57 protein-coding genes and 1 riboswitch (1 of these 58 running past the window's edge) are annotated in these 57,671 nt (G+C 53.9%); of the genes, 41 read left to right on the top strand and 16 right to left on the bottom strand.

Going from position 1 to position 57,671, the window contains the following annotated elements; all coding sequences use genetic code 11:
• Window positions 1-105: riboswitch (Lysine riboswitch) on the bottom strand (it extends 102 nt beyond the left edge of the window).
• 130 nt (window positions 106-235) lie between these two features.
• Window positions 236-1,372, bottom strand: coding sequence for a virulence factor (locus KI379_RS32210; protein ID WP_212986095.1), 1,137 nt, complete (start codon window positions 1,370-1,372; stop codon window positions 236-238).
• A gap of 439 nt (window positions 1,373-1,811) precedes the next feature.
• Here KI379_RS32210 and KI379_RS32205 point away from each other — a divergent pair, with 439 nt between their 5' ends.
• Together KI379_RS32205 and KI379_RS32200 are read left to right on the top strand one after the other, a co-directional pair.
• Window positions 1,812-2,795 carry an MBL fold metallo-hydrolase gene (locus tag KI379_RS32205; RefSeq protein WP_212986094.1) on the top strand — a complete coding sequence of 328 codons (984 nt, stop codon included), beginning with the start codon at window positions 1,812-1,814 and terminating at the stop codon, window positions 2,793-2,795.
• Between the two features lie 391 nt (window positions 2,796-3,186).
• On the top strand, window positions 3,187-4,812 hold the full coding sequence (locus KI379_RS32200) for an ABC-F family ATP-binding cassette domain-containing protein (RefSeq protein WP_145029826.1): 1,626 nt from the start codon (window positions 3,187-3,189) through the stop codon (window positions 4,810-4,812).
• A gap of 84 nt (window positions 4,813-4,896) precedes the next feature.
• Here the strand turns inward: KI379_RS32200 and KI379_RS32195 are convergent, their stop codons facing one another.
• Complete coding sequence (locus KI379_RS32195) at window positions 4,897-5,082, bottom strand: hypothetical protein (protein WP_076176128.1); 186 nt, start codon at window positions 5,080-5,082, stop codon at window positions 4,897-4,899.
• 185 nt (window positions 5,083-5,267) lie between these two features.
• Between KI379_RS32195 and KI379_RS32190 the strand changes: the two genes are divergently transcribed.
• The 3 genes from KI379_RS32190 to KI379_RS32180 all read left to right on the top strand — a co-directional run bounded on the left by KI379_RS32190 (window position 5,268) and on the right by KI379_RS32180 (window position 9,411).
• Window positions 5,268-6,146, top strand: coding sequence for a cation diffusion facilitator family transporter (locus tag KI379_RS32190; protein WP_212986093.1), 879 nt, complete (start codon window positions 5,268-5,270; stop codon window positions 6,144-6,146).
• 292 nt (window positions 6,147-6,438) lie between these two features.
• Complete coding sequence (locus tag KI379_RS32185) at window positions 6,439-8,286, top strand: Ig-like domain-containing protein (RefSeq protein WP_212986092.1); 1,848 nt, start codon at window positions 6,439-6,441, stop codon at window positions 8,284-8,286.
• A 291-nt stretch (window positions 8,287-8,577) separates the two neighbouring features.
• Window positions 8,578-9,411 (top strand): C40 family peptidase, encoded by an 834-nt coding sequence (locus tag KI379_RS32180; RefSeq protein WP_076176121.1) that lies wholly within the window; start codon window positions 8,578-8,580, stop codon window positions 9,409-9,411.
• Window positions 9,412-9,587: 176 nt separating this feature from the next.
• Here the strand turns inward: KI379_RS32180 and KI379_RS32175 are convergent, their stop codons facing one another.
• Window positions 9,588-9,974, bottom strand: a complete 387-nt coding sequence (locus tag KI379_RS32175) for a hypothetical protein (protein WP_212986091.1) — start codon at window positions 9,972-9,974, stop codon at window positions 9,588-9,590.
• A 249-nt stretch (window positions 9,975-10,223) separates the two neighbouring features.
• On the opposite strand from KI379_RS32175, the gene KI379_RS32170 reads away from it, so the two are divergent.
• Window positions 10,224-10,796: a hypothetical protein gene (locus tag KI379_RS32170; protein WP_212986090.1), complete on the top strand. Its 573-nt coding sequence runs from the start codon at window positions 10,224-10,226 to the stop codon at window positions 10,794-10,796.
• Between the two features lie 136 nt (window positions 10,797-10,932).
• Here the strand turns inward: KI379_RS32170 and KI379_RS32165 are convergent, their stop codons facing one another.
• Window positions 10,933-11,097 (bottom strand): DUF1328 domain-containing protein, encoded by a 165-nt coding sequence (locus tag KI379_RS32165; RefSeq protein ID WP_076176112.1) that lies wholly within the window; start codon window positions 11,095-11,097, stop codon window positions 10,933-10,935.
• Window positions 11,098-11,342: 245 nt separating this feature from the next.
• Between KI379_RS32165 and KI379_RS32160 the strand changes: the two genes are divergently transcribed.
• From KI379_RS32160 to KI379_RS32110, 11 genes are all read left to right on the top strand, one after another.
• On the top strand, window positions 11,343-11,846 hold the full coding sequence (locus KI379_RS32160) for a DUF948 domain-containing protein (RefSeq protein ID WP_145029836.1): 504 nt from the start codon (window positions 11,343-11,345) through the stop codon (window positions 11,844-11,846).
• A 48-nt stretch (window positions 11,847-11,894) separates the two neighbouring features.
• Window positions 11,895-12,407 (top strand): hypothetical protein, encoded by a 513-nt coding sequence (locus KI379_RS32155; RefSeq protein ID WP_212986089.1) that lies wholly within the window; start codon window positions 11,895-11,897, stop codon window positions 12,405-12,407.
• Between the two features lie 92 nt (window positions 12,408-12,499).
• On the top strand, window positions 12,500-12,844 hold the full coding sequence (locus KI379_RS32150; protein ID WP_076176109.1) for a general stress protein: 345 nt from the start codon (window positions 12,500-12,502) through the stop codon (window positions 12,842-12,844).
• A gap of 215 nt (window positions 12,845-13,059) precedes the next feature.
• Window positions 13,060-14,229 carry a PP2C family protein-serine/threonine phosphatase gene (locus KI379_RS32145; RefSeq protein WP_212986088.1) on the top strand — a complete coding sequence of 390 codons (1,170 nt, stop codon included), beginning with the start codon at window positions 13,060-13,062 and terminating at the stop codon, window positions 14,227-14,229.
• A complete protein-coding gene (locus KI379_RS32140) occupies window positions 14,226-17,885 on the top strand; it encodes a response regulator (RefSeq protein ID WP_212986087.1) in 3,660 nt (1,219 codons plus the stop codon). The genes KI379_RS32145 and KI379_RS32140 overlap by 4 nt, the downstream gene beginning before the upstream one ends.
• A gap of 72 nt (window positions 17,886-17,957) precedes the next feature.
• Window positions 17,958-18,818, top strand: a complete 861-nt coding sequence (locus KI379_RS32135; RefSeq protein ID WP_076176101.1) for a CheR family methyltransferase — start codon at window positions 17,958-17,960, stop codon at window positions 18,816-18,818.
• Between the two features lie 17 nt (window positions 18,819-18,835).
• Complete coding sequence (locus KI379_RS32130; RefSeq protein ID WP_212986086.1) at window positions 18,836-20,512, top strand: response regulator; 1,677 nt, start codon at window positions 18,836-18,838, stop codon at window positions 20,510-20,512.
• A 112-nt stretch (window positions 20,513-20,624) separates the two neighbouring features.
• A complete protein-coding gene (locus KI379_RS32125) occupies window positions 20,625-20,963 on the top strand; it encodes an STAS domain-containing protein (protein WP_212986085.1) in 339 nt (112 codons plus the stop codon).
• Between the two features lie 18 nt (window positions 20,964-20,981).
• A complete protein-coding gene (gene rsbW / locus KI379_RS32120) occupies window positions 20,982-21,434 on the top strand; it encodes an anti-sigma B factor RsbW (RefSeq protein WP_076176092.1) in 453 nt (150 codons plus the stop codon).
• A complete protein-coding gene (locus tag KI379_RS32115; protein WP_076176089.1) occupies window positions 21,431-22,201 on the top strand; it encodes a sigma-70 family RNA polymerase sigma factor in 771 nt (256 codons plus the stop codon). Before rsbW ends, KI379_RS32115 begins: the two co-directional genes overlap by 4 nt.
• A gap of 132 nt (window positions 22,202-22,333) precedes the next feature.
• Window positions 22,334-23,302, top strand: a complete 969-nt coding sequence (locus KI379_RS32110) for a magnesium transporter CorA family protein (protein ID WP_212986084.1) — start codon at window positions 22,334-22,336, stop codon at window positions 23,300-23,302.
• A 134-nt stretch (window positions 23,303-23,436) separates the two neighbouring features.
• Here the strand turns inward: KI379_RS32110 and KI379_RS32105 are convergent, their stop codons facing one another.
• Complete coding sequence (locus tag KI379_RS32105; RefSeq protein ID WP_212986083.1) at window positions 23,437-23,790, bottom strand: DoxX family protein; 354 nt, start codon at window positions 23,788-23,790, stop codon at window positions 23,437-23,439.
• A gap of 149 nt (window positions 23,791-23,939) precedes the next feature.
• On the opposite strand from KI379_RS32105, the gene KI379_RS32100 reads away from it, so the two are divergent.
• Entirely contained in the window at window positions 23,940-24,281 is a 342-nt protein-coding gene (locus KI379_RS32100) for a winged helix-turn-helix transcriptional regulator (RefSeq protein WP_244879523.1), read from the top strand.
• Window positions 24,282-24,551: 270 nt separating this feature from the next.
• Here the strand turns inward: KI379_RS32100 and KI379_RS32095 are convergent, their stop codons facing one another.
• From KI379_RS32095 to KI379_RS32080, 4 genes are all read right to left on the bottom strand, one after another.
• Entirely contained in the window at window positions 24,552-25,547 is a 996-nt protein-coding gene (locus tag KI379_RS32095; RefSeq protein WP_212986081.1) for a LacI family DNA-binding transcriptional regulator, read from the bottom strand.
• 105 nt (window positions 25,548-25,652) lie between these two features.
• Window positions 25,653-27,269 (bottom strand): extracellular solute-binding protein, encoded by a 1,617-nt coding sequence (locus tag KI379_RS32090; RefSeq protein WP_089549855.1) that lies wholly within the window; start codon window positions 27,267-27,269, stop codon window positions 25,653-25,655.
• 47 nt (window positions 27,270-27,316) lie between these two features.
• A complete protein-coding gene (locus tag KI379_RS32085; RefSeq protein ID WP_089549856.1) occupies window positions 27,317-28,207 on the bottom strand; it encodes a carbohydrate ABC transporter permease in 891 nt (296 codons plus the stop codon).
• Window positions 28,208-28,219: 12 nt separating this feature from the next.
• Complete coding sequence (locus tag KI379_RS32080) at window positions 28,220-29,113, bottom strand: ABC transporter permease (RefSeq protein WP_089549857.1); 894 nt, start codon at window positions 29,111-29,113, stop codon at window positions 28,220-28,222.
• Between the two features lie 408 nt (window positions 29,114-29,521).
• Between KI379_RS32080 and KI379_RS32075 the strand changes: the two genes are divergently transcribed.
• Together KI379_RS32075 and KI379_RS32070 are read left to right on the top strand one after the other, a co-directional pair.
• Window positions 29,522-31,927, top strand: a complete 2,406-nt coding sequence (locus tag KI379_RS32075) for a DUF4091 domain-containing protein (RefSeq protein ID WP_212986080.1) — start codon at window positions 29,522-29,524, stop codon at window positions 31,925-31,927.
• Window positions 31,924-33,093 carry a Gfo/Idh/MocA family protein gene (locus tag KI379_RS32070; protein ID WP_244879522.1) on the top strand — a complete coding sequence of 390 codons (1,170 nt, stop codon included), beginning with the start codon at window positions 31,924-31,926 and terminating at the stop codon, window positions 33,091-33,093. The genes KI379_RS32075 and KI379_RS32070 overlap by 4 nt, the downstream gene beginning before the upstream one ends.
• Before the next feature lie 105 nt (window positions 33,094-33,198).
• Here the strand turns inward: KI379_RS32070 and KI379_RS32065 are convergent, their stop codons facing one another.
• From KI379_RS32065 to KI379_RS32055, 3 genes are all read right to left on the bottom strand, one after another.
• A complete protein-coding gene (locus KI379_RS32065) occupies window positions 33,199-33,525 on the bottom strand; it encodes a DUF5665 domain-containing protein (RefSeq protein ID WP_076176078.1) in 327 nt (108 codons plus the stop codon).
• 102 nt (window positions 33,526-33,627) lie between these two features.
• Window positions 33,628-34,068 (bottom strand): YtxH domain-containing protein, encoded by a 441-nt coding sequence (locus KI379_RS32060; protein ID WP_089549860.1) that lies wholly within the window; start codon window positions 34,066-34,068, stop codon window positions 33,628-33,630.
• A gap of 38 nt (window positions 34,069-34,106) precedes the next feature.
• Window positions 34,107-34,364, bottom strand: coding sequence for a GlsB/YeaQ/YmgE family stress response membrane protein (locus tag KI379_RS32055; RefSeq protein WP_076176073.1), 258 nt, complete (start codon window positions 34,362-34,364; stop codon window positions 34,107-34,109).
• Between the two features lie 335 nt (window positions 34,365-34,699).
• Between KI379_RS32055 and KI379_RS32050 the strand changes: the two genes are divergently transcribed.
• Both KI379_RS32050 and KI379_RS32045 read left to right on the top strand, forming a co-directional pair.
• Window positions 34,700-35,707: an asparaginase gene (locus KI379_RS32050; protein ID WP_212986079.1), complete on the top strand. Its 1,008-nt coding sequence runs from the start codon at window positions 34,700-34,702 to the stop codon at window positions 35,705-35,707.
• 208 nt (window positions 35,708-35,915) lie between these two features.
• Window positions 35,916-36,650 (top strand): pirin family protein, encoded by a 735-nt coding sequence (locus KI379_RS32045; RefSeq protein WP_076176068.1) that lies wholly within the window; start codon window positions 35,916-35,918, stop codon window positions 36,648-36,650.
• 98 nt (window positions 36,651-36,748) lie between these two features.
• On the opposite strand, the gene KI379_RS32040 is transcribed toward KI379_RS32045, so the two are convergent.
• Window positions 36,749-36,973 (bottom strand): DUF1128 domain-containing protein, encoded by a 225-nt coding sequence (locus KI379_RS32040; protein WP_076176065.1) that lies wholly within the window; start codon window positions 36,971-36,973, stop codon window positions 36,749-36,751.
• A gap of 173 nt (window positions 36,974-37,146) precedes the next feature.
• Between KI379_RS32040 and yyaC the strand changes: the two genes are divergently transcribed.
• The 5 genes from yyaC (at window position 37,147) to KI379_RS32015 (ending at window position 42,963) form a co-directional block, all read left to right on the top strand.
• The gene (gene yyaC / locus KI379_RS32035; RefSeq protein ID WP_212986078.1) at window positions 37,147-37,725 is read left to right on the top strand and encodes a spore protease YyaC; all 579 of its coding nucleotides are present in this window, start codon (window positions 37,147-37,149) and stop codon (window positions 37,723-37,725) included.
• 92 nt (window positions 37,726-37,817) lie between these two features.
• Complete coding sequence (locus tag KI379_RS32030) at window positions 37,818-38,612, top strand: alpha/beta fold hydrolase (RefSeq protein ID WP_212986077.1); 795 nt, start codon at window positions 37,818-37,820, stop codon at window positions 38,610-38,612.
• A 193-nt stretch (window positions 38,613-38,805) separates the two neighbouring features.
• The gene (locus KI379_RS32025; protein ID WP_212986076.1) at window positions 38,806-39,459 is read left to right on the top strand and encodes a DUF6483 family protein; all 654 of its coding nucleotides are present in this window, start codon (window positions 38,806-38,808) and stop codon (window positions 39,457-39,459) included.
• A 39-nt stretch (window positions 39,460-39,498) separates the two neighbouring features.
• Window positions 39,499-40,707, top strand: a complete 1,209-nt coding sequence (locus tag KI379_RS32020; RefSeq protein WP_089549862.1) for a class I SAM-dependent methyltransferase — start codon at window positions 39,499-39,501, stop codon at window positions 40,705-40,707.
• Between the two features lie 159 nt (window positions 40,708-40,866).
• Window positions 40,867-42,963, top strand: a complete 2,097-nt coding sequence (locus KI379_RS32015) for an O-antigen ligase family protein (RefSeq protein WP_212986075.1) — start codon at window positions 40,867-40,869, stop codon at window positions 42,961-42,963.
• Between the two features lie 184 nt (window positions 42,964-43,147).
• On the opposite strand, the gene KI379_RS32010 is transcribed toward KI379_RS32015, so the two are convergent.
• Window positions 43,148-43,459: a dehydrogenase gene (locus KI379_RS32010; RefSeq protein WP_212986074.1), complete on the bottom strand. Its 312-nt coding sequence runs from the start codon at window positions 43,457-43,459 to the stop codon at window positions 43,148-43,150.
• Between the two features lie 147 nt (window positions 43,460-43,606).
• Between KI379_RS32010 and KI379_RS32005 the strand changes: the two genes are divergently transcribed.
• The 13 genes from KI379_RS32005 (at window position 43,607) to KI379_RS31945 (ending at window position 55,625) form a co-directional block, all read left to right on the top strand.
• Window positions 43,607-44,221 carry a DedA family protein gene (locus KI379_RS32005; RefSeq protein ID WP_105445348.1) on the top strand — a complete coding sequence of 205 codons (615 nt, stop codon included), beginning with the start codon at window positions 43,607-43,609 and terminating at the stop codon, window positions 44,219-44,221.
• On the top strand, window positions 44,221-44,787 hold the full coding sequence (locus KI379_RS32000; protein WP_212986073.1) for a thioredoxin family protein: 567 nt from the start codon (window positions 44,221-44,223) through the stop codon (window positions 44,785-44,787). The genes KI379_RS32005 and KI379_RS32000 overlap by 1 nt, the downstream gene beginning before the upstream one ends.
• Window positions 44,788-44,796: 9 nt before the next feature.
• Window positions 44,797-45,423 carry an MBL fold metallo-hydrolase gene (locus tag KI379_RS31995; RefSeq protein ID WP_212986072.1) on the top strand — a complete coding sequence of 209 codons (627 nt, stop codon included), beginning with the start codon at window positions 44,797-44,799 and terminating at the stop codon, window positions 45,421-45,423.
• Between the two features lie 281 nt (window positions 45,424-45,704).
• Window positions 45,705-46,088, top strand: a complete 384-nt coding sequence (locus KI379_RS31990; RefSeq protein ID WP_076176040.1) for an ATPase — start codon at window positions 45,705-45,707, stop codon at window positions 46,086-46,088.
• 479 nt (window positions 46,089-46,567) lie between these two features.
• A complete protein-coding gene (gene gatC / locus KI379_RS31985) occupies window positions 46,568-46,855 on the top strand; it encodes an Asp-tRNA(Asn)/Glu-tRNA(Gln) amidotransferase subunit GatC (RefSeq protein WP_076176038.1) in 288 nt (95 codons plus the stop codon).
• 30 nt (window positions 46,856-46,885) lie between these two features.
• Complete coding sequence (gene gatA, locus KI379_RS31980; RefSeq protein WP_212986071.1) at window positions 46,886-48,343, top strand: Asp-tRNA(Asn)/Glu-tRNA(Gln) amidotransferase subunit GatA; 1,458 nt, start codon at window positions 46,886-46,888, stop codon at window positions 48,341-48,343.
• Between the two features lie 33 nt (window positions 48,344-48,376).
• Complete coding sequence (gene gatB, locus KI379_RS31975; protein WP_076176032.1) at window positions 48,377-49,816, top strand: Asp-tRNA(Asn)/Glu-tRNA(Gln) amidotransferase subunit GatB; 1,440 nt, start codon at window positions 48,377-48,379, stop codon at window positions 49,814-49,816.
• 96 nt (window positions 49,817-49,912) lie between these two features.
• Complete coding sequence (locus KI379_RS31970) at window positions 49,913-50,383, top strand: GNAT family N-acetyltransferase (protein WP_212986070.1); 471 nt, start codon at window positions 49,913-49,915, stop codon at window positions 50,381-50,383.
• Between the two features lie 30 nt (window positions 50,384-50,413).
• Window positions 50,414-51,127 (top strand): MgtC/SapB family protein, encoded by a 714-nt coding sequence (locus KI379_RS31965; RefSeq protein ID WP_076176028.1) that lies wholly within the window; start codon window positions 50,414-50,416, stop codon window positions 51,125-51,127.
• A gap of 148 nt (window positions 51,128-51,275) precedes the next feature.
• Window positions 51,276-51,911 carry a hypothetical protein gene (locus tag KI379_RS31960; protein WP_076176025.1) on the top strand — a complete coding sequence of 212 codons (636 nt, stop codon included), beginning with the start codon at window positions 51,276-51,278 and terminating at the stop codon, window positions 51,909-51,911.
• Between the two features lie 58 nt (window positions 51,912-51,969).
• Window positions 51,970-53,241 carry a DUF4097 family beta strand repeat-containing protein gene (locus KI379_RS31955; RefSeq protein WP_212986069.1) on the top strand — a complete coding sequence of 424 codons (1,272 nt, stop codon included), beginning with the start codon at window positions 51,970-51,972 and terminating at the stop codon, window positions 53,239-53,241.
• Between the two features lie 123 nt (window positions 53,242-53,364).
• The gene (gene perR / locus KI379_RS31950; protein WP_076176019.1) at window positions 53,365-53,790 is read left to right on the top strand and encodes a peroxide-responsive transcriptional repressor PerR; all 426 of its coding nucleotides are present in this window, start codon (window positions 53,365-53,367) and stop codon (window positions 53,788-53,790) included.
• A gap of 122 nt (window positions 53,791-53,912) precedes the next feature.
• Window positions 53,913-55,625, top strand: a complete 1,713-nt coding sequence (locus KI379_RS31945) for a glycosyl hydrolase family 18 protein (RefSeq protein WP_244879521.1) — start codon at window positions 53,913-53,915, stop codon at window positions 55,623-55,625.
• A gap of 84 nt (window positions 55,626-55,709) precedes the next feature.
• Here KI379_RS31945 and KI379_RS31940 read toward each other — a convergent pair whose 3' ends face one another.
• On the bottom strand, window positions 55,710-56,102 hold the full coding sequence (locus KI379_RS31940; RefSeq protein WP_076176014.1) for a DUF2614 family zinc ribbon-containing protein: 393 nt from the start codon (window positions 56,100-56,102) through the stop codon (window positions 55,710-55,712).
• Window positions 56,103-56,224: 122 nt separating this feature from the next.
• On the opposite strand from KI379_RS31940, the gene KI379_RS31935 reads away from it, so the two are divergent.
• Entirely contained in the window at window positions 56,225-57,103 is an 879-nt protein-coding gene (locus KI379_RS31935; RefSeq protein ID WP_089549871.1) for a nucleotidyltransferase-like protein, read from the top strand.
• Between the two features lie 353 nt (window positions 57,104-57,456).
• Here KI379_RS31935 and KI379_RS31930 read toward each other — a convergent pair.
• Window positions 57,457-57,671: hypothetical protein (locus KI379_RS31930; RefSeq protein WP_212986068.1), on the bottom strand; the 215-nt coding region annotated here is incomplete at its 5' end.

Genomic DNA, 57,671 nt, shown 5'->3' with positions numbered 1-57,671 from the left:
GAGCGGGTTCGCACACTTCGGCGGAAGGCGCCCTTCGCTGTCGTCACCGGCGGCTCTTACGCCTCGGAACAGCTACTCATCGCTTCCGCAACCTCTACCTCACCTTGGACGGATGAGGTTATCTTTTACATATTTCTTTGTATTGATGTATTGAACACGTAACATCGTAACGTATTACGCCGGGAAAAGGCAATGGTTAAAGCTGGAACTCCGGAAGAGCCGTTCCCTGCAGTCTTCAGGAGCGGCTCCGCTTGGCCATCTGCTGCCACACGGTGCCTGCGGCCTGCTCGCCGGATTCGATGCGTTCCAAGGCCATCCGTGCCTGCAGGCTCACTTCGAACTCGGGATCGTTTACCGCTTCCTCCAGGGCATCGCGCGCTTCTTCCGTCCCCACTTCGTACAGGAAGCGGGCGGCGCGCCAGCGGACGATCTTGCTGCTGTCCTTCAGCGTCGCCTGCATCGCCGGCGTGGCCGCCGGGTCGCCGATGTCAGACAGCGTGTCGCCCGCCGTCCGGCGGACGGTCGGCGAGCTGTCCTTCAGCGCCTCGTACAGCAGCTCCATCGCTTCCGGCGTGCGCAGATCGCCGAGGTAGACGACCGCCAGGCGGCGGGTCTGCATCTTCTCGTCATGCAGCGCCTGACGGATGATCGGCAGCCGCTCTTCGGTCGGCTGCATGCCGTCCAGGGCGGCATAGCGAACCTTCCAGTCGGCGCTCTGCATCGCCTCGGCGAGCTCGGCGTCGCTCAGCTCGCGCCGCTCCTCTTCAAACTCGCTCTCGCTGGCGCCATGGGCGATCGCCTGCTCAATGACCTGCTTCAGCCGATCTTCAGGAAACGCCGCTTCAAGCTCCTGCTCGACCTCACCGGCGATATCCTCCAGCTCCCCGTAGCGGACGCCGTAATCCTTCAGCTTGCGCTCCTTGATCATCGTCGCCGCAGTGACTTCCATTACGGCTTTCGTGAAGCGGTCGGACAGCGCCCGGCGAACCTCCTGAGTGCCCGATTTCACGCGGATCTGCATCGGGATGCCCCGGAAGAACTGCACGAACACTTCCGCCTCGCCGTAGTGGCTGCCCGCTTCTGCGTCTTCTTCCGTGAACTGGCTTGTCAGGCCCTCCTGGCCGAACCGCTCCTGCACTTCGCCAAGGATGGCGGACCAGTCCGCGCTGCCCAGGCGTTCCAAGGCGACAAAGTCAAGGGTATGGAACACGCTCTTGACCCCTTGGATATGCAGCATCTCCCGGATCCAAGCCGGGGCGGAGCGTTCATTGTCAAGCGTATATGTTTTGCGGATACCGGGCTCCAGACTCTCATCCAGGTGCAGCTTCATAGAGTTCGGACTCGGCGTTGGCTCGATAAATTTGATCTTCACAGATAAAGACCTCCTTCTTCTTCAATACCTTTTACTATTGAAAAAAATGATACAACTCATTCCTGTATAGATGAAACCACCATCTAAACTACAGTTTACCTCACTTTGCCCCCAAACATAAACCTTTTGCAGCGGATAGAAAACGGATGGAAAGACGACAATGACTAAGAGGTTACCAAGCTGCATAGAAGGAGCTGTACTGCCGCGTGATATTCACCATTTATTTCGCGCCGATGCTGATTGTCGTCGTGACGATGATGCTTTTGGCGCTGTACGTCATTCATTACTCCGACCTGCATGACGAATAATTCATAGACTTGGCGGCAAGCGAGCTTGGGATAGAGGGATGCATTGCGAGCGTCAGCGCTAGTGGTACACAGGGTTTCGGATCGGGTAAAATGGAATAAACAGCAATTACACCCGGGAAGGAGGGGGACTCTTGCCGAAGATCCGCTACAATAACATGGATAATGTCAGTACGGATAAAACGTTGAAGCAGTTCAGACAGTGGCGCCAGGAGCGGCGGCAGAAGAAAAAGGACTACAGCTTCCAAATCCCGAATATGCCGCCGGATCTGGAGTATCTGCACGGCAACCGGCAGGATACGTCGATTACCTGGATCGGCCACTCCACTTTTTTCATCCAGTATGAGGGCCTCAACATTATGACGGACCCGGTCTGGGCCAAAAGAATGGGCTTTGAGCGGCGCCTCGGCGCGCCCGGTCTCCTGATCGATGATGTGCCGCCGGTGGACATCATTCTCATATCGCACTCCCACTATGACCATATGCACATGGCTTCTATCCGGAAGCTGTACCGGGCGGGCACGACGCTGATCGTTCCGGTCGGCCTCCGCGCGAAGATGGTCCGCAAAGGCTTCCACAATTGCCGGGAGCTGAAATGGTGGGAGCATGTAGTCATCGGCCAGGTGAAGATCAGCTTCGTCCCGACGCAGCACTGGACGCGCCGCACGCCGTTTGACACCAACACATCGCACTGGGGCGGCTTTGTGATGGAGCCGCATGAGACAGGGGAAGCCGGTAACGCCGGAGCGGAAGACGGCACCAGGATGCTGCCGCCCAACGTCTATTTTGCGGGGGACAGCGGGTATTTTGCCGGCTTCAAAGAGATTGGCCGGCGCTTCAACCTGCATGTAGCGCTGATGCCGATCGGGGCGTATGAGCCCGAGTGGTTTATGACGTCGCAGCACGTCAATCCCGAAGAGGCGCTGCAGGCTTTTCTGGATGTGGGGGCCGATATGATGATCCCGATGCATTACGGCACGTTCCGCCTGGCCGACGATACGGCCCGGGAGGCGCTGGACCGGATGGAGGCGGAGAGGGTCCGACTCGGTCTGAGTGAGGAGCGGATTAAAGTGATGCATTACGGGGAGACGCTGACGATCCACCCGGAGCGGAGGTAGTTCCGGATACCGAACAGGAATCGGATACGTCGATAGATCCATACGAAACACCGGAAAGACCGCCGGGCGGCTTCTTTCCGGTGTTTTTGCATGGCCCCTTCCCTTACACCATGGTGCATTCGAGCGGTTTGGACAATGGCCCCCATCCTTCTATGTTGGGGTACTTTTGATTATCTCTTAGCGCGAGCGGGAATAGAAATAGATAAAAACGATTATATTGATAGAGATAGGCAATGATAGGACAAACGTCCGGGTAGGGGAAGGAATACCCGGGCTCGGCCGAATCCGCGGGCTATACTTTGTTCCTTCTATTATGAAATGGGCTTCGAACGCACGTTGATTTATGCTATAATGTGCTGAAGCCTACTAGCGAAAGGAATGGTAATACTTCATGATCAGTACAAGCGGCGTGACACTCCGTTACGGAAAACGCGCACTTTTTGAAGATGTAAATATAAAATTTACGCCAGGCAACTGCTACGGTTTGATCGGCGCCAACGGAGCCGGCAAATCGACGTTCCTCAAGATCCTCTCCGGCGAAATCGAGCCGAACCAGGGCGAGGTTCACATGACACCGGGCGAACGCCTTGCGGTGCTGAAGCAGAACCATTTTGAATACGACGAGTATCCGGTTTTGGAAACCGTCATCATGGGTCACAGCCGTCTGTATACCATTATGAAGGAAAAGGATGCGCTGTATGCGAAAGCGGACTTTTCCGAGGAAGACGGACTTCGTGCGGGTGAGCTTGAAGGCGAATTCGCCGAACTGAACGGATGGGACGCCGAGCCTGACGCGGCTGCACTCCTGATCGGCCTCGGCATTCCGCGCGAGCTGCATGACAAGAAGATGGTGGAGCTCTCCGGCAACGAGAAGGTCCGCGTCCTGCTGGCACAAGCCTTGTTCGGCCGTCCGAACAATCTGCTGCTCGACGAGCCTACCAACCACTTGGATCTCGAATCGATTCAGTGGCTCGAGAACTTCCTGATGGACTACGAAGGCACTGTCATCGTCGTATCCCACGACCGTCACTTCCTGAACAAGGTATGTACGCATATCGCGGATATCGACTTCGGCAAAATCCAGCTGTACGTGGGTAACTATGACTTCTGGTACGAATCCAGTAAATTGGCGCTGGAGCTCCAGCGCGAGTCCAACAAGAAGAAGGAAGAGAAGATCAAGGAGCTGCAGGCATTTATTCAGCGGTTCTCCGCGAATGCTTCCAAATCCAAGCAGGCGACTTCCCGGAAGAAGCAGCTGGATAAAATTACGCTGGACGATATCCGCCCTTCCAACCGGAAATATCCGTTCCTTCATTTCAAGCCGGAGCGTGAAGCAGGCAAGCAATTGCTGACGGTAGACCGTATCACGAAGACCGTTGAAGGCGAGAAGGTGCTGGATGAGCTGAGCTTCGTCGTAAACAAAGGCGACAAGATCGCTTTTGTCGGCCCGAACGGACTGCCGAAGTCGATGCTGTTCGAAGTGCTGATGGGCAAGGCGGAGCCGGACGCGGGCGAGTTCTCCTGGGGCGTTACGACGACACAGGCGTACTTCCCGAAAGACAACTCCGAATATTTTGACGGGGTGGACCTGAACCTGGTGGAATGGCTTCGCCAATTCTCCAAGGATCAGGACGAGACGTTCCTGCGCGGCTTCCTGGGCCGGATGCTGTTCTCTGGCGAAGAAGCGCTGAAGAAGGCGAGCGTTCTCTCCGGGGGAGAGAAGGTGCGCTGTATGCTGGCCAAGATGATGCTGAACGGCGCGAACGTGCTGCTCCTCGACGAGCCGACGAACCACTTGGACCTCGAGTCCATCACCGCGCTGAACAACGGGCTGATCGACTTCGACGGGACGATCCTGTTCACATCGCATGACCATCAGTTCATTCAGACGATCGCCAACCGGATCATCGAAATTACGCCGAACGGTATCATTGACAAAGTCATGACATACGACGAGTATCTGGAGAACGATGAAATCAAGGCGCTGCGCGAGCAGATGTATCCGCAGGAAGTTTAACACTTCAAGCCATGAAAAAAAGCTGCCATTCCCTTAAGCGGGGGTGGCAGCTTTTCTGTGTTGTCCGTAAAGCCTGTGGCTTGTTTAGGACCCGCCAGTGCGGCGGCGCTGATTGTTGGGTTTTTTCGTGTTTTGGCTCTTCATCGCGTGCGGGGCATTGCTTTGGAAGCCGCCGGGCTTGCCGCCCTTGTTCTGCTGCTTCTTCTGCTCCAGCTTCGCGCGGATGGCGTCGGCCAAATTGACCTTTTTGGCGTCCTGATTATCCGTCATGGGTAGGGTTCCTCCCTTTGGGGTTGTGTCCTTATTCTAGCTGTTTTTGCGGCTCCCCACAAGAGATGGGAGAGACAAAACCTCTTGAACATAAGCAACTATGTTTCTCTAGACCCACACGACTTTCGTTTGCTAGGATAAAAAAGTGCCTTTGGGCATGAAACGGTGAAAAGGGGCCAACGAACTTGGATCATATCTATGAAGATATCCGAAAAGGGGAACGCGGCGCCTGGATCAGCATTGCGGCGTATTTGATCCTCTCCGCGGGCAAGCTGGTCGGCGGTTACTTCTTTGCGTCCAGCGCCCTGCTTGCAGACGGGTTTAACAATCTGACCGATATCGTGGCGTCGGCCGCCGTGCTGATCGGCCTGCGGATATCGCAGAAACCGCCGGACTCAGACCACCCGTACGGTCATTTCCGTGCAGAGACGGTAGCATCGCTGATCGCTTCGTTTATTATGGGCATGGTCGGTATTCAGGTGCTGGTGGAGGCGGCCAAATCCCTGTTTATGGGCAAAGAAGCCTCGCCGGATTTATGGTCAGCCGGCGTGGCGGCTGTCTGCGCTGTATGCATGCTGTTCGTCTATTTATATAATAGAAAGTTGGCCAAGGAGATTAAGAGCCAGGCCTTGATGGCGGCCGCCAAAGACAATCTGTCCGATGCGCTGGTCAGTATCGGGGCGGCAGTCGGGATTGTCGGGGCACAGTTCGGCCTGCCATGGCTGGATGTGGTGGCGGCGTTTGCCGTAGGTCTGCTGATCTGCAAGACGGCCTGGGATATTTTTCGCGATTCCACCTACCGCTTGACCGACGGGTTCGATCAGGAGGAACTCCGCGATTTGCGGGGCACCATTGCCAAAACCCCCGGCGTTGAAGGCATCAACGATGTGAAGGCCAGGGTTCACGGCAACCATGTCCTGGTCGATGTCGTTATTGTGGTTGACCCCACCCTCAGCCTGATCGAAGGGCATGCCATCAGCGACAAGATAGAAGAGCGGATGAAGAGAATTCATAATATTATGAACGTCCACGTCCATGTGGAGCCTCGGGAGAAAAGCTTGTGAAGGCCAGTTCCTTTGAAAAGCTCCTGTGTTCTTGATCAGCTTCAGTGAACAGCCGCAGTGCATAAGCATTGTGGCTGTTTTTGCGTCCGCCCGCTGCCTTTCGGAGAAATGGTCTCAGCAATGGGTCTGACGAAGTGTGAAAATAAAAATTGGAAAACGGTTCCAACGTAGCAGGTAATTATGAGGTTTGTGGGATATCCAGTTGGAGAAATTCGATGAATAATGACATAGATGGAGGGATTTTACAAATTCCTGTCTCAAATCATGCTTACGATGGAAAGGAGTAAAGGCTGTGAACAGAACGTTTTGGCGATTGTGGACTGCTTGCACTGCCGGATTGCTGGTGATGGTTGGGATGTGGCCCGGATTCAGCCTTGCGGTTGCCGAGCCGACGCGGTCGGCGATTGAATGGTCCAAGGATTACGGAAGCCAGTCCGGCGGAGAGGGGGTCATCCCTACATCAGACGGTGGCTATCTAGCCCTGGGCGACATCTATGACTCGTATCGAAAGGCCTATGTGGTAAAGCTGGATGGAGAAGGGCAGGTGGAATGGGAGCAGAAGCTGGCTTATTATGACTGGGGGTCCAGTACGGCATACCGGGCCATTGAGACCAAGGACGGGGGGTATCTCATTGCAGGGAACACGGGTGAAGAGTTTGAGCCGATTCGGCAGCTGTTCCTGATCAGGCTGGATGCATCGGGGAATGTGGTGTGGCAGAAGGTCCTGGATGCACAAGGATATGATCAAAACCCGAAAGCCATCGTTGAGACGGAGGACGGCAGCTTTTTGATCGCCGGAAGCGGAATCGTCCACTGGGTTGCTTATGACAGAGCTTATATCGCCAAGATCGATCAAAACGGGAATACGCTGTGGTACAACCAGTATAGTTTTTCGGGGAGCGACTATTTAACCGATCTGATTCCCGCGAGCGACGGGGGTTACATCGCTGTCGGCCACGCAGGTATGGTGGAATATGAATCGAGAGAACATGATGCGATGCTGGTAATGAAGATCGATGATCAAGGCAAAGAGGTGTGGTCGAAGCAAACGGTCGAGCCGCGCAGCGGCTGGACAGCCTACTCGGTCATTCCGGCCGAGGACGGAGGCTATATGATCTTGAGCCGTAAATCCGTTAACGGCAACGGCGTGCCGGTACTTACCAAGACGGATCTGACCGGACAGGTGCAATGGGAAAAGACATACCCGGATGGTGCCAATTCGCAGAATTTCAATCGTCTGGTCCAGACGGAAGAGGGCTACGCGTTGCTGGGTGAACATGTTACATACTTGGACTGGAGTTCAGAGTGGAAGCATCAATACAGCGTGTTAAGCGTCGATCGGAGCGGAGGGCTGATCAGCAGGGAATTGTTCAAGGGGCCTCCGATCTACAGGGTCGGTACCGCATCGGGAACTCCGGACGGAGGTTATATTTTCCCGGGAACCGTTCAGCGGGGAGACAGCGCGAAATTTCAGCTGATGAAGCTCATGCCGCCGGCGGACCAGCCGCCTGTTGAGCGAACACTAACAGGCATCGCATTTTTGGAAAAGGAAAAGAAACTGAAAACAGGTTCAAGCGTCTCCACGGTGCTGCAAGCGGTATATGATGACGGAACCCGAAGCGATTTGTCCAACGCCGCAGTCTACGTTTCGGGGGACGCTGCGATTGCCGAAGTCGACGCATTAGGCCGAATCACGGGAAAGGAGCCGGGAGACACCTATGTGGAAGCATCTTACGAGGGTTATACAGCAAGATTGAACGTGACTGTACTGCCGGAAGATACGGGCGAGTATGATCCCCTGAACGGCTATCTCGAGCTGGATTCGTCCCAATACTCGCTTTCGGAAGGTTCGACGCTGGATATCAAGGTTTTTTTGTATGACTATTCGACACAGACGAGATCGGATATTACCAAGCAGGTTCAATTCAGCAGCAGTCATCCGGACGTTGCCGAAGTGGACGGGGAAGGAAATCTGATCGGTCATAAGCCGGGCTTGACCCAGATCTCTGCCCAATATAAGGGAGGCCGGACGATGGCCTCGGTCCAGGTCGTCCGCGCCGCTGCTCCAATCGGCACTGACCTTCCGGATCAAGGCGGGACGGATAACGGGGAGGATTTGGAGAATTCAGTAGAGGAATAATCGTGTAAAGTTTCGTCTGATGAAAACATGGATGAACAAGGCTGGCCTGAACAGGGCCGGCTTTGTTCTACCATTTGGCCGCTGCAGAGATTTCCTTAATGTTCCCTGATTTCCAGGGACCAGGCGTATTTAAGACCATAGACCTGTTTATTACCAACATTTGGAGTGTTTATTTGTGTAAAAAGGGCCATGCGGTTTCTCGATCCTCCTGCCTATAATGAGAGCAAGCGCTAAGCGGACCGGCGTTCCCCGGTTTCTACAAGCGACTCAGACATCTCAAGGAGGAATGAAATGATTAACATCAAGAAAAGCTTACTCGGATGCCTGCTATTATCCGCTGCCATTTCTGCTGCCGTCATCATCCCGACCGGACATGAGGCTCAAGCGGCGTCGGCATCCAGCCAGGTTCAGGCACAGGGCCAGGTCGGCGTTATCCAGGCCTCGGTGAATCTTCGGGACAAGCCTTCCCTGTCCAGCAACGTGCTCGGTTATGTGAAAAAAGGAGAGACCGTGCAGATTTTGGAGAAAAGCACGGCTTATTATTATAAAGTGAAAACTTCGTCGGGCAAGGTTGGCTACGTCAGCACCCGCGAAAAATACATAGCCGTTAAGGGCACTGGTTCGGCATCCCAGCCAAGTACCGGATCCTCTGAAGCGGCACCACCCGTCTCCGCGGAAAATACGAATGCCATGATCGAAAAGGTGATCCAGACCGGCATGAAGTATTTGGGAACCCCTTACGAGTTCGGTTCCAACCGGAATACGACGACCACGTTCGACTGTTCGGATTTTACCCGCCAAATCTTCAAAGAGGCTGCAGGCGTTGTGCTTCCGGCAGATTCCAGACAGCAGGGCTCCTGGGTGAAGGAAAACAGCGGAGCTGTGTACAGCACGGACCAGCTGAAGCGGGGAGATCTCGTGTTCTTTATGAGTTACCGCGGATCCAGCGCTTCCGCCTATCAAGGCGTTGATAAGTCCAGCCAGCGGATTACCCATGTGGCGGTGTATCTTGGCGACGGCAAGCTGCTGCATACCTACTCCAATCAAGCCGGCGGCGTTACGGTATCGGATTTCAGCAACTCTTGGAAGCTGAGATTTCTGTATGGAGGCAGCGTTCTGAAATAAATTCCGCGTAAATGCAAAGGACCGGAGAATTCTCCGGTCCTTTGTTGTCCCCCGCAAAGGCTTCGCTGAGCGGGAGGTTTGATGATATTCTATGTAGAAGGAACTAAATGACGCCGACACCCGTTAGTAAAACTCCTTAGTTCTTTCTAGTACTGGCATATTGCTTTTAGGATGTCTTATTTTACGAGAACCCAGGCCGTTCCGAGCCACGTGTAAACTTCCACCCACTCGCCGAGGAGCGATCCAACGCGGTTGCCCGTGGTGTCAACGACTTGCGGAGCAAGGACGCTTGCGACTTTACCGCCGGGCTCAAAGTAGAACGGTGTATTTACCGTCAGGATGAGAGGCACCGTAGGATTCGTTACTTCTTCTCCTGCAGAGATGATCGGCTCAGGCACCAGCTTGGTAGGTTCGGCAACGGTCTCCGACGAGCCTGTGGCCGAAGTCGTGGTGGACGGAGTGCTGTTCGTTGTAGACGTTGTGGATGCGCTGTCCGCGAACGCTGCGGTTCCCATGGAAGCCATTAATCCGAGTGCTGCTGCAATAGTGATGATTTTTTTCATAGACTGTGTTCCTCCTTGGAATAGTATGCTTCTACACTATCCAAATAACCCTCTTAAAGACAAATGAACCAAGTTATCTAGTATCGTAGAAAAAAAGATTGTTTTAGTTTACCATAAATATGGTAGAAGCGTCAGGGTGGATGGTACCAAATATCCCGGCTGCCTGTTTTTGAAGTAGGCCAAAAATGAAACTTTAGAAATGCGCCGAATGGTGGAGTGAACTTGCTTTTCGGCAGAAAGGAGGCGGACATGCGCCTAGGGAAGTTTTTGTTTCGGTTCATCATAACGATCATCATCTTGGTCATTATTGCCGCAGGCGTGCTGATCTGGTACATCGCTCCGGACCGCAAGCTGAATTTGAATTATACGGATCTGAATATCCAGGATAAAGCGATGCAGATGCTGAAGACGAAGAAACCGGAAATTACGCTGAACAACGAAGAGTTGAACGAGCTGGCCAAGAAAGAGCTCATCAAGCACATGGGTGATATGCCCCCGCAGGTTACCGTTACCGGAGCCGAGTTCCAGTTCCATGGGCAGGAGGTTACGGCGGATATTAACGGCAAGTGGGAGTTTATTCCTTTTGGTGCCGAGCTGACCTTCACGATGGATGCCGACGGCAGCGTCATTGTGCTGAAGCATGAATCTACGAGGATCAAGTCGATCCGCGTCCCGGCGGAGACCTGGGGGCTAGGCACCCTTTCCGTGCCGCTCAAGGAGCACTTGCCGGACATCCTTAGAGTGGACGATGTTCAGTTCTTGGATGACGGCGTTAAGCTGACGTTCAAGCTGAACTGGCTGGATCTGCCGTCGCTCTTTTAATGAAACAAAAGACTGCGGGCATTAAAAAAACCAAGCGCCTTCTATCCGAAGGACCGCTTGGTTTTTTTGCTCATTCTAACCTTTTTCTTATCTCTTTTGGCTTGTTCGTCTTCTCGTATCAGCTGCCCTTATACCGTTAAGGCGTTCGGCTGCGGCCGGTAAACAGGGAGATGATAAAGAGAACCAGGAAAATGAAGAACAGCACCTTGGCAATCGTAGCCGCCGCAGATACGATTCCGAAGAATCCGAAGATTCCGGCGACGATCGCAATAATTAAGAAGATAATCGACCATTTCAACATCTTGCTCACCTTTCTTTCCTGTAGAGTTTGGGCGATAAATGACTGGACATACGCCGATAAACCAGCGGGTCCCGTTCACCCTCGTAGTCATACTTAACCGGGCCCAAGGGGAATGAAACAAGCCCTGACTTTGGTAAAAAACGGCGCTGTTTCGTCATTTGGGCGATAGGGTAACTAACGCTTAAGCGAGCCTTACAGGAAGCATGGAAGGCATCTTGAAGAGACAAGAAAGAGAGGTTATGCACATGATTATGTCGCTCAGTGTCGCGTTAATCGCGGTCGCTTTTGCGGTCCTGGTCGTTTATCTCATTAAAACGCTGCTGGCCGCGAAAAGTTCGCTCGAGAAGACGACGCAAACTCTGCAGGAGGTTCAGCAGACGATCGACGAACTCAGCTATGAGATCAAGCAAATCGTCCGGCACGCCAACGATATTACGGCGGATGTCGAGCATAAGATGAAACAGATTGATCCGGTCATGAATTCGGTGAAAAATTTGGGTGAAGTGCTCAGCGAGTTAACCCTGGCTGCGAAACAGGCTTCCACCACCTTGATTCACAAGTTCAAGCAGCCTAAGCACCAGGTAGAGTCCCGTCCGCGGCACATGCTTGCCTCCGCGTCGACGCCGGAAGAGCGCACGATTGAGTCTTATTCGGCTGTATATGAAACGGGAGCAAAGGCCAAGCCTGCGGCTAACGTGGTGAAGTGGATCGATACCGCCGCGACGGTCTGGCAGAGACTGCGCCGGTAGGACCTATGGCTCAGGCTGGATCCATTGACAACAGAAAGGATGAGAATCATGTTGAAAATGATTACGCTGCTGCTTGGAATACTGTCACCCTTGTCCTTCGTGTCCGCTGCCCAGCCTGACCCGGGCCATACGGCGAATGCCCAGGCTGTCCGGCAGACCGTCCAGCAAACCCCTGATCGCTTTACCGTGTTTGATACGATGAACGGGGTTTCCCTGAACGATACCAAGCAGGAGGTCCTCGCCCACAAGGGCAAGCCGCTGAAAGTGACGCCCGATCCGTTCACCGGCTGCTCGGCTTCCGTCTACCAGGACGCGGCCGTCGTGCTCTGCGACGGCATCGTGGACTACGTTCATGTGGGAGCGGCTGCAGGGAAGATGCAAATCAACGGTTCCTGGATCCCTTTGAGCAAATACCGGGTTGCTGATGCTTTAGGGCAGCCGCAGTTCCGTGCGGAGGATGGCGACGTCTACCTTCGCGGACACCATGCCGTCAAGGTTTACACGGATCCGGAAACGGGAAGGCTCGCGGGAGTCGACTTTTTTGACCAAGCGAGTGAATAACCTGCCGTTTCCTGGAATCGGCGTTTCAACTACACCCGCATAGGTTAATTAGAACATGTACGGGATCAACAAAGAATAGGAGAGTGAGAACGATGAATTCATCAACCAATACCAAATCATTTGCGAAAGTTGTGGAAAACGGCGTCCAAGCGGTGGAAGAAGTCAATCAGCTGCGCAGCGCGGGTTATGTGTACGATGATATTTTCGTACTGGCCCATGACGGCGACCGGACCGATCGGATTGCGGACACGGCAGGGGCAAGTGAGGTTGGCATTAAAGAAGAAGGCATGTTTGATGCTCTTGCTAATCTGTTCCGTTCACGCGGAGACGAGCTCCGGGCCAAAATCACGTCGCTGGGCTTCACAGAGGCTGAGGCTCAATTTTATGAAAAGGAACTGGATCTGGGCAAGGTGCTGGTAGTTGCCAAAAAGGCATGAGACCGGTATTTCCCGCATACAGATGCATGTCAAAAACATAGATAAGGAATGGGATAACGCTTCCCATTCCTTATCTATGTTTTTGGAACAAGTGGGATATCATACCCCAAGTTCCAACGACTGATAGACCTTAGATGCTGAAATATTCACACGGTATGGTATATAGTATATAAATAGAGATTTCAACAATTTCATAGGATCGTAAGGAGAGGGTTATGAGAATATTAATTGTTGATGACAATCCGACTAACGTCATAATCATCCGGGAGATTTTAAAGAAAGAAAACTACCGGGATATCGATAAAGCCTCATCGGCAAGAGAAATGTTTGAAATCTTGGGGGCTGACGGCTATGCCAAAGAGGGTCAGCCGAAAGCGTCCGATTTTGACTTGATTTTGCTCGATATGATGATGCCTGAAATGGATGGGATCGAGGCCTGTCAGGTGATCCAGAAAAACGAACATCTCAAGGATATTCCGATCATCATGGTCACGGCGGTGGGAGATTCCAAAAAGTTAGCCGAGGCGCTGGATGCCGGAGCGGTCGACTATGTGACCAAACCGATCAACAAAGTGGAGCTGATGGCCCGGATCCGCCTGGCACTCCGTCTAAAACATGAGAAGGACTGGCATAAGGAGCGTGATCAGCGGATTCAGGAGGAGCTGAGATTGGCTGCGCTTGTTCAGAACGCGGTGCTGAGTCCCGCTATTGAGGACGAGCTGTTTGAGGTCCACGCCATTTATCAGCCTTCCGCTGAGCTTGCCGGTGATCTGTATGCCTGGTATTCCCTCGGCAACGGCCGTTACGGTGTCATTCTTTTGGATATGATGGGCCATGGCATCTCGTCGTCCCTGTTTACGATGTTCATCGCGTCGGTCCTGAAGGATACGGTAACCACCTATGTGGAGCCGGAGAAAGTGATCCAGGAGCTGAACCGCCGGTTCAACCAGCTTCACATCGAAAATCAGCTTGTCCAATATTATTTTACGGCGATTTATTTAGTTGTTGATACCTCGATGAAACGGATTGACTACGTCAACGCCGGGCATCCCCCGGCTTTATTTTTCCAACAGAACGGAGACATGCTGCTGCTTGACCAGGCATGCTGTCCGGTCGGCCTATTCGATAAGATGGACATCGATCCGCAGACCTTGTCTTACGAAGGGGAAGGCCATATTGCGCTGTACACCGACGGCTTGCTGGAACTTGTCCAAGGCGATCATGACGAACAGATCGACTTTTTGGTCAGCCACCTGAAGCATTCGCATGAATGGAATGAAGAGAAGATGTACCAGGCATTTTTTGAAGACCACGGAACCCAGGAGCGGGAAGACGATAAATGTCTCGTCTGGATTTCGTTAAAAGAGGGAGCGAATGAAGAATGAAACTGAAGACTAAGCTGGTGATCGGCTTCGGTTCGCTCATGCTCATTTTGATTGCTTTGACGGTGGTCGGCTACGACCGCATGAATTATATGAACAAGCAAATGGATCGTATCTATGAGGACCGGTATTTGAAAGTGCGGTATTCCACCGGGGTCCGGAGCGAAGTGAACGATATGTCCAGGTTCGTTATGAGCATGATGCTGAATCACAACGTGGCGACAGATAACAGCACTTCCGAGATTAACGATATGATCGCCAAGGGCGAACAAAGTTTGCAGAAGCTGAATGCAACCACCACCTCTCCTGAGGAAAAACAAATGCTGAACCGCGTTCAGAAGGCGTGGTCGGATTACAAGGAATATATCAACAAGCAGTCCGCCCTGTTATCCAAAGGGATGATGGACGATGCCAACACCTACCGAAATGCAAGTGGAACCCCGATCCAGCAGGAAGCGATAGACAGCATCAATGCGCTGTCCGAATATCAGGATCTGCTGGTCGATCAGCAGATCAGTAATGCCAAAGCGGCCTACAACCGGTCCGTTCAAATCACGACCTCCATTATGATTGCCGGTCTGCTGCTTGGACTTGCCGTTATTCTGTGGGTCATCTCCACCATCACGAGGGGACTCGGCGTCGTGAACATGATGATCAACAGCTTTGCCAAAGGCCGGATCCAGGCCATCCGCCGGATTAAGGTGACCTCAAGAGATGAAATCGGCCAGGTGGCCCATGTGTTCAAGGAGATCGCCGAAGACCTGGAAGAGAAGCAGGAGCTGGAGCAGAACTACCTCCAGGCCCAGAAGGACCAGAACTGGCTTAATTCCAATGCGAGCCGGGTTACCGAGCTTCTTCGCGGCATCAATTCCAGTAAGCAGGTGTCCCAAATGTTCATCAGCGAGTTTACGCCGATCATCGGGGCGGCCTATGGGGCTATATATATTCAGGACGATGATAAAAATCCGAATATGCTGTCTCTTGGCGGAACATACGCCGGCCAAGGAGAACGCTCGCCGAGAGGCGGAGTTGAAATCGGAGAAGGGCTGGTCGGGCAGAGCGCTTTGGACCGCAAACCGATTATCACCGAGCTGCCGGAAGACTACCTGTCAGTGGACTCGGCCTTTGGTTCGGCGAAGCCGGCTCATCTGCTGATCTATCCGGTCGTGTTTGAAGACGAGCTGCTCGGCGTCATTGAAATGGCGTCGTTCGAACCGTTCAGCGAGCTGGCCAGACAGCTCTTGTCCCAACTCACCGCGAGTCTGGGCGTCATTATTAATAACATTAACCGCCGCGTTCGCGTCGAGGAGCTTCTGCGTGAATCGCAGGCGCTGACCGAGGAGCTGCAGTGCCAATCCGAGGAGCTGCAGACCCAGCAGGAGGAGCTGCGCCGCTCCAACGAAAATCTGGAGGAGCAGACCGAAGCGCTCAAGCGCTCCGAGGATTTGCTGCAGCGCCAGCAGGAGGAACTCGAGCATTACAATACCGAGCTGATCGGCAAGACGCGCGCGCTGGAAGAGCAGATGCAGCAGCTTGAGGAGAAGAACATCGAGGTTGAAGATGCGAAGGCCAGACTGGAGCAGCAGGCGATGCAGCTGGCGGTGACCAGCAAATACAAGTCGGAGTTCCTGGCGAATATGTCCCACGAGCTACGCACGCCGCTCAACAGTTTGCTGATCCTGTCGCAGCTCCTGTCCGAGAATAAGGAAGGAAACCTGAGCGATAAGCAGAAGGAATACGCTCATACGATCTACATGTCGGGCGCCGATCTGCTCAAGATGATCGACGAAATTCTGGATTTGTCCAAGGTCGATGCCGGCAAAATGGAGATCAACTCCGAAACGGTGCCGATCGAGGAATGGCAGACCTTCGTCAACCAGAATTTCAAGCCGCTGGCCAATTCGAAGCAGGTTGCGCTCCACGTTCACGTGGACAACGATGTGCCGGATTCCGTCGTTACCGACGGATACCGGGTCAAGCAGATCCTGCGCAACCTGTTGTCCAATGCCTTTAAATTCACCAGCCAGGGTTCGGTCGTGTTCACGGTCCGGCGGGCGGATCCGGAAGCCCTGCCGTCTTATCTGGACCGGAACAAGGAATATATTGCGGCGGCCGTCAAGGATACGGGCATCGGCATACCGGAAGATAAGACCGACCTGATCTTTGAGGCGTTCCAGCAGGTGGACGGTACGACCAGCCGCAAGTATGGCGGTACCGGACTTGGTCTTTCAATCAGCCGTGAGCTGTCCCGCCTGCTTGGCGGGGGAATTGAAGTCGAATCGGTCGAAGGGCATGGCAGCTGCTTTACGCTGTATCTGCCGGTCACGGAGGAGAAGCCGGAGGAGTCTTCTTCCGCTCAGGATGAGGCTGCCGTTTCCAGCGAGCTGATGCTGCCCAAGCCGGCGCAGAGCATGGTGGATGAAGAGGAATCCGCCATCAACGCGGCGGAGCCTCTGGAAGACGACCGCGAGCGGATTGCCGATAAAGATAAGGTACTGCTCATCATTGAGGATGACATCAAATTTGCCCGTATTCTGATGGATATGGCGCGGGGGAGAGGCTTTAAGGCCCTCGTGGCGATGCAGGGCGATATCGGCCTCGATATGGCAAAGACTTACCTGCCGGATGCGATCATCCTGGACATCCAGCTTCCGGTCATGGACGGCTGGGCGATCCTGGGCGAGCTGAAAGGGGATTCGGCAACCCGCCATATCCCGGTTCACATCATTTCGGTATCGGATGAAGTGAAGCAAGGGCTGAAAATGGGGGCTATCGCCTACTTGAAGAAGCCTTCGACCAAAGCGTCCCTGGAGCATGCCTTCTCACATATTGAGTCGTATACCGAGCAGTCGCTGAAGCATCTCCTCATCGTTGAGGACGATGACATCCAGCGCCGTTCGATTATTGAGCTTATCGATCACGATGACGTGGCCATCACCGCTGTGTCCACTGGCAAGGAGGCGCTCAGCGAGCTGCGGAAGAAACGCTACGACAGCATGGTGCTCGATTTGATGCTGAGCGATATGACCGGCTTCGAGCTGCTGGATCAGATCCAGCAGGACGAGAACCTGGGCTACCTTCCGATCATTGTGTACACCGGCAAAGATCTCGACAGCAAGGAAGAAATGCGCCTGCGCCAATACACCGAGTCCATTATTATCAAGGACGTAAAATCGCCTGAGCGCCTTCTGGACGAAACTACCTTGTTCCTGCACCGGGTGGAAGCCAATCTGCCTGAGGACAAGCGTCAAATTTTGCAGAAGCTTCATAACAGGGAAGCGCTGTTTGAAGGGAAGAAAATCCTCCTCGTCGACGACGATATCCGGAACGTCTTTGCGCTATCGAGCGTTCTGGAGAATTATGGCATGGAGGTGACCTTCGCCGAGAACGGACGCGAGGCGATCGATATCCTGACCGGAGGCCAGCCGTTCGATTTGGTGCTGATGGATATGATGATGCCGGAGATGGACGGCTATGAGGCGATGCGGCAGATTCGCCAGATACCTCAGTTCCATAAGCTTCCGATTATTGCCTTGACCGCCAAGGCGATGAAAGAAGACCGCTCCAAGTGTATCGAGGCCGGCGCTTCCGATTACGTGAAGAAGCCGATCCAAACGGAACAGTTATTATCCCTGATGAGGGTTTGGTTGTATTCGTAAGGGCAATAACGGGGTAATAGGTAATAGCATTACATTTTCATCATTGAAGCAACGTAAGCAGGAGGAAAGAGAATGGATTTGGGGCATACAGATCAGGACATCCCCGTAAAGGATGAGACGGAACGGGAAGATATCGAGCTTGAGCTTCTTCTGGAAGGCATTCACCGTTTATATGGTTACGATTTCCGCAATTATGCGATTCCGTCGCTCCGGCGCCGGATATGGCATTTTATACGCGCGGAAAGTTTAAGCAATATTTCCCAGCTTCAGGAGAAGGTGCTGCATCACCGGCCCGTTTTTGAGCGGCTGGTTCATAATCTGTCGATTCCCGTCACAGAGATGTTTCGCGATCCGAACCTCTTTCTGACTTTTCGAAAAAAGATCGTCCCCCTGCTGAGAACCTATCCGTATATCCGCATCTGGCATGCAGGCTGCTCCACCGGAGAAGAGGTCTACTCCATGGCGATTCTGCTGCATGAAGAGGGACTTCTGGACAAGGCGAGGATTTACGCCACGGATATGAACGACCGTTCCCTGGAGCAGGCGAAGCAGGGGATCTTCGGGATTGAGAAAATGAAGCTGTATACGAAAAATTACATTGAGGCGGGCGGAACCCGTTCCTTTTCCGAGTATTATACCGCTAAGTATAACTCGGTGATTTTCCAGCCCTTTCTAAGCAAAAATATGATCTTTGCGGAGCATAATCTGGCAACGGACCGCTCCTTCAACGAGTTTAACGTTATATTTTGCCGTAATGTGATGATCTACTTTAACGACACGCTCCGGGATCATGTCCACGGCCTGTTTTATGAAAGCTTAAGCCGTTTCGGAATTCTGGTTCTTGGAGCAAAAGAGTCGATACAGTTTACGGAATACAGTGATTCTTACGAACCGCTGGATCGTGTGGAGAAAATCTACAGGAAGATTAACTAGAGAAGTGGGAGGATTCCATGGGGTCTCAAGAACCGATTCATATTCTGCTGGTTGATGACCGTCCGGAGAACTTACTCGCCCTTGAAGCAGTGCTGGAGAGTGAGCAATATAATCTTGTGAAGGCGACCTCCGGTGAGGAAGCGCTCCGGTGCCTGCTGAAGGATGAGTTTGCTGTGATCATACTGGATGTTCAAATGCCAGGTATGGACGGGATTGAAACAGCCAAATTGATCAAGGCAAGGGATAAAACGAAGGACATTCCGATCATCTTCATTTCAGCGAACAGTAAAGAAGCCGAGCATTTATTCGCAGGTTATTCAGCCGGTGCGATTGATTATATGGTGAAGCCGTTTATCCCGCAAATCCTGAAGTCCAAAATTGAAGGCTTTGTGGAAATGTACTTGACCAACAAAAAGCATAAAACCCAGTCCATGCTGCTGCAGCAAAAAACGCAGGAGCTGGAAAAAGCCAATCAGGAGCTCATTAAAGCCAAAGAGGCGGCTGAAATCGCGGCCAAGGCCAAAACCGAATTTTTGGCGATGATGAGCCATGAAATCCGCACGCCGATGAACGGCGTGATCGGTATGGTGGATCTGCTGATGGAAACCGAGCTTAAGGAAGAGCAACTGGAATATACGGAGATTATCCGCAAGAGCGCCGACGCACTGGTCACGGTGATCAACGACATCCTCGATTTTACCAAAATGGAATCCGGGAAAATGGAGATGGAGGAGCATCCGTTTGAGCTGCAAAACTGCATCAAGGAAGTATTCAGCCTCTTTTCTATGGAAGCAGGGAAAAAGGACCTGGAGCTGGTGTACTTTATCGATGAAGCCATCCCGCCTATCATTTACGGGGATATGGCCCGCCTGCGTCAGGTGCTGATCAATCTGATCTCCAATGCGGTGAAGTTTACGCATCAGGGCGGAGTTTATCTGATGGTGTCACTACGGGAAAGAGCCGAAGACGGCAGCCTCATGATCGAATTTGCGGTAAAGGATACGGGTATCGGCATTACGCCGGATAAGCAAAACCGTTTGTTCCAGCCGTTCTCCCAGCTGGATTCTTCGATGACCCGGAAATACGGGGGCACGGGGCTGGGACTGGCCATCTGCAAATCGCTCGTTGAAATGATGGGCGGCAGCATTAAGGTGGAATCGACCGAGGAGAAGGGCGCCACGTTTATCTTTACGATCCGGACGAGCGAGCCTGAATCGGATGACGGCATGATGGGCATGGGCGACGACCTGCTTGTTTCCCTGCCGTCTGCAAAAGACGAAGAACCGCTGATCCTCGTGGTAGACGACCATCCGGTCAACCAGAAGCTGATGGTGAGCATGCTGGGCAAGCTGGGATTGAGAGCAGAAGTGGCCGAGGACGGGCGGCAGGCGGTGGATAAAATCCGCGCCAATCCGGTGTACCGGCTGATCTTCATGGATTTGCAAATGCCGGTCATGGACGGTCTGGAGGCCACGGCCCTTATCCGCGAGATGCAGCCTCAGGGATACCGGCCGGTTATCATCGCCATGACCGCCAATGTGATGGAAGGCATCCGAAGCCGGTGCAGGGAAGCCGGGATGGACGATTATATCAGCAAGCCGGTCAATATGAAATCGGTGAAGGAGATTCTGATGAAGCATCCCGTGCCTGAACAAAGCAAAGGCTTGCAGACCTCCGATGCCAACTCCATGTGACGGGGTCCAAATATTGCCAGGCATAAGCTTGCGTACAAGCTGATTCAAACAGGGGAATTTAGGGTTAACTGTTCTTATACAAGAAAAACAAAAAATTCGGGAGAGAATGTCTATGAATACGAATAAGAGCGAAAAATTCAATGCAACGACAGAACGCCATGAAGGTTCCTGCACGGTCTACCTGAGCGGGGAACTGGATTTATCGGTGGCGCCCGACTTCAGGCTTGTCATGGAACCGCTTGTTGGGGATTCCGAGATCGATCTAGTGATTAACTTGAAGGATCTGAAATATATCGATAGCACAGGGATCGGCATTCTATTGTCCATATTGAAGGCTAGACATGGGATGGATGCCCGTTTTGTCGTGGAAGAGGTTCCTTCCCAAATCCAAAGGCTGTTTGACATGACGGGTATTGCGAAGTTTTTTGCCGCCAGTAGGAATTCCCAATAGGAAAGGATCGAAGACAGTATGAATGCTGAAGTTCAAAAAGTCGTGATAACATTACCGGCCAATGCTGATTTTGTAGATATCGTAAGATTGAACTTGTATGGAATCGCATCGAAGATGGGTTTTTCTTATGAGGACATTGAAGATATGAAGGTAGCCGTATCGGAAGCTTGTAACAACTCCGTTTTGTATGCTTATGGTCAGGAAGGCGGCATGGTGGAAGTAACGTTCGAAATCGGCAATGACCAATTGTCCATCAAGGTCAAGGACGACGGGGAGAGCTTTGACCGGATGAACCGTACCGAAAACACCGTGACATTGCATGACAAAGACCTTCATGATGTGGAAATCGGGGGACTCGGCTTCTACTTGATGGAGGCGCTCATGGACGATGTGATGGTAGATAATGAGGCCGGACGCGGCACCCAGGTGGTTATGACCAAACGGCTCATGAGAAGTGAGGAGAAAGTATGAATGATAAGGTGACTCCCCCCGAGTCCATGAGCGAGGCGGTCGGTCTGATCTGGGAATACCAGCAGACGAAAGACAACGATATCGCCACCGTGCTTATCCAAAAATATGAACCGATGGTCAAGATGGCCGCGGGTAAAATCGCCCGTAACCGCCCGGACCTCTATGAGGACTTGTACCAGGTCGGCCAGATGGCTCTGATCCGGCTGCTGCAGCAGTATGACATCAGCTTGGGCATTCCGTTTGAACCGTATGCCATGAAGAGTATGATAGGGCATATGAAAAACTTTTTGCGGGATAAGTCCTGGTATATCCAGGTTCCAAGAAGGATCAAAGAGAAGGGCGCACTCGTCCAGCAGGCTATTGATGAGTTAACCGTCAAGCTGGAGCGCTCGCCGGACGTCCGCGAAATCGCCGAATTCCTGGATCTGTCGGTGGAAGAAACGGTAGAGGTCCTGGCCGGACGCGAATGCTACCACTATGTTTCACTGGACTCTCCGCTGTCCCAGGAAGAAACGGGTGCAACGCTCGGTGAACTGATCAGTTCGGACGTCAACGACTATGATTCGGTGGAAAAACGGATGGACCTCCAGCAGGCGATGAGCCAGCTGAAGGAACAGGAACAGAAAGTGCTGCTGCTTGCCTTCCAGGATGGTGAATCCCAGCGCTCAATCGCCCAGAAGCTGGGGGTTTCCCAGATGAGCGTCTCGCGGATTCAGAAGCGTGCAACAGAAAAGCTGAAAGAAATCATGTCTAATTCATACCAATGACGGACAAGCTTATGTTATGTTTCGACTCAACCGGAAGTTCGTAAGGACACGCCAGTTCTCCCTTGAGAATATACGGCGTGTCCTTTTTGGTGAACAAAGATATGGATGGTGAGATAGAGGAGGCGGGGTCATATGGCGGCTGAGGTTTCAAGCAATATATTATCTTTTGCGGGTCACTGGACATGGCATGATCTGGTGGTGGAGGACTGGTCATCGGAAGACTTCAGGCAGCTGCAGGAAGCGTGCCCTTTGATCGAGGAATGGCTGGAAGTCATCCCGAACATCGCACAGAACTATATGTCCGTCCGGTTTCCCAACGGCGTGGATGCCGTCATGTTCGGCACGCTGCCCTACTCGGTCAAAGCGGAAGTGGAGGACAGCGCGCACGTGGACCGGGTTCACTTTTACGTCCAGCGCGACAAGCTGATTACGATCAACCTGGATCAGAATACCCGCGAAATCATGGCTACCGAAGAACGTACGGCCATGCTGCACCAATGCCACAGTGCGGTAGACGGCATGTTCGTGCTGGCCCGGACGATTCTGCACTATTTTCATCTCGGGCTGGATCATTTCGAAGCGAACCTCCGCAAGCTGGAGCATGCGATGGAGATGGATAACCAGCGGTATTTGATGGACAAAATCCTGAACTCGCGGTTTGCTTTGCTGTATTGGAGCAATCTGTTCACGCCGTTTCAGGAGCTGATCGCGGCTGCCAGAGAGGGGTATTTGGACAAGCTGGAGAACAGCCGGCCGTTCATGCAGCTCCTGCACCGGATCGAGCGGATGGACCGGGCGTTCCGCCATTACGAAGATGAGATTGATACACTGATATCCATCGATGATGCCATTTCGGCGTTCCGCGGCAACGAAATCATGAAGACGCTGACGATCCTGACGGCGATTTTTACTCCGGCCACCGTAGCAGGCGCGATCTGGGGGATGAACTTCGAGAACCTGCCGGGCATCAAGGTGCCATGGGGGTTCGTCGGGATCATGCTGATCACGTTCCTCAGCACCGCCATCATGTACCTTTGGATGCACCGGAAGGGATGGACTGGCGATTTGCTCAAGGTCAAATCCAAAAAATCGAAGATCTAGCATCCCGCCGAATATCAAAAACAGGACTCGAGTTAATCGGTTAATCCCGCACGACGGATAGATCCCCTGCAAGCAAACAAGTGCTGAGTTAGCGCACAGCCGTATGCTTGGAGGGGATTGTTCATTTAACGCCGTTACCAGCGGCCGATAACGACTACGATTGCCAGCACCAGAAACACGATATTGATGCCAATCTCTTTATATTCCTTCCGACTCACATGGAAAGCGGCGCCGAGCAGTACCGTCACGGCCAGGCCGAGTGCAGCGATCGGTGTTAATATTGGTGCGATCCCCGTGGCCAAAGGCAAAATCACCCCGAGAACCCCGGCCAATTCCACCATTCCGATCCCCCAAACGAGTGGTTTAGGTACGTCTCCAACCCACGGCCAGGCCGTTCGCGCTTGTTCCTGCTGAAACGCCTTCATCCAACCGGAATATAGGAATCCGGCTCCTAAGATTCCTTGCACAATCCAAAGTACAACGTTCATGTCTTCACTGCTCCTTATCCTGGCTCTGTTTCGTCTCTAACCATGGATATATAATAGGGAGTAAGGGTGGGATGATGGAAGTAGGCACTTTAAATAAACGTAGTATCGAAAAATATACCTTAAGCCAATCAAGGGATAGGAGGATGTGCGTGAATACTTATTGTAAGTTTGAAACGGCGCTGGATATCCTGATCGGGAAATGGAAGCCGGTGATTTTGCTCCGTCTGTTGAACCATGGAACGATGCGGTTCAGCGAGCTTCAGAAATCGATCCCGGACATCACGAAGAAAATGCTGACCCAACAGTTAAGGGAACTGGAGTATCACGATATCGTGCATCGTGAGGTCTATAAGGAGATCCCGCCAAGGGTCGAATATTCCATAACTGAATACGGTCAACGCATGACGCCATTGCTGCAGGCGATGAATGATTGGGGAGTCAATCACATTGCTCACCTGACGGAGCTTTATGGGGAAGAGCGGGCAGAGTGACGGGGCATATTCTGCATGCGGCATCGTTCAAGGGAGCATTTCATGTAACGTAAGCCGGCAGCCGCCGGCTTTTTTTGGTTTGGATTAAGTCAAGAATGATTTATCGAGAGAATGCTATACGATGGTAATCGAATAGAACGAAAACAGGAAGCGCCTAAAATGAAACAGCCTTAGTCCGGTGGAGCACCGTACTAAGGCTGCCTGGTTTATTCCTATAGCTGTCTACTTCGATGGGCGGAACACCAGTCCCGACCTTACGCTTGTCATTGCTTAAAGCTTCGTGTTCGCCGTGTTCGCGGCAACCGTCTCTCCGGGAAAGCACTCCATCTCGGTCAAATAGGTCACTTGGGGCTCCAGATCCTTCCTGCGGATCATTTCGATCATCCGGTTAACCGCCAGCTCGCGGCTCGCAGGAGCGACGTAAAAGGTGGTCAGCGGCGGCTTGCTCAGCTTCGCCAGCTCCGAGAAGCCGTAACCGACGAGGCTGACCTCGCCGGGAACCTGCACGCCATGCTCCTTCAGCCACTGCAGGGCACCGAACTGAATAACCGTATTGACGGAAAATACCGCCGTATAGCCGATATCGAGCACATTCATCCGGGCGCACAGCTCGTAGCCGTCTTCGCCGCTGCTGGCCTGGACCAGCGATTTGTCCAGTGGAATCCCGGCTTCCTCCAGCGCGCGGTAGTAGCCGTTCAGGTTTTTCTGATGAATGGGAATGTTCAAATTCCCGCTGAAGAAGGCGATCCGTTTGTGCCCGAACGACAGCAGATACTTCACGGCCTCGTAAGCCCCTTTTTCATGATCCATCACGATGCTGTTCGTGCCTTCACGGGGGATGCCCCCGTAGAAAAGATAGGGTACCTTGGCTTCGGTAATTAGGTCGATCGCTTTATCGTCCAGATCGCCTGTCACGAAGTAGCCCTCCGCCTCCTTGCTCAGGACCGCCTTGCGCATCTTTTCGAGCCCCTCGGCATCCGCCTGCACGTTCATAAACAGCAGCGAAAAATGGTGGCGGCTTGCCGCCTGCTCAATCGTCGCGAGGTCGTACATGTACCTGGGGTCGTCGGGGGCGCGTCCGTACAAAATAAAGCACAGCTTCGGCGTGACATCCGCCCCGTGGTATCCGAGTTCCCTGGCGGCCTGAAGGATCCTTTGGCGCGTCTTTTCCGAAATCGTGCTGCCCGGCGCGTTATTGAGAACGAGGGAAACCGCGGAGCGGGACACGCCGAGGTACTCGGCAATTTCTTTTTTTGTAACGGACATGCGTATTACACTCTCCTTGTAACCGTGGCGGCGAGACATGGGCTGCCTTGCGGGCTGTTCTTTGCTGTATTATAGCATAGGTCGATTTCCGTTGAAAAAAGTTGCCTATTCCTTCTTGTACCGTTCGTAAGCTTGGTTATAGATGTCCATGTATTCATCCAGCCCCATTTTTTTGAGCGTGGCCACGTAATTGTCCCATTCGGAGAACGGGGCATCCCCCGTCACGAATTTGGTCGTCATTTCTTCGACATAGGCGCTGATGTCGGTTTCAAGCGAGGTGAAGCGGGCCACTTCATCCTGGGTATAGGTGAATGGAGGCCATACCTCTTCCGGATAGTAAGGCTCGATTTTTTTCGCAGCCTCCAGGTTTGCCGGCGAGCTCTCGCCGCCCTTAAACGTTTTGGCTGTCAGCATCGCCGGATAATATCCGCCGGCCCAGGTGACGTACTTCTTCCCGAATTCTGGATCGGCCTTGTATTCGTCGGTGTAGTCCACAGAGCCGTCCGGTTTGACGACATAGCTTTTGTCCTTGATGCCCATGAAGAACATCGTGCTGCCTTCCTCACTGTAGAAGTAATCCGCCCACCGCATCGTCGCTTCCGGGTACTTGTTGCTGCTGGTGATGGCGAAGGCGCCGGCATCCACGAGCGGGGAGCGTGCCCGGGAGAACAGCCGCTCCCCACCCGGGCCGGTCAAGGCGTTTGCGCCCGTATAATCGTCTTTATGGTCGCCGAACGTATCAGCATTGGTGTACATAAAGGAGCCGTACAGGCCGTCCTTGCCTTTGGCGAGCACCTCATTGCCTTTGATCGTCAGAATTTCAGGAATGAACAGGTTCTCCTTATACAGCCGGTTCACATACTGCAAAAGCTCCTTGTACTTCGGATCCGCCGGAATAAATCTCAGCTTGCCGGTATCCGGGTCCATATCTACTCGGGGGTGGGTGTTCCCCCGGTTGCCGAGACCCCAAGAGCCCTTCAGCTGATCGAGCAGTCCTCCGACTCCGCTGGCTGCGTACGGAATTTCGTCGTTCTTGCCGTTACCGTTCGGGTCACCTGTCTTCACAGCCTTCAGATACTGATAGAACTCCTCAGTCGTGGTCGGTTCTTTCATTCCGAGTGCGCTAAGGAATTTTTTGTTGATCCACAGCTCCGAGCCGATGACGACGGATTTGAAATCGGGATCGTAGAAGGTGGGGAGGGAGTAGATGTTGCCGTCGGGCATCGTCAGTCCTTTCTTGATTTCCGGATGCTTTTCCATCAGCGCCTTAAAGTTAGGGGCGTATTGGTCAATCAGGTCGTTCAGCGGGATCAAGAGCCCCTGAGCACCGTAGTTGGCCAGATCGACGCTGGTAAACCTCGCCGTATGGAAGGCGTCGGGCAGATCCCCGCCCGCCAGCAGCAGGTTGCGTTTTTCGGTCAGGCTGTCCACAGGCGTAAGCTGCCAGTTGACGTTGACGTTCGTCTTTGCCGCATATTCCTTCCAAATCTCGACCTTGTTCCAGTCCGGGGGCGCGCTGGCCGCCTGCCCGGCAAAGAAGTTCAGCGTAATCGGCTGCTGCACGATAGGAAACCCGGTTGCACTAACGGATGATTTACCGCTGCTTTCACCGCCGGGCTTTTCCTCCGCCTGCCCGTTTCCAGAACCCCCGCTGCAGCCTGCGAGGATCCCGGTCACCATCAAAACCGTAGTCAGCAGCTGCGCGCCTTTTTTCCATTTCATACGGATAAGACCTCCCTGAACACATCAAATTTATCGACAAGAGCGGATTAGCCCTTTATCGCGCCGATCATAATGCCTTTGACGAAGTACTTTTGCAGGAACGGATACAGCAGAAAAATGGGAACATTAGCGACAACCACCATGGCGTATTTAATAATCTCGGCATCCAGAATCTGCTGGTCCTGGCCGATCATGGCCGCTCCGCCCTGAACCATGTTGTCGACTTCCCCCTTGACGAGGATCTCACGGAGAAACAGCTGAAGCGGAAACTTGCTGCGCTCGGACAGATAAATGAGGGCATTGAAATAAGAGTTCCAGTGTCCAACGCTGTAAAAGAGCACCATGACCGCAAGAATGGGCATCGACAGCGGAAGCACGATCCGCCACAGCGTCTGCAGATTGCCGCAGCCGTCGATCGCCGCCGCTTCCTGAAGCTCCGGCGGGATGCTCATTTGAAAGAAGGTGCGCATGATGATGATGTTATAGACCGACACGGCACCCGGAAGAATGAGCGCCCAGATGGTGTTGATCATATGAAGGCTTTTGATGAGCAGGTATGTAGGGATCAGGCCGCCGCTGAAGAACATGGTGAACACGAGGATGGCGGTAATGACACCGCGCCCTGCAAAGTCCTTCCGGGATAGCGGGTAGGCCGCGGCGGTCGTCATGAACAGGTTGATGGCCGTCCCGACCACGGTGTAGAGAATCGTATTGCGGTAGCCGATCAGCACTTCTTCGTTGTGGAAGATTTTGTTGTACCCGGTAAACGTCAAGTCGACGGGAAACAGCCACATTCGGCCCTCGATCACGGCGGAAGGCTCACTGACCGATGCGCTCAGCACATAAATGAGCGGATAAAGCACAAGAACCAGAATGACAGCCAAGGCGGCGTAAATCAATGCCCCCGAAATGCGGTCGCCGATCGTTGGATGATCCACGGGAATCCCTCCTCACCAAAGGCTGGTTTCGTTCAGCCTGCGCGCGGCGGCGTTGACGATCACCAGCAGAATAAAGTTCACCACCGAATTGAATAATCCGACTGCGGCCGAGAAGCTGTATTGGGAACCGAGAATGCCGCTTTGATAGACATAGGTGGCAATGACGTCGGAGCTTTCTTTATTCAGACTGTTTTGCATCAAATAGACCTTCTCGAAGCCAACCCCCATCAGGCTGCCGAGGTTCAGGATCAGCAGGATCACGACGGTTGGCATGATTCCGGGGAGGTTAATGTGCCAAATCCGGCGCAGGCGGCTGGCTCCGTCAATGATAGCGGCTTCATGAAGGCCCGGATCAATGCCGGCGAGCGCAGCCAGATAGATGATGGATCCCCAGCCTGCAGACTGCCAGACGCCCGAGAGTACATACACCGTCTTGAACCATTCGGGTTCAGTCAGGAAGGAGATCGGCTCGCCGCCGAACCAGGTTATGAGATGATTGACGACGCCCTTTTGCGGCGACAGAAACATCAGGACCATGCCGACCAGAACGACCATGGACAGGAAATGCGGCGCATAGGTGACGGTTTGGACAAATTTGCGGAAAGAGCGGTGACGGACTTCGTGAATCATCAGCGCGAGGAGAAGAGGGGCCGGAAAACCGACGGCCAGCTCATACAAGCTGATGCCCAGCGTATTGCGGATGAGGCGCCAGAAGTAATAACTGTCGAAGAAGCGCTGGAAGTGGTCGAGTCCGGTCCATGGACTGCCCCAAATGCCTTTGACGGCGACAAAATTCTTGAAGGCAATCTGTAGGCCGAACATCGGATAGTAGTGGAAGACGAGCACATACACCAAGACGGGAAGGATGAGCAGATATAAATCCCAGTATTTCCTGAACACTCTCATAGCGGCGCCTCCAAACAAATTTAATAACGCGTTATAAAAATGAGCCTGTTTTTAATTCCACATTTTTAGGGCACGGGACTTAAAAGTCAAGCGTTTTTTTGAAATTTAACATAGAAATTACAGTCTGAATAAGGAGTTTCAAAAGGATTGACCCCAGGTATTTATCATGTTATATTCTACCTGCCATAATTAGGAAAAATAACGTTCGTTACTTTTTGTGTTCAGAGGTATTGCGGAGAAAAACATAGACAGGAGGTGAATTTGTAAAAATTACTGCGATCGAAACCAACTGGAGTTTACATAACACGTTATGAATGTTTGTAGGTTGCGGGACCATGTTGTCCGGTTGACTCGGAGATGATAGGCCCCAAGGAAGGATCATCATTATGGCTTAAGGAGGCTGTTTGGATGAAAAGGAAAGGGATGATGGCGGTGTCCGCTTCCATGCTGCTGGCCGGGATGCAGCTGGGTACAGGCTGGTGGAGCCCGGCGGCTGCGCGGGCAGAAAGCTCTCCGTCGTTTGCGGTGTACGTTCCGACGAACATGGATAAAATTCTCCGGGACGATCCGGTGCCGCAGCAGGCGGCGCCTATACTTCAGATGGCGGCGGCGCGTAACGAATACGAAGGCGGACAGGTGATCGTTCACGCCGGGGATCAAGCTCTCAGCCGCCTTCAGGTCAGCATCAGCGAGCTGAAGCAGGAGGGGGGCAGCGCCAAGATCGGCAAGGATCAGATCGAGCTGTTCACAGAGCATTACATACAAGTCACGAAGCCGACGACCGGCGCGTATCCTGCCGGCTGGTACCCTGATGCGCTTGTCCCTCTGAACGGGACGCTGCAGGTCGAAGCCGGACGAAATCAGGGGATATACGTTAAAGTGCATGTGCCGAAAGGGCTGCCCGCCGGAAACTACACGGGGGAGATCATGCTGCACGAGACGGGAAACCCGGTACGGATACCGATCTCGTTTACGGTATGGGACTTCGAGCTGACCGATGAAAGCCATGCGGAAACAGCGTTTACCCTATGGGGGGACCAGGTTGCCGCCGCGCACGGAGGAGTCGAAGGGGAAGCTTATTGGAGCCTGCTGGATAAGTATTACTGGGCATCGGTCGAGGAGAGGCTGACCCCGAGCTACCTCCCGGTGCCGACCGGCGATGTGGAGGAATTCGTCCGGAGAGCCGAGCCTTATATTAAGAATCCCAAGGTATCCGCTTACCGGCTGCCGGTGTATACCAAAACCGACGGGTCGATAGATGTACCGAAAATCCAAGCCTTGGTCGACCTGCTCCGCTCCAAGGGGCTGCTGGACAAAGCCTACTTCTACCCGAGCATGGTGGATGAACCGGGACCGGCGAGGTATCCTCAGGTCGTCAGCATCGCCGAGCAGCTGAGGGAGGCGGCACCGGACGTGCGCAGCTTTAACACGACGCAGCCGGTCGATGAGCTGACGGGCAGCGTTCATTCGTGGGTGGCGCTCGTCAATAAATACGACGAGAGCTTCGCGCATCAGCTTCAGGCAAGCGGGGATCATGTATGGTGGTATACGAGCGTCGTGCCGAAGGATCCGTTCCCGACCTACCATACCGACGACGATCTGCTGGGCAGCCGGCTGCTGTCCTGGGAGCAGAAGGATTATGGCGTGGAAGGGACGCTGTACTGGTCGACGACCATTTTTCAGAAATGGAACGGCCAGAAGTACGTCCCCCGGGACGTATGGACCGATCCGATCGCCTTCCCTGGAGCGAATGGCGACGGTTATTTGTTCTATCCCGGTTATGATCTGGGCATCGACGGACCGGTACCGACGCTGCGGCTGGAGAATCTCCGCGAAGGCGCGGAGGATTACGAATATTTGTGGCGGCTGGAGCAGCTTGTGAAGCAATCGGCTGCATCCTTGGGCCTGGGAGACGAATTCGCTGCGCATGACGTGCTTCAGCCGTTCTTCGACGAGCTGTACACGAATATGCGGGATTATCCGGAGGAGCCGGAACGTCTGCTGGAAGTACGCAAAGAGGTGGCGGGCCTCATTGCGCAGCTCGCAGATGATCCCCAAGGCGTCCCGCTGGTCACGGTCCGCAAGCCGGACGAATCGAGCCGGACGTTCTCCGTTTATACGGCTAAGGGAGCGCAAGTGCAGATTGACGGAGAGCCCCTGGAGGCATCCGATACCGGTGCAGGCTACGACAAATTTGAGCGGACTTTAACGCTTGAGCCGGGGATGCACGAGGTAGAGATAGCGGTAACGAAGAATGGAGAGACGAAGACTTCCGTACGCAAACTGCAGGTAGCTGAGAGTTATCCGTACGCGGCTCCGCTGAACGAGGCGGATTCGGAAGCCGATGTGTCCCGCTGGACCAAGACAGGCGTAACGCTTCACCTGACAGATGCCTTCTCGACCAGCGGCGGTCAAGGGCTGCAGGCCGATTTTTCCTCGGGCGTAAAGTTCCCGAACATCCGCCTGTTTGGCGCGGGTACCGGGTTTGCGACCGCCGACTGGTCTTCCTATGGCGCGCTGCAGTTTGACGTCCGGAATCCGAATCCTGACCGGACCGCGGTCTTCTATGTCAAATTTCATCAGACGAACGGCAGCTCGGATGATACACACTTCGTCTCGGTGCCGGCGGGACAGACACGGACGATCACCGTGCCGCTGCGGGAAGTGCAGCTGGATTTGACGCAGATGAAAGGCATCGAGCTGTGGATGTTCCAGCTGGAGCAGCCGTTTAGGCTGTACTTTGACAGCTTCCGGCTCACCTCGAAAACTCCAGGTGGCACGATGGTTCCTGGTTCGGAACAGGGAGCTGGATGATGCGGCTCGGCGTGATCGGCTACGGGTTTCGGATCAGCTTGATGATCCGCGAAATGGAAGCGTTCGTCCCTGGACTGCAAGTTGCCGCTGTGACCGACGTTGATCCGGATCGGGTGAGGCACCGAATGGGACCGCTTGCTGCAGCCAAGTGGGACCCGCGGTTTTACGCGAAGGCTGACGACATGCTGGAGAGGGAAGCACTGGATGCCGTTCTGATCGGCACCCGCTGCAGCCTGCATGCGGAAATGGCAGTCAAGGTGCTCGCCCGGGGCATTCCGCTTTTTCTTGAAAAGCCCGTGGCCACCCAAATGGCCGACTGGACCAGGCTCCACGAGGCTGCCCGCCAATCCGCGTCGCCGGTCGTCGTCTCGTTCCCGCTCCGGATGTCGGGGATCGTTCAGCTGGTGAAGGAAATCGTCGATTCTGGCAAAATCGGCACGGTGGAGCATGTTCAGGCGGTGAACAACGTCCCCTACGGCGGGGTCTATTTCCACGACTGGTACCGTGACGAGCAGGAGACGGGCGGTTTGTTCCTGCAGAAGGCTACACATGATTTTGACTATATTCACCATATCATCGGCGGGACTCCTGTCCGGATCGGGGCCATGACCTCTAAGAGGGTATTCCGGGGCGACAAGCCGGCCGGTCTGCGCTGCTCCGCGTGCAAGGAGGCGGACTGTGCCGAAAGAGTAACTGCCGATGATTCCGGCTTCGGGATTCAGGATTACTGCTGTTTCGCCAGGGACACGGGCAACGAGGATTCGGGAAGCGCCATGCTCATGTACGACAGCGGTATGCACGTGAGCTATTCGCAGAACTTCTTCGCCCGCCGGGGTGCGGCAAGGCGCGGCGCCCGGCTGCTGGGCTACAAAGGGACGCTCGAGTTTGATTTTTATACGCAAACGGTTCGGGTCGATCTGCATCATACGCCACAAGTCGAGACATACCAGCTTGAGGCGAATGGCCGCCATTTTGGCGGGGACGCCGCGCTGGCTGGCCACTTCGTCGAAAGGTTAGCAGGCAAGGCTGCGGCAGGCCCGGATCTCGAAGGCGGTCTGCGGAGCGCCCTAATCTGCCTGAAGGCGAGGGAGTCGGCTGAGACGAGCGCCTTTCTGGAGATCGAACCGGTCACCCTCGCGATGGACGGAGAACCGGCACCTTCATAACGCCAAAACGGATGGCCCGGGATTCCCCGGAACCATCCGTTTTTTTTAATATGAATCGTCGACTGACGTTCTTCTTATCCCTTAAACTGATCATCCAAAGATCCGTTACTGCGATTTGTATTGGGTGATGTAATCCTGCAGGTTGGCAATGTATTGGCCGATCACCGGCATATCGACAAACAAGCTTAAGACGTATCCGAGCAGGCCAAGCACCACAAAGGTTCCAAGAGACAGGCCAAGCCCGCGGGACAAGCCGGCCGTAAAGTTGGTGATCAGCCGCTTCTTGGTGTTTGTATAGTTCTCGATCATATCTTGAAGCTCGGACCGCTCCAGGGAATCGGCAATCTGGTCAAGGCGGTTGTTCAGCCTCTTCACTTCGTGCCTTAGCTCAAAAGGATGTTCATCCACGTCATAAGGATTGGCTTTGCTCATCAGAATCCCTTCCTTCTTCAGCCGGTATTCCGGCTTTAATGATCACGGACCTGTGCACGAAAATAGCCAGCTGGTCAGCTGGCTATCGGGTGAATCGGCAGCTTAGTAAGAAGTCTTATTAAGCTCCCGGCGGATATCGCTGGATGCATCGGCTGATTTGTCCATGACATCCTTAGAAGCGCTTTTGACATCGTCTGCAACGTCGCCGGATGCGCTCTTCATGTCATCCGCCACGTCGGCCGAAGCCTGCTTGACGCTTTCCATAATCGTATTTTTGCTTTCATTGACGGATTTGGCGAGATCGGTCGTCTTGGACGATACCGTCTTAGCCAGATCCGTTGCCTTTTCTGTCACGACAGAGGCCACTTCCTTCGTCTTGTCGGTAACGACGCTCAGCTTGTCGGAGAGATCCCCGCGCAGCTCGCGTCCGGCCTTCGGCGCAAACAGCAGCGCCGCCGCCGCCCCCAGCAAGCCTCCGATAAATACGCCCTTGAAGAAGTTGCTTCCGCTTTGAACCGGATATTCCGTCTCTGCTTTATTCATACCAATCACTCCTTAATTTATTATTGGTGTATATCAATTTAGGTGGTACGCGAGAACAAGCGGCTGATCAGGCCAAGGATAAAGACGAAGATCGCCGTCCCGAGAATCGCCGGAATTACGGCGAAGTTACCGATGACAGGACCCCAGTCGCCGAACAGCCAAGCTCCAACCCATGCGCCTACAAAGCCAGCGATCATGGCGCCGATCACGCCTCCCGGCATGTTGTGTCCTGCGATGGCATCACCGATAATCCCGATAATGATGGCCATGACGATACTGATGATAATACCCCACATGACGATCGCCTCCTTTTTATAAGGTTTGATAAAATTCTCTAAATGCGGCATAACCTGCTGTGACATGGTGTCAACGCGTCGATCTTACTTCGTATATAAACGGTGAGAAATGGTGTGAAACAACAGAGGTGAAAAAGGAAGATAATCAGCGAAATATGGGGAATGCTTTCGAATACATGGGATATTATTAATGAATCGGCCATTTAAGTGGCTTTACAAATATCGTGGAGTGTCCATCTTTTTTTAAACCGGAAATGAGTCTGTAGGCAATCAACTTTATTATGCTGTGAATAAGTTGTATCATAGGTAGGCAACCAGAAAAGGAGAGAGGCTGTATGGACGCTTTATTGGTGAAAGAGTATCGGGCCGGAATCGTGGAAAGTACCCATTATGGACATATATGTATCGTAAATGATCAAGGCGAGGTGTACGCGTCGGCGGGAGATCCCCTTTTTGTCACCTTTACGCGTTCGGCGGCCAAGCCGCTGCAGGCCATTCCCGGGATTCGGGCGGGGATCGCGGATTATTACGGGCTGACTGAAGAGGAAATCGCCATTATGGCCGCTTCCCATTTGGCAGAACCCCGGCATATCGAAGTGCTGGAGAACATTCAGCGGAAAATCGGGGTGGACGAGGAGCAGATGGTGTGTGCGCCGACATATCCTCTAAGTGAAGACAGCAAGGAGCACACCATTCGCGAACAAGGACGCAAGCGGCGTCTGTACCACAATTGTTCCGGAAAGCATTTGGGTGTGCTGGGCTACAGCCGGATGCGGCATAACCCGGAGGAGACCTATGCCGAACCGGATCATCCTGCGCAGCGGGAAATTCTGGATGTCATTGCGATGATGAGCGGCATGGAAACGGAACGGATTGGACTGGGAACGGACGGCTGCGGCTTTCCGGTTTTTGCGCTGCCTTTGTCCGCCATGGCTAACGCTTATGTGAAGCTGGCCTGCCCGGACCTCATTCCGGACGAACCGACGCGGACGGCCGTGAGAACGATCACAGCAGCCATGAACCATTATCCGGCCATGGTCGGCGGAACCCGCCGGGTGGACACGTTTATTTTGCAGGACCCGAACATTGTCGCCAAAGGCGGCTTCAAAGGCGTGTATTGTTTCGGTCTGAAAAAGGAGCGGCTCGGCATCGCCCTGAAAATACTGGACGGATCGGAAGAAGAATGGGGCTGGGTGGTCGAATCCATTCTCGAGCAGATCGGGTATGATAACCGCCGTCTTTTGGAGGGCTTGCGATCCGAATTTACCAAAGACATCTACAATGATGCCGGCCGGAAGGTGGGTCACGCCGAAACCGTATTTACGCTGGAGCGGTCCCGCTAGAGGCAGAGGTGCCTGTCTGGATTGATATATAGAAGTAAATGAATGCTCTTGGAGGAAATCCTTGGCCCCCGCTGCGTGCAGTGAGGGGCTTTTTCATGCCCATGCCGTCTTTAACGGCTAGAACGAGGGTGGGCTGATTAGCCCTTCGAAGTTGGGGGTAAGAATTACATATTCCAATAACATATGCAGTTCATGGAGGTGGATGGAAATGATTAAAGTAGTGACTTCAGCGGAGCGCCATACGTCGGAGCGGGGATGGATCCACAGCGAATTCAGCTTTTCGTTTGCCGATTATGATGATCCGAGCAATGCGCATTTTGGCTGCTTATTGGCCCATAACGACAATCAGCTAAGTCCGAAACAAGGCTTTAAGAAACATCCTCATCATGATTTGGAAATCGTCAGCTACGTCATCTCCGGCACGCTTGAACATAGTGACGACATGGGCAATCAGGTTCAGCTGCCGGCAGGGACCGTTCAAGCCATGAGCGCAGGGTCCGGTGTTATGCACTCTGAGACTAATCCGTCGGAAGAGGAGCCGGTCCGCTTTCTGCAAATGTGGTTCTTGCCGTCCACACCAGGCCACAGGCCCGCATGGAAAGCTCACCATTTTCCGAGGCAGGACAGGCTTAACAAGCTGGTTCCGCTTGTCAGCGGATCGGCGGAAGGATTGCCGAAGTCCCCGGATGCGCTTCAGATCCATGCCGACGTGTCCATCTGTTTTCCGATCCTGGAGACCGGGCAGGAATTGGTGTTCCCGCAAAAAGAGGACCGCAGGACGTTTCTGTTCCTGATTTCGGGTCACCTGGAAATCGGCTGCGACGACGGGACATTCCATCTGGAGCCCGGAGACTCGGCCAGGGTAAAAAAATCATGCGATCTTCATATTAAAGGAACAAGCAGCGAAGGAGAGTCTGAATTTGTACTGGTGGATATACCTTAATTGCTGTCCCTTGACGGAAAAGCCCCCGGATGTTCCGGGAATCGACTGATTACAGCGGTTCCGGACATCAGGGGGCTTTCGAAATGTAAAGGGGAGCCTTACGCTTTACGCAGACGTCCCAGCTCGGAGACCAGCGCTTCCACCTCGGAAATACTCAGATTGTCCTTGGACATCACCAGATCGTAGACGTCCTGGATGTCCTCATACCGGTCGACGGAGAACGCCGATGCATTCATGGCTGCGCCGCTGGCCATTCTCAGCTTCGTTTTAATGCCTTCAATCATATACTCTATATTTTCAGGTGTCTTTTGGGATAAATCCATGTCAAGCGCCCATCCTTTCCTGTGCCTAAGCTTGTGTTCTATTGTAGCATGTCTTTACGTCCGTTACTCTGTTTTTTTGTCCCATCCAGAAGCTCCCGTTTTCCAACCGGATCATTTTGCAGTAAAATCATTCTATCGAATGAAGAATGAACGAAGCAGGGAGGAGGCCGGGCATGTCATTTCAAGATCCCCACCATATCCGCGGCACCAAGCGCAGCAAGCAGATGAACGCGCAGGGGCTGACCGCGTTTTTCAGGCAGATTCATGAACGCCATCCGCTGGATAAAATCACTTTTGTGTGTATCGGCACCGACAGGTCCACCGGGGATGCCCTCGGCCCGCTGACGGGAAGCGAACTGGTCCTATACGGCGTCCCGAATGTCATCGGCACGCTGTCCTCTCCTTGCGACGCGCACAATTTGGAATCGGCCATCGCAGAGATACCGGCGGACCATACCGTTGTAGCGGTGGACGCCTGTCTGGGACATCCGGGTTCGGTCGGAAGCTACTTGCTGTCGGACGAGCCGCTGCTCCCCGCCAGATCGGTGGGCCGTATGCTGCCGGCCGTCGGGCATTACAGCGTGGCAGCCGTCGTCAATGTCAACGGGCCGCGGCCGTATTCGACGCTGCAGATGACCTCGCTGTACCAGGTCATGTCGATGGCCGGCCAGATCGCGTCTGCCGCGGCGGAAGGATTCGGACTCAGCGGGGCGGAGGCAGAGGCCCGTTTCAAGTTATGGCCTTTGGCTTAATAATATACATAATTAATATATGCTTCATTTTTGCAAATCTATTACGATCATACCGGCGAAATTCAAGCTGATATAGAAAGAAGGATGTCATCATGGAAAAATTGATTTGTGACGGTCATACCCTTTGTTACTCCGATCATGGCCAAGGTGAGCCGATTGTGCTGCTCCACGGCTTCTGCGGAAGCTCCGAATACTGGGATCTTTTGGTTCCGCTGCTGTCGGGCAGCCACCGGTGCATCGCGGTCGATCTGCGCGGCCATGGGCACTCGGACGCCCCGCTCGGCGCCTACTCGCTGGAGCAGATGGCGGATGACGTCCTGAAGCTGCTGGACGAGCTCGACCTGCCGAAGGTGACGCTGCTCGGCCACTCGATGGGCGGGTATGTGACGCTATCCTTCGCACAGCGTTACGCATCGCGGCTGAACGGATTCGGCCTCATCCATTCGACGGGCTATCCGGATACCGAGGAAGGCAAGGAGAAGCGCCTGAAGGCAGTCAGCACGATCCAATCGGAAGGCGTTACTGCATTTATCGACGGGTTGATCCCCGGGCTGTTTGCACCGGATGCAGACCAGACTCATCCTGAGCTCATCCAACGGGCCAAGGAAATCGGTTATTTGACACCGCCGCAGGGAGCGGCTGGGGCCGCCCTCGCCATGCGGGAGCGCCCGGACCGGCGGGACGTTATGTCAGCGACGGTGCTGCCGCTGCTGCTGGTTGCTGGAGAATATGACAGCGTCGCGCCGCCGGAGAAGGTGTTCACGGTGGATAAGCCGAACGTGACCCAAGCCGTGATCCAAGGGGCGGGCCACATGAGTATGATGGAAGCCCCGAAGGAACTGGCGCGGGTCATCCTTCAATTTATGCAGCAGACGAAGAACGCATAATCCGTATGACTCAACCGGAAGCCGGACCCAGGCTTCCGGCTTTTTCTTTTCCCCGGGTCTACTCTATGCCGGCTCCGGTCTGGCTCTTCCCTTTTTCTGATGAGTCCTGCAAGAACTGGCTTTGGCCTCCCGAATGCCTTACAATCAAAGGGAAGCTGACAAGCTGATCTGAAGGAAGGACGGAGGACGATCCATGTTCCGCAAAGATTACCTCGTACAGATGGTTGAAGATATGGTCGAAATGGTTGGTAAAGTGTTCGGATTGAAACAGCAGAAGAAATATGCCGAAGCCCTATGGGAAATCGACGATCTGCTCAGCAAGAACTTCCGTCTCAATACCCGTCTGTTAAATTCCTTATCCGTAGAAGATATTATTGATATGTTTCGCCTGGGCGGCGGCGTGGAGGCTGACAAGCTGCAGACCGTAGCCCGGCTCCTGCAGGAGGAAGGCGGCGTGTACAAAGACAAGGGAGAGGCGGATGAGGCGCTCAGACGTTTCATGAAATCGCTCCACCTCTATCTATACGCCGATCTGAACGGGGCCCAGCGCTCCATGCTGCAGCTGCAGGACCGCGTGGCGGAGCTGAAGGACGAAGTGAAGGGATACCGTCTTCCGGTCAAGACCGAGAAGATTCTGCTGTCCTACGAGGAGAAGGAAGGCCGGTTCGACGAAGCCGAGAACGTGCTCTTCCGGCTGCTCGATCAGCGGGAAATCACGGAAGAAGAAGGTGTTTCCTTCTATGAAAGGCTGCTTGAACGGGACGACGAAGCCCTGAATCAAGGAGGGCTCCCGCGCAGCGAAGTGCTGGAAGGCATGGAGACGCTGCGGCGCAGAATCAATGCCTGAAGCGAGCCTTATCTTAAGTTGAAAGCGAGATGTACTCTCTTGGAAGCATTACGCAAATTGATTCACGACATCATCGGGGAGTCGACTTTGATTACTGCGACGTTAAGCCAGCTTCGCAAACGTGAGGGAATTTCTTTCACCAAAGTCCAGATCAAACCCGTGGAATTAAAGAAAAAAGTGCATTACCAGCTGGCTTATGTTCATCCCAACAAAGTGGTGCATCAGAATCTGACGGCCGCTGAGGCCGAGCAGACGATCATAGAGCTGTTCGAGCAGACCTTCCGGCAGGCGCTGATCTGCACGCCCGAGGCGGATTACCAGATTCTGATCAGCAAAAAATATAAAGTATCGATCCTGACCAAGTCCCCGACCAAAACGACGGCGGATCTGGCGCATAACCGCAAGAAGCAGTACGTGCTGGAAGAAGGGGAACCCGTACCCTTTCTGGTCGAGCTCGGCATCATGAACGAGCAGGGCAAGGTGCTTGCCCGCAAATACGATAAGTTCAAACAGATCAACCGCTTCTTGGAAATGGTTGAGGACATCCTTCCCTCTCTTCCTGACAGCCGCCCGATCACCATCGTGGATTTTGGCTGCGGCAAATCGTACCTGACCTTCGCCCTCTATCACTATTTGGCGGTCCAGGAGCGAAGGGTGCTGAATGTTGTCGGATTGGATCTGAAGGCGGATGTCATCGAACACTGCAGTACGCTGGCGAAAAAGCTCGAATATCAAAATTTGCGGTTTCTGGTCGGTGACATTGCGGATTATGACGAATTGGAGCAGGTCGATATGGTCGTCACGCTGCATGCCTGCGACACGGCGACCGATGCCGCGCTCGAGAAGGCGGTCCGCTGGAACGCCCAGGTGATCTTGTCGGTTCCGTGCTGCCAGCATGAGTTGTTCTCCCAGGTGAAGAACGACGCCCTGTCACCGCTCCTTTCCCACGGCATCCTGAAAGAACGCTTCTCGGCGCTCGCGACCGATGCCATCCGGGCCAAACTGCTGGACTTGATGGGATATAAGACGCAGCTTCTGGAATTCATCGATCTGGAGCATACGCCCAAGAACATTTTGATCCGCGCGGTCAAAGGCAGCAGCGGCAACCGGGATCAATTGTGGCAGGAGTATACCGCGTTCCGCGATTTGCTCAGCGCTTCTCCTTATCTGGAGAAGGCATGTGCCGATTTGCTGCCCGAAGGCTCACTCCGGCAGGAGCAGGAAGAGAATGGCACCCGCCAATCGTAAACAAAAATGCAGTTCAAATAGGCAGACGATATGAAGCGCAGCTTCCATAATCGCAGTGCACAGGACGAAGGCTCGGCTTTTGGGCTGCCCGTTTCGGCAAGTTAGCTTGGGGAAATACTGGCTAACAGAACCAGGATAGGGGAGCGTGAGGAGTAGAGCATGAAAGAGTGTGCACGGTGGATGATGGGGGCTGCGCTGTTTGCCGTGATGGCGGCTGCGGTCTGGCGTTCCGGCTTGTATTTTTCGGCGGATCTATACCCGGTTTGGCTTGGCTTTGGCCTATTTTGCGCCGGGGCGGGCGGATGGGGGCTGTACCGGTTTACCCGGGGCCAGACAGCCGCATGGCAACGGCTGAACCGAGTGGCCGAAGCGCCGCCGCTTGTGGGCTGGGTGCTGTGCAGCCCGTTTTTGATGATGCTTCTCTATGCCGTTCATGGGGCGATCGGTTCCGTATCCGTGCTCGGGGACGGGAATCAGGCGTTGCGCTGGGAGCTGTATGGGTCGTTCGTGGTGTTGGCCTGGGTGCAGGGTTCGGACAAAAGGGGAAGGCTTGTGCTTGCGGCGGTGTGGCACATGACCGGAGGTCTTCTTGCTATGACGGCGCTGCTTTCGGTGTACGGATGGTTCCCGCTGCCTTATGCCATCGCCTATACGGCGGATCCCGAAGTGAGCGCCATCGGCGCGCGGCTGGCAGGCATGCTGCAGTATCCCAACACGTTCGGCGCCGTGATGGCGTTGTTTCTGCTCGAGCGGCTGTTCGCGCTCGGCCCGCTGCTGCAGCGGCAGCCGGCAGTACCGCCCGGCCGCGTGCTCCTCGGCAGCCTGCCGCTGCTGCCGTACGCCGCCGCGCTCCTCCTCAGCGAGTCGCGCGGCGCCTGGCTGGCGGCCGGCGCGGCATGCGCCGCCGGCCTGCTAGTGGAGCGGCGGCGCATGGCCGCGCCGCTCGTGCTCGCCGCTGCGCCCCTGGCCGGCGCGGCGCTGCTGTACCGCCAGCTGGCCGCGGCCAAGCTGGCGGCGGAGCCGTGGCCCGGCCTGCTCGCGCTGGCCGGGCTGTGGGCCGGCAGCATGCTTGCCGGCCGATGGCTCCTGCGCCTGCGCGGCGAAGCCGCAGGCGCGTGGCGCCGCCGCCTGGGCACGGCGGCAGGCGGCGCGCTGCTGGCCGCTGGTGCCGCCGTCGTCTTCGGCACCGTGCGGGAGCGCATCGTGCACAAGTTCGGCACGATGTCTGCCCGCCAGGCGATGGTCCAAGACGCCTGGGCGCTGGTGAAGGAGGCCCCCTTGCTGGGCCAAGGGGGCGATACGTGGCGCTTGTCCTACCGCGCAGTCCAATCATCTCCCTATGTCGGGAGCCAAATGCACAGCGGGTACGTGGATGTGCTACTGAACACAGGGCTCGTCGGACTCGCCCTGCTGACCTCCATGCTGGCCGCCGCCGGACTGCTGATCTTCAGGAGGTGCCGCCGCCTGCTGCCTTCCTACATCGCGTTCCTCCTGCACGGCGCAGTCGATATCGATTGGAGCTACGGGATGGTGTGGCTGCTGTTTTTCCTGCTTGCTGCCCAGGCTGCGGCTGAGCCTTCCTCCGTGGTGAAGAAGACCGGCGGCGTTCCAGCTTCACCGCCGGAGCGCATCCGCAGGCGCGTCCCCGCGCTGCTGTCCCTCTGGATTGTCATCGCTTTAGGGAGCTCCTGCCTGGCGTACCGCGGCTATATGGGCCACGCCGAGCATATGCAGGCGCTGAGGAGCCGCGACAACCAGGCAGCAGCGGCCCGCCTTGCCTCATCGCTGCGGTGGAATCCGGCGGACTATTCGGCCGCCCTGGATTTGGCCGGGCTTGTCCCGCCGCCTGCAGCCGAGGTCATCCTCCGCCGCAGCCTCGCCTATGCGCCGCATCATCCCGGGCTGCTGTGGGCTATGGCCGACAATACCGGCCGGCGGGGCGATGCGGAAGAGGCTATTTATTGGACCGGCGCTGCGCTCCGCCGGGATAAATACAATGCAGGGGAGCGGACGCGCAGCTTGGAGTGCCTGCTGCAGCTCGCGCGGGCCGAGTATACCGCCGGGCATGAAACGGAGGCCCGGCGCATCGCCCGCTATGGCTTCGGGCTATACCACGATTACGCCCGCACTGCGGAGGACACCCGGCTCCGGGTCATTCGTAATGACCGGGAGTTTGCCCTAACGTTCGAGGCCAGGGAATGGGGCAGGCAGCTTGCGGCTTTGTCCGGCGTGAGGGCTCGGTGGACGGTGGAATGACAGTATGCGGGGAGCCGGATGCAAACGGTTCGGACGCTTCCTGGTTTGTGTCACTGATTTGCCTTTTCCTGGCGTGCGTAGGTGTTATTCCTTTTGGCGCTGAAAGGGGGGACAGCCGTAATGAAGCCCGGCTGCCCCGATGGTGCGCGTTGCCCCAATGGCTGTTAGGCGGGTGGACCTAACGTTACCCGCCGTAAGCATCACGGAACGCGCTGCTGAGCCTGCCCGGATCCAGCTGCCACAGTTCGGCGAGCTCCGGACAGACTTCTTTGTCCCACCAGTCGCACTGCACCTTGCGGTTGCTCCGGTTTTCATGAATCCATATGAGGTTGCCTACTACTTTACGGTAGTACATCGCTTCCCCCTGTTTGACCAGATCTGTCGGAATATGCACCTTCATTCGCTTGATCGCCCGGTAGAGCTCGTTGCTGCATTTCCTGCGGATGCCGCGTGCCGTTGGCAGGGCGGCCTTTTTGTTTTGCGGGATCTGGGGCATCTGACTCACTCCTTTACCCACACCATATGCTGCTTTTTCCCATGAAGACACCGGCGGGAGCAGATTGGGCACCAAGTAGAAGTCATGTCCATCCCTGTGCTAGAATAGCTTTGAAGTAGAAGAGTACATTGGGAAGTGGGGGCCGGCGTGCATCTTATATCGGATATCATTAATCAGTTATTTGACTGGATTCAAAGTCTGGGCTATTTCGGAATTATGCTGGGTCTGATGATCGAGGTTATTCCCAGCGAGATCGTGCTGGCGTACGGAGGGTTTCTGGTGTCTTCGGGCCATATCAACTATATCGGCGCGGTTGTTTTTGGAACGGTCGGCGGCGTGATCGCGCAGCTGTTCATCTATTGGATCGGCCGCTACGGAGGACGCCCGGTGCTGGAGAAGTACGGGAAATACATTTTCATTCATAAAAAACATATCGATTACGCGGAGGAATGGTTCAACAAGTACGGGACAGGCGTCATTTTCACGGCCCGGTTCATCCCGGTGGCAAGGCATGCCATTTCCATCCCTGCGGGTATCTCCCGGATGAATCTCGGACGGTTTACGCTGCTGACCACCCTGGCTGTCATTCCTTGGTCCGCATTGTTTGTATATCTTGGTTACCTGCTCGGAGACCAGTGGAAAAATATCGATGAGAAGGCGGCTCCATACATAACGCCGATTCTGCTCATTGCGCTGGCGCTGCTGATCGTGTATTTTCTGATTAAATGGATCAATAACAGAAGGAAGAGAGGCGTTCACTAATGGCTAAAAATGTGGCGGATTATTTGAATCGCGGGATTTCCCCCGAACAGTTCGTGAGCGGCATGCAGAAAAACCAGGAGGCTTTCAAGAACGGTTACGAGCAGTTTGCGTGGAGCGATGAAGGCGACAGGGAGTTTTTTGAAAGCCTGAAGTTCCGCGACGACCTCCGCGTGCTGATCCTGGCTGCCGATTGGTGTGGTGACGTTGTTCGCAACGTTCCGGCCGTATTCCGGGCGCTGGAAGCGGCGGAAATTCCGGTCGAGGTGTTTATTCTGGAAGAGAATTTTGATTTGATGGACCAGTATTTGACGATGGGCGGCCGGAGTGTGCCTGTGGTCATTTTTGCGGATACGGGCGGATACGTCTTGGGCACCTGGGGGCCGCGTCCGGCTCACGTTCAAAAGTTCATGGTCGAATTCAAACAGAACAATCCGGACCGGGAAGCTGCCGACTATCAGGACAACCTGGCGGTTACCCGCAAACAGATCGTCGAAGCTTACGGGGAAGGAACGGGCTTTCACGCCTCGATCATCAAAGAGCTGCGTGAACTGATTTCCGGATTTTGATCTGAGGCCATGCTGAACATCCGATCCTTTAGCCTCGGGCCGCTGGAAACCAATTGTTATGTCCTGACCGGCGACGATCCCGGCCGCGCCATCATCATTGATCCCGGCATGAATCCCGCTCCGCTGATCCGGCACATTGAGGGTCTCGAGATCGAAGCCATTCTGCTGACCCATGCCCATTTCGACCATATGGGCGGCGTCGACGAAGTACGCAAGCTGACCAAGGCGCCGGTATATCTTCATGACCTGGAAAGCGAATGGCTGGTGAATCCGAAGATGAACGGTTCGCAGAACTGGCCGCAGGTAACTCCGCCGCTGACGACCGATCCCGCGGAATACAGCCTGGATGAAGGTCAGCAGCTGCAGCTGATCGGCCGCACGTTTACCGTCTACCATACGCCTGGACATTCGCCCGGAAGCGTCAGCTTCCTCTGCGAAAGCGACCTCTTTTCCGGCGACGTCCTGTTCAAGCTTGGCGTTGGACGAACCGATTTGTACGGGGGAAGAGAAAGGGACCTGCTTGACTCCATCCAAAATACGCTGTTCACGTTCCCGGACGACGTGAAGGTGTATCCCGGCCATGGCCCTAAAACCTCGATTGGTTATGAGCGGGCGAACAATCCCTATGTCCGTTAAGGATAGATTTCGATAGGGAGTCAGCATTTCCGACAATTTCTGAGCAAATTTGTCTGGACAAGCGGTTACAAGATTGATACAATGTGATTAATTTGATGAACCTTGTTACTTTCGCGAAGCACGCAAGCTGTGGCCCGATCCCGGTTTGCGTTCTTTTATTTTTGGGAGATTTAATCTCACTTTATTTTTCTCCATATATATTTTTTCTTCAGCTTTACATGTCTATGTTTTTCTAGTAGACTATACAGACAAATGAAAGACATACATCTAGGAGGTAGACGATGCTGCAATTAGGGGAGAAAATTGTAATCGTCGCGGACGCCTTTGAGCAGAACCTTCCTATTGGGGAATACGGTTATCTGATTGCCTATGACCGGAACCCGGATAATGCTTTTGATTACGTAATTCGGGTACCGAAGATTAATCGTAACTTTTTCGTGCCATCGAGTGATGTTGAGCCAGAAGAGTTGCTCATACAGCATGAAGTTGAGATGACCACGCGGGAAGCGCTGATCGATTACGCCCTTGCGACATATAACGAGAAGCTGTTTCATCAGATTATGAACGGCGAGCTTGAGCAGGATGAGAAGGAAGAAGAGACTGCGCCTGAAGTGCTCTCCCAGGCGGAATTTATCAAACAGGTAAATCTCCGCGCCTGGATTTAGAGGAGTCGGCTTATTAGCCGGCTCTTTTTTGCGTTTTAAGATATATAGCTAAGCTGAAAGCTGTTCACTCATTTATTTCGGCTTCTAACTTCGGAGATACGACATCCTTATCCGCAAGAAATCTTCCGCCTAGTGCGGTTTGTCTTCTTCGAATGTACGACGATAGACGTTTAAGTGAAAGGTATATCGGCAGGGGCTTCAGCCAAGGAATGATATAAGGCGCCGGTCGGCAACATATCGGTGCGTTTCAATTTGACCGGGTGCATTGAATCTTCCCCGGTTCTACAATATAATTAGAAACGTTATCCTGAGGCTTTAATCCTTTAAACACCAGCAGTCTGCAAGGGCATATCCATGCGTTTTTGCGGCTATGGAGCCGCGAATTCCGGGCTGCTTCAGGACAAGCTGCTTCGCTGAATCGGATCCGGATGGAATGCCGCAGGGATGCTTAGATAAGAAGGAACAAGGAGGAACCGCTGATGAGTATTACCAATCAAGACGTTCAGCATGTGGCCAAGCTGGCCCGGCTCAATTTCACACCCGAAGAAGAGCAGATGCTGACCGAGCAGCTGAACGCCATTTTACAATATGCCGAGAAATTGAATGAACTCGATACCGACGGTGTGGAGCCGACGACGCATGTGCTGCATCTCAGCAATGTGATGCGCGAGGATGAAGCGAAAGACAGTCTGCCGATCGAGAAAGTTATGGCCAACGCGCCTGAAGAGGAAGACGGACAATTTAAAGTGCCGGCTGTCTTGGATTAGCGGCTAATCATTGAAGGGAGGAGTATTCATTTGAGCCTGTTTAACCATACATTGCAAGAATTACATAACAAGCTGCATGCCAAGGAGCTGTCCGTGCAGGAGCTTGTTGACCAGTCATTTCAGGTCATCGCCGAGCGGGACGAACGCATCGGGGCTTTTTTGACGTTGAATGAGGAGGAGGCACGGAACACAGCCCGCCGTCTCGACGACAAACTGGCGTCCGGTCAGCCGCGCGGACTGCTCTTCGGCCTGCCTGCCGGAATTAAGGACAATATCGTGACGGAAGGCTTGCGCACGACTTGTGGCAGCCAGTTTCTGGCAAATTTCAACCCGGTCTATGACGCAACCGTGACGCGTAAGCTGCGTGAGGCGGATGCCGTTACGCTGGGCAAGCTGAATATGGATGAGTTCGCCATGGGCGGCTCGAACGAAAATTCCAGCTTCCGGCCGGTCCGCAATCCGTGGGACCTGGACCGCGTGCCTGGCGGCTCCAGCGGCGGCTCGGCCGCGGCGGTGGCCGCTGGCGAAGCTTACTTTGCGCTCGGATCGGACACAGGAGGATCGATCCGCCAGCCTGCGTCCTACTGCGGCGTAGTGGGATTGAAGCCGACTTACGGCCTTGTTTCCCGCTTCGGGCTCGTGGCTTTCGCGTCCTCGCTGGACCAGATCGGCCCGCTGACGAAGAACGTGGAGGACTCCGCTTACGTCCTCCAGGCCATCGCCGGCCACGACCATATGGATTCGACATCAGCAAATGTCGATATTCCGGACTATCTGAGCGCATTGACCGGCGATGTCCGCGGCCTGCGCATCGCGGTGCCGAAGGAGTATATGGGCGAAGGGGTCGACCCGGCCGTGAAAGAGAAAATTCTGGCAGCCTTGAAGGTTCTGGAAGATCTTGGAGCCGTGTGGGAAGAAGTGTCCCTGCCGCATACCGAATACGCGGTTGCAACGTATTATCTTCTCGCCTCGTCGGAGGCGTCTTCCAACCTCGCGCGTTTCGACGGCGTCCGCTACGGCACCCGTGCCGACCATGCGGGCAGCCTGATCGATTTGTACCACGAATCGAGAAGCAAAGGCTTCGGTCCGGAAGTCAAGCGCCGGATTATGCTCGGCACCTACGCGCTGAGCTCGGGTTACTATGATGCCTATTACTTGAAGGCTCAAAAAGCCCGTACGCTTATTAAGCAGGACTTCGACAACGTCTTTGAGAACTACGACATTATTATCGGGCCAACCGCACCGACGACCGCGTTCAAGCTGGGGTCCCAGGTGGATGATCCGCTGACGATGTATTTGAACGATATTTTGACCATTCCGGTCAGCCTCGCCGGCGTCCCCGCGATCAGCGTTCCTTGCGGACTGGCGGACGGGCTGCCGGTCGGCCTGCAGATCATCGGCAAAGCCTTTGACGAATCGACGGTACTGCGCGTCGCCCACGCGTACGAGCAGAACACCGAACATCATAAGCTGCAGCCGAAGCTGTAATCTCAGGCGGGACCAGGAGGGAGCAAGAACAATATGTCATCAACCAAATACGAAACAGTCATTGGACTGGAAGTCCATGTCGAACTGCATACCAAGTCGAAAATTTTCTGCGGCTGCTCCACCGAATTCGGCGCGCCGCCCAACACGCATACGTGCCCGATTTGCCTCGGACATCCCGGCGTACTGCCTGTTCTGAACCGTCAGGCTGTCGACTACGCGATGAAAGCAGCCATGGCGCTGAACTGTACGATCGCCGATGTGAGCAAATTCGACCGTAAAAACTACTTCTATCCCGATTCGCCCAAGGCTTATCAAATTTCCCAGTACGACCAGCCGATCGGCGAGAACGGCTGGATCGACATCGAAGTCGACGGCCGGACCAAACGGATCGGCATTACCCGCCTGCACCTGGAAGAAGATGCGGGCAAGCTGACGCACGTCGACGGAGGATTTGCGTCACTGGTCGACTTTAACCGCGTTGGAACGCCGCTTGTCGAAATCGTGTCCGAACCTGACATTTCGTCGCCGGAAGAGGCGAGAGCCTACCTGGAGAAGCTCCGCGCGATTATGCAGTACTGCGAGGTTTCCGACGTGAAGATGGAGGAAGGCTCCATGCGCTGCGACGCGAATATCAGTATCCGTCCGGTGGGGCAAAAGGAATTCGGCACCCGCGCCGAGCTGAAGAACATGAACTCCTTCCGCGGCGTTCAGCGGGGCCTGGAGTACGAGGAGTACCGCCAGGCGGAAATTTTGGACGACGGCGGCAAAGTTGTGCAGGAGACACGCCGCTGGGACGAGGCCGCCGGCAAGACGCTGTCGATGCGCAGCAAGGAAGAAGCGCATGACTACCGCTATTTCCCGGATCCCGACCTCGTCAGACTTCATATCGATGAAGCCTGGAAGGAGCGCATCCGCGCGACAATTCCCGAGCTTCCGGATGCCCGGCAGGCGCGTTATACTTCCGAATACGGCCTCCCGAGCTATGATGCGGGCGTCATTACATCTTCGAAGCCGCTGGCGGACTTTTTCGAGGACAGCCTGAACTATACAAAGGATGCCAAAGCGGTTTCCAACTGGATTATGGGCGACCTCCTCGGATACTTGAACAGTACCGGTCTGGAGCTGCCGGCCCTCAAAATTACCGGCCGCGGTCTCGGTGAAATGATCGGATTGATCGAGAAGGGCACGATCAGCAGCAAAATCGCCAAAACGGTATTCAAGGAAATGCTCGAATCCGGCAAGCTGCCACAGCAGATCGTCGAGGAAAAAGGACTTGTGCAGATCAGCGACGAAGGCGCGATCAAAACGATCGTCGAGCAGGTTGTCGCGGCAAATCCGCAATCCGTCGAGGACTTCAAGGCGGGCAAGCAGAAAGCGATCGGCTTCCTGGTCGGCCAGGTCATGAAGGAGAGCAAAGGCAAAGCCAACCCTGCGCTTGTCAACAAGCTGCTGGCCGAAATATTGAGCCAATAAAAGCTTGAGCTTCCCTTGGGGCTTGTCCGTGTGACAAGCCCCTTTGATTTAGCATTCATTTTCATTTTCGCGCATGCGCTCGAGGTGGTTCCGAATATGATAAACAGACTGTTTCTGGATGACGAGGACATGGTCGATCAGATCTGGCGTCTGCAGCATATGGCTTACCGGCTGGAGGCGGAGCGGATCGGGTTCCGCGATATTCCCCCGCTGATGGACACTCATGAAACGATACGCAAGTGTAAAGAGGATTTTTACGGATGTTTAAATGAGGACGGAGAACTTATCGGAGCGGTAGCAACGGAGCAGGAAGCGCCGGATACGATTACGATCAGCCGGATGATGGTTCATCCCGATCATTTCCGCAAGGGGATTGCGGGCAGCCTGATTCAGCACGTGCTGGATCTTCATCCGGATGTTCCCTTATTCATCGTGTCCACGGGAACCAAAAACACGCCGGCTGTGGCGCTGTACACCAAATACGGCTTTGTTCCTTTTGACCGGTACGAGGTAGCCCCGGGCGTGGAACTGACGACCTTTCACAGAGCGTCCGAATCGTCACAATAAATACCTCAGCAGAATGGGAGAGGTTGACCCTTGCAGGATCCATGGTATATCGATAATGTGCATATTTTGCTGCGTTTGCTGCTGTCTATGCTGCTCGGCGGATTGGTCGGTCTGGAGCGTGAGCGGTCCAACCACGCGGCTGGACTCCGAACTCATATTTTAGTGTGCATGGGATCGGCGTTAATTATTATGCTGTCTATTTACGGCTTCTCCGAATTCGTTCACGAGGTGAACATCCGGATCGACCCTGCCCGTTTGGCATCGGCCGTCATTACGGGGATCGGATTCCTGGGAGCCGGAACGATTCTGTTTACCGGTAAGTCCATTACCGGTTTAACGACGGCGGCTTCGGTATGGGTCGTCGCTGCGGTCGGCTTGTCTGTCGGCGCCGGATTTTATTTCGCGTCCGTCGCTGCCACGCTGCTTATATTACTGACGCTCGTGGTATTTAATAAGCTGGAGCAGCGTTATATCAAAGGGAGCAAGCTCCACCTGTTCACGTTCCACGCCGTTTCGGTTCCGGGGCTGCTTGAATCGATCTCGGAATTGGTGCAGGCGGAAGGCATCGCCGTGAAAAAATTGATTATCAATGAACGGAGTGCAGCCGCGCCCTTTGAGCTGGAGCCTCCCTCCACCACGCTTGAGATCTCGATGCACGTCCTGATCAAGCATTCCTTTGATCCGCTGCAGCTGGCTTCGCAAATCCGGAAGCTGGAAGGAATTACACTGGTGTCCCTAGACTGACAAAAACGCCGAAAGCTCCCGGGTGACCGGGGGTTTTTGCTTTGACAGGCCGGATAACCCAGATATTGACCTGTTAATTAGGGGACAGAATAGGGTACTATCAGGAAAAAGGACTCGGCCAAACCATTTAAAGAAAGGAGCTGCAAGCATGCATTCTGCCGGACGTCACTCAACAAAGTCAGCGGACGAACCGCAGAAAGGTAAACGGCGGTTACGCATTTATTCCAAGGCGGAGCGGGGAGTCCGCAAGCGCCGGCTGTATTCCCGCAAGCGCAAATTTACCGCAGGGCTTCTTGCAGCGATTTGTCCGGGACTCGGCCATATTTATCTGGGATTGTACCGTAAAGGGATTTCTCTTATATTCGCATTGATGCTGGATGCGTCGGCGCTGCTCTATTTTTCTTCCATCGGCATCCAGATCAACGTGCCATTGCTTATTTTGCTCGCGCTTTTATTTCCTGTCGCTTATTTTTATAGCGTTTATGATGTGCTTCAAGCTGCGGATTATGTGATTTATCACCGGAGAAGGGCTGGGCTTGAGCTGCCGGATGAAGAGGAGACGGAACGGGCGCATCCCTTTGCCTTGGAACGCAGCATCGCTTTCGGCGTATATCTGGTTGCCGGCGGGCTGCTGATGATCGCCTTTTATCAGAAACCCAAATGGCTTGGCATGTTTATTGAACAGTACGGACAAACCGCGGCTGCGGTCGTTTTGATCGTCCTTGGTTTGTTTTTCGGGCTTCGGGAGACGCTCCTGTTTTTAAACCAAAGACGCGGAAGATGAACCGCTGCGCTATAGCCTTTATGGCCGTGCTGCAGCGTGGAAAGAGGTGATCGACAACGTGAACCGAAAACCCAAATTGCGGGTGGGGCGTTTTACTGCCGTGCTGCTGCTGGTTGTGACCGGTGCACTGCTGTTGACGGATGCGGTTCAAGGGACCGAATACATGCTGCTCCTGCTAAAATGGTGGCCGCTGCTGGCTGTCCTGTGGGGTGCTGAATATATTGTGCTGTACTGGTTTATGCGGAAATCGCGAACACCCGGCTGGGGGCGTTTCCGGCTGGATATCCGCGGAGTGCTGGTGGCCGTCCTGCTGTCGGCTTCCGTCTTTGTCGTCACCGAACAAGACCACTACCTGCACTTGTGGAATAAGGTCAGTTTGAATTTGACGGCGGCTGGTGTGGACTACAGTGAGGCTAAGGGTAAGCGGTTTGATAAGGACCCGATTTCGATTCCTGTCGCCTTCGAGACCCAAGCGGTGAATATCGACAATATTAACGGCGATATTTTGCTGCAGCGGGGACCTGTGGACGACATTCGGGTGGATACCGAGATGTGGGTGGATCAGATTACGGGGCCGGAAGCGGATGTGATCGGGCAGGAATCCACGGTTGACGTCAGCGACGGAAGCACCGTTACGATCCAAACCAAAGGCAAGGCTTACGGGCAATCCGGCAAAAGGCAGCCGCGGATGAACCTGACCATTACGCTGCCGGAAGACCGCCGCTTTAATTTTTCCGTCCGGACGATGAACGGCGGTATTACTTTGAATAATGTTGAGGCCATTGAGCAAATTACGCTGGAAAGTGCAAATGGCGAACTTAAGCTGAACCATATTCTTGGGCAGGTTAAAGGAAAAACGCTGAACGGGGCCGTTCAGGCCGCGAACGTTACCGGCTCGGTTGATCTCACGACCAACCGGGGGAATATGGAGGCGATCGATGTTTCCGATTCTGTTGCGCTGACATCCCAGGTCGGGAATCTGTCGGTCATTCGGGCCCAGGGAAGAATCAACGTAAGCACCAAGAACGGCAACATTTATGTGGATGACATCAAATCGGATTTGACGGCAGAGTCGCTCAACGGCGATATTACGGCAAGATCGAACTCCGTCGGCGGAAACTGGGACATCTACAGCGCTGTCGGGGAGCTTATCCTTGATCTGCCTGGGGAAGGCAACTACGCTATTGACGGGACGATCAGCTATGGCGATATTCATAATATGTTCCCCGAGTTTGTCGTGGACAAGAAGAGCATTACCGGCGAGATCGGCACCGGTGATTATACGATCCATGTCGAAGGCAACAGCGAACTAAATGTGAATAAATATTAGAAAAGGATGAACATGGAGGCTTTAACGGCTTCTGTGGGGCGGGGTCCGTTGACAAAGCTCAAAAGATAAACGTACAATAAAGTTATTAACGACTATGTTAAAACATTAAAGGCGGTGGGAATCATGTCTACGCGAGTCCAACATGCACTAGAACAACTGAAGGCAACAGGTGTTCGGATTACGCCCCAACGTCATGCGATTTTGGCCTATTTGATGGAGTCCATGAACCATCCGACGGCGGATGAGATATACCGCGCACTCGAGCCCAAGTTTCCGAGCATGAGCGTCGCGACCGTATATAACAATTTGAAGATGTTTATGGAAGCGGGAATGGTCCATGAGCTGACCTATGGAGATAATTCGAGCCGCTTTGATGCCAACGTATCGGATCACTTCCACGTGATCTGTGAGAAATGCGGCAAAATTGAAGATTTCATGTATCCTTCTCTGAAGGATGTGGAGCATACAGCGGAACAGAGCACTGGATTCAAGGTCAAGGACTTGAGGATGGAGCTTTATGGGATATGCAGTTCTTGCAAAGAACAATGATTTTTGAAACGTGCGGACTCCTGCAAAGGATTCTTCACGTTTTTGTTTTTTAGGCAGCACTTTCCGATCATCCGGAACCTACCGGAAGGCATAATTTGAATAAAATGACGGAGGATTAGCGAGTGAACAGAAGAAGACGCAGACGCCGCCCCTCAGCGGGGAGGCGCTTTACGATATTCCTGGGCTTGTGCCTGATCATTGCCGGGGCCTATCTGACGGTGACCGAAATTCTACCGAATCCTTTGCATGAAAAACCGGATTGGCGCGGCATGGACAAGCCTATTTTCGTGGAAGGGAAGCTTCAGGCAGAACCAGCCGAAGGAGCCGGTGAACAGCTGATGCTTCCGCTGCCGGTACTGCAGAAGGTGGTGGATCCGACGATTCGATATGAATCAGGGACCCAGTCCATCATTTTGACGACGCCAGTGCGGGTCATGCGGCTGCAGACAGGACAGAAAAAAGCGCAGCTGAACAACAAGCCGGTTGAGCTCCGGTTTGCTCCGGAGGAAAAGGACGGCGTGCCGTACATGCCGATTCAGCCGCTTAAGGAACTGTACGGGGTTAACATCCATGAGGATGCCGCTACGGGTGCCGTCATTTTGATGAAAGCCGGGGATACCATCCAGATGGGGGCGGCCAAAGGCCAGCCTGACGATAAGGTGAAGCTCCGACAAGGGGATTCCATCCACTCGCCGATTCTGGCTGATATGAAGGGTGGTACCCCTCTGCGGATTTGGGATTCGAAGGGATCCTGGTATTTCGCCCAGATGGATAACGGCTACAGCGGGTATGTCCGCAAGGATGAAGTCTCACTTGGGGACAAAAAGACGATCGAAATTCCGCCTATCCCGCCAACCCGGGCGGAGCGCAGCTGGAAAGGCAAGCCCGTCAACCTGGCGTGGGAAGCAGTCTATCAAAACAAACCCGATCCGGCCGTATTGGACGGACTGGACGGTGTCAACGTCGTCAGTCCGACCTGGTTCAGCATTATCGACGGCAAGGGCAACGTGCGCAGCAATGCGGATATGGCCTATGTGAATAAAGCCCACGCCCGCAAGATGGAGGTATGGGGGCTGATCAATAACAGCTTCGATGCGGACATAACTACGAGCGCGATGGCCACCTACGAAACGCGGCTGAATACGATCAGCCAGCTGCTGGAGCTGGCGCAGATGTATCATCTGGACGGGATCAACATCGATTTTGAAAATGTAAAAACGAAGGACGGACCCAATATTACGCAGTTTGTGCGTGAATTGAAGCCGCTGGCACAGGATCGAGGACTGATCTTATCGGTTGACGTCACGCCGAAATCAAGCAGCGAGCTGTGGTCTAAATTTCTGGACCGCAGTGCACTGAGCGAAGCCGCGGATTTTATTATGCTGATGGCTTACGATGAGCATTGGGCATCAAGTCCGGAAGCCGGCTCGGTTTCTTCCCTCCCTTGGGCGGAAGCGGCTGCGCGAAAGATCCTGGATGAGGACGACGTGCCGCCGCAGAAGTTGATACTGGCCGTGCCGCTGTATACGCGGATCTGGTCGGAAGCGAGCAAGAACGGGAAAGTCGAAGTGTCCTCCAAAGCGGTCGGCATGAAGACCGTCAAAGATATTTTGGCCGAAAAGAAACTGAAGCCGAAGTATCTGGAAGACGTGAAGCAGCATTATGTGGAGTATAAGGAAGACGGAGTCCTGAAAAAAATATGGATTGAGGACGCGGTATCCCTGCAGGCGAGAGTGGACTTGGCCAAGTCGCTCAAATTGGGCGGCGTTGCGGCATGGACGCGAAGCTTCGGGACGGAGGATGCCTGGAAGGTGTTAAAAGGAATACAGCAGTAATTACCTTATTGGATCAGCACTTATACTTTATGTAATAAAAAACCGGTACAGCCTGTGATCAGGTCGTACCGGTTTTTTTTGTATTTAATGATGATGCGGCGTTGCTTGGGCTCCCTGGCCTTGCTGAGCGGCTTGCAGCTCTTCGGGAGTAATATTCGCCTGGTTAGGATCCAGCGTCAGGATCGTGCGGCAGAACATGCAGCGGTCGGTTTTTCCGAGCATTTTGGTCAATTTGTGACATTCCGGACATTCGAGCTGCAGCGCGCTGGTTGACAGCATGCCGGCCCAGAAATATATTCCGAGGCTGCCCATCATGGAAATCAGGCCAATCACAAGACCGATGGCTGCGAACACCTTACCGGCATGTCCCCAAAATACGATACCGGCCGTCCCCAGAACCATCAGACCCATACCCAGCATCGTCAGCAGCAGGCCCCAAAGACGAAAAGCGTTAATTTTCGCTTGATTGAAAATCATGAATCTTTAGCTCCTATCATCAAATTTGTTGTATTTACAAAAAGAAGGAACTGACATGGACATGTAGAAGTATATTATAACTGAATTGGCTCATTTTCGCCAAGGAATGCATGGAGGGAGACGTGAATTTGTCCAATTTGTCCTTTTTTTATGGAGAGTCGGTTTATGTCGATGCCATGGGAACTATTATTTTTCGCCAAGAGGGTCATAAATTTGATGGATCGCTGCTGCATGACTTTGATCTTATTATACTAATCGTCCGCGAACAAGAAGATAAACCGTTAACCGTAGAACATACGATGGCAGGGGAACTGCGCTGCCAAGTGCTGCATGTCAGTTTGGGCTCGCTTCGGCGTTGGCTGGTGGCCGGCGAGAAGGGGGACCTGGTGAAATGTTTCATGGAGGGAGAGATCGTTCACGATCCGTATGCCCGGCTGGCGCAGCTTCGCCAAGATTTCATTGAATTCAGGCAGCCGCTGAGGGACCGGAAGATGCTGTATGAATTTTCACATTTTCTATGGATGTACGTGGAAGCCAAACGTTATATGCAGGAAGGCTTTTACACGGATGCTTACCACAGTGTGCTGAATTCGTTGAAGCATTGGGCCAAGATCGAGCTGATCGAGCAGAAGGTTCTCCCGGAGAAAGCCGTATGGGAGCAGGTGCGCGGACTTAACACGGCCATTCATAAACTGTATGAAGAACTAACCCAGAGTACGGAAACGCTCGCTCAGCGCGTCGAGTTGGTCATGCTTGCCTGTGAGTTTTCAGTCATGTCCAAAATGGCCGAGTGCACGGTGCTGCTGCTGAATATTTTGAGAAGTCGGCCGAAGCCCTGGAGCGTGGAAGAGCTGGCTCATCATCCCGAGCTCGATATGATCAGCAACAAGCTGCCGCTGGTACTGCGGACGCTGGTCAACCGGTCGCTGGTACGTGAAACGGCGGTCTGGAGCGAAGGGGCGACTTACGGGAATCAGGGGATTCGCTATTCCGCCGAATGACTGTATTTGCAATTGTATATATGTAAGTTCGAAAGAGAGGGGAGGGTCCCTCTTTTTTTGTTATCCGAAGGCAAATAAGTACTCCGAACAATTGCGTGTAGCTGTGTAGCGTTAGGCAAATGCAGATCCACCGTGTATCTCCGTTTAATACTTCTCTAAGGGTATAGTTCGGGGAAGATTGGGGAAATTTGAAGAGACATGCGGATTTTAAAAAGTGGTTGACTCCATTATTGTTTATGTGTTAAATTATATCTCGCCCCATTCAATGACGGTTTCCTTGAAACCTGATAATTCGACAAGATTTGAAAAGAAATTAAAAAAATGCTTGACGAAAAGATGGGCAATATGATATATTATAAAAGTCGCCGCTGAAACACAGCGATGACAACGAAACGAAGTTTGATCTTTGAAAACTGAACAACGAGTGAGTATAAACGCGATGGTCTTATGACCGGAGCGATTGAGATTAAATCAATCTCGTCAGATTCAAAATGAGCTACAAACTTTCGTTGGAAAGCTACTCCCTTCGGGTGAGCAGATTCTTCCAACTTTCTTGGAGAGTTTGATC

This window comes from Paenibacillus cineris (assembly GCF_018333335.1).
In the GTDB taxonomy this organism is placed as follows: Bacteria; Bacillota; Bacilli; order Paenibacillales; family Paenibacillaceae; genus Paenibacillus_AQ; species Paenibacillus_AQ favisporus.
Note: the sequence above shows the minus strand (reverse complement) of the source record. Positions and strands in the feature narration are given on the sequence as shown.

Coding starts and splice junctions, on each gene's coding strand:
- KI379_RS32200 (WP_145029826.1), top strand. CDS start 3,187: ATGATCAGTACAAGCGGCGTGACACTCCGTTACGGAAAACGCGCACTT.
- KI379_RS32195 (WP_076176128.1), bottom strand. CDS start 5,082: ATGACGGATAATCAGGACGCCAAAAAGGTCAATTTGGCCGACGCCATC.
- KI379_RS32180 (WP_076176121.1), top strand. CDS start 8,578: ATGATTAACATCAAGAAAAGCTTACTCGGATGCCTGCTATTATCCGCT.
- KI379_RS32175 (WP_212986091.1), bottom strand. CDS start 9,974: ATGAAAAAAATCATCACTATTGCAGCAGCACTCGGATTAATGGCTTCC.
- KI379_RS32170 (WP_212986090.1), top strand. CDS start 10,224: ATGCGCCTAGGGAAGTTTTTGTTTCGGTTCATCATAACGATCATCATC.
- KI379_RS32165 (WP_076176112.1), bottom strand. CDS start 11,097: ATGTTGAAATGGTCGATTATCTTCTTAATTATTGCGATCGTCGCCGGA.
- KI379_RS32160 (WP_145029836.1), top strand. CDS start 11,343: ATGATTATGTCGCTCAGTGTCGCGTTAATCGCGGTCGCTTTTGCGGTC.
- KI379_RS32155 (WP_212986089.1), top strand. CDS start 11,895: ATGTTGAAAATGATTACGCTGCTGCTTGGAATACTGTCACCCTTGTCC.
- KI379_RS32150 (WP_076176109.1), top strand. CDS start 12,500: ATGAATTCATCAACCAATACCAAATCATTTGCGAAAGTTGTGGAAAAC.
- KI379_RS32145 (WP_212986088.1), top strand. CDS start 13,060: ATGAGAATATTAATTGTTGATGACAATCCGACTAACGTCATAATCATC.
- KI379_RS32140 (WP_212986087.1), top strand. CDS start 14,226: ATGAAACTGAAGACTAAGCTGGTGATCGGCTTCGGTTCGCTCATGCTC.
- KI379_RS32135 (WP_076176101.1), top strand. CDS start 17,958: ATGGATTTGGGGCATACAGATCAGGACATCCCCGTAAAGGATGAGACG.
- KI379_RS32130 (WP_212986086.1), top strand. CDS start 18,836: ATGGGGTCTCAAGAACCGATTCATATTCTGCTGGTTGATGACCGTCCG.
- KI379_RS32125 (WP_212986085.1), top strand. CDS start 20,625: ATGAATACGAATAAGAGCGAAAAATTCAATGCAACGACAGAACGCCAT.
- rsbW (WP_076176092.1), top strand. CDS start 20,982: ATGAATGCTGAAGTTCAAAAAGTCGTGATAACATTACCGGCCAATGCT.
- KI379_RS32115 (WP_076176089.1), top strand. CDS start 21,431: ATGAATGATAAGGTGACTCCCCCCGAGTCCATGAGCGAGGCGGTCGGT.
- KI379_RS32110 (WP_212986084.1), top strand. CDS start 22,334: ATGGCGGCTGAGGTTTCAAGCAATATATTATCTTTTGCGGGTCACTGG.
- KI379_RS32105 (WP_212986083.1), bottom strand. CDS start 23,790: ATGAACGTTGTACTTTGGATTGTGCAAGGAATCTTAGGAGCCGGATTC.
- KI379_RS32095 (WP_212986081.1), bottom strand. CDS start 25,547: ATGTCCGTTACAAAAAAAGAAATTGCCGAGTACCTCGGCGTGTCCCGC.
- KI379_RS32090 (WP_089549855.1), bottom strand. CDS start 27,269: ATGAAATGGAAAAAAGGCGCGCAGCTGCTGACTACGGTTTTGATGGTG.
- KI379_RS32080 (WP_089549857.1), bottom strand. CDS start 29,113: ATGAGAGTGTTCAGGAAATACTGGGATTTATATCTGCTCATCCTTCCC.
- KI379_RS32075 (WP_212986080.1), top strand. CDS start 29,522: ATGAAAAGGAAAGGGATGATGGCGGTGTCCGCTTCCATGCTGCTGGCC.
- KI379_RS32070 (WP_244879522.1), top strand. CDS start 31,924: ATGATGCGGCTCGGCGTGATCGGCTACGGGTTTCGGATCAGCTTGATG.
- KI379_RS32065 (WP_076176078.1), bottom strand. CDS start 33,525: ATGAGCAAAGCCAATCCTTATGACGTGGATGAACATCCTTTTGAGCTA.
- KI379_RS32060 (WP_089549860.1), bottom strand. CDS start 34,068: ATGAATAAAGCAGAGACGGAATATCCGGTTCAAAGCGGAAGCAACTTC.
- KI379_RS32055 (WP_076176073.1), bottom strand. CDS start 34,364: ATGTGGGGTATTATCATCAGTATCGTCATGGCCATCATTATCGGGATT.
- KI379_RS32050 (WP_212986079.1), top strand. CDS start 34,700: ATGGACGCTTTATTGGTGAAAGAGTATCGGGCCGGAATCGTGGAAAGT.
- KI379_RS32045 (WP_076176068.1), top strand. CDS start 35,916: ATGATTAAAGTAGTGACTTCAGCGGAGCGCCATACGTCGGAGCGGGGA.
- KI379_RS32040 (WP_076176065.1), bottom strand. CDS start 36,973: ATGGATTTATCCCAAAAGACACCTGAAAATATAGAGTATATGATTGAA.
- yyaC (WP_212986078.1), top strand. CDS start 37,147: ATGTCATTTCAAGATCCCCACCATATCCGCGGCACCAAGCGCAGCAAG.
- KI379_RS32030 (WP_212986077.1), top strand. CDS start 37,818: ATGGAAAAATTGATTTGTGACGGTCATACCCTTTGTTACTCCGATCAT.
- KI379_RS32025 (WP_212986076.1), top strand. CDS start 38,806: ATGTTCCGCAAAGATTACCTCGTACAGATGGTTGAAGATATGGTCGAA.
- KI379_RS32015 (WP_212986075.1), top strand. CDS start 40,867: ATGAAAGAGTGTGCACGGTGGATGATGGGGGCTGCGCTGTTTGCCGTG.
- KI379_RS32010 (WP_212986074.1), bottom strand. CDS start 43,459: ATGCCCCAGATCCCGCAAAACAAAAAGGCCGCCCTGCCAACGGCACGC.
- KI379_RS32000 (WP_212986073.1), top strand. CDS start 44,221: ATGGCTAAAAATGTGGCGGATTATTTGAATCGCGGGATTTCCCCCGAA.
- KI379_RS31995 (WP_212986072.1), top strand. CDS start 44,797: ATGCTGAACATCCGATCCTTTAGCCTCGGGCCGCTGGAAACCAATTGT.
- KI379_RS31990 (WP_076176040.1), top strand. CDS start 45,705: ATGCTGCAATTAGGGGAGAAAATTGTAATCGTCGCGGACGCCTTTGAG.
- gatC (WP_076176038.1), top strand. CDS start 46,568: ATGAGTATTACCAATCAAGACGTTCAGCATGTGGCCAAGCTGGCCCGG.
- gatB (WP_076176032.1), top strand. CDS start 48,377: ATGTCATCAACCAAATACGAAACAGTCATTGGACTGGAAGTCCATGTC.
- KI379_RS31970 (WP_212986070.1), top strand. CDS start 49,913: ATGATAAACAGACTGTTTCTGGATGACGAGGACATGGTCGATCAGATC.
- KI379_RS31960 (WP_076176025.1), top strand. CDS start 51,276: ATGCATTCTGCCGGACGTCACTCAACAAAGTCAGCGGACGAACCGCAG.
- perR (WP_076176019.1), top strand. CDS start 53,365: ATGTCTACGCGAGTCCAACATGCACTAGAACAACTGAAGGCAACAGGT.
- KI379_RS31940 (WP_076176014.1), bottom strand. CDS start 56,102: ATGATTTTCAATCAAGCGAAAATTAACGCTTTTCGTCTTTGGGGCCTG.